The following is a 57,671-nucleotide window of genomic DNA, read 5'->3' as shown; positions in this document are numbered from 1 at the left end:
CTTATGGCTGCACACTTAAAAGGTGCAGGTAACGCAATTAAGTTCGCTCAAACAGGTGTAGCAACTAAAGATGGGTTTGGTACATCAATTAGAGATTATTATAACCTTGGAGCAAAAAGCGTTCGAGGTGTCTAATTAGTTGGTGCGGTTACTGGGAGCAAGTGATACAGATGGCGAAAGCATATACATAAAAGCCCGAAACCGCACCACTATTTGTTATGGTGATTGATATGAGCATTGGCAACAGTTTAAATAAATTTTTCTTGCTGTGTGCGATAGGTATTGTAGTTATTGTTTTTGGATTATGTAGTTGGATTTTCTATCAGTCGCAAACAATTGATGAGTTGAATGCAGAAGTTAAAGCAAAGGATTCATTGATTGCAGAACAGCAAGTTGTAAACCAAGAGTTGATAACTCAACTGGAAGCGGAAAAGCAAGCGGTTGAATATCAGCAAAAGATTACCAACGAACTAAAAGCACAGATGGAAACGGAGCGTGAGAATGTTAAAACAATTCTTATCAAAGAGCCGTGTGGCGGTGTTGCTATGCCTAATGCTGTTATCGACAGTATTAAGCGGCTGCACACAAAAGGTGGTAACAAAAACTAATTATGTTTATCCGCCAGCTGCGTATTTGGTGCAGTGCGAGCGGTCAGTATTTAACGGGAAGACCTACGCCGATTCTATTGATTATTTAATGGTCGTCATTAAAGAGCGTGATGTATGTGCTAATCAAATCAATAGTATCAGAGAATGGCAATCACAGGTAAAAGCTGGGTTTAAATAGTGATTAGTTTGAATTTCTCGTTAGTTTAACTGTAGAAGGGAGCATAATAGCTCCCTTTTGTATTTTATAAGCTACATAACTTGCGTATGGTTTCGGGGTTGGTTGGATAAAATCCCGAGAAAATACGCAAGCTATGTAATCTATATGTAACAAATAGGTGAATATGCCAGCAAGAATACCCAAAGCCTGTCGAAAGCAAGGCTGTAAGAACGTGACAATCGATTCAAGCGGTTATTGCGATACGCATAAGGCTTGCGGTTGGCAACGACATCAGAAAGGTAAAACATCATCACAACGTGGTTATGGTTCGCAATGGCGAAAGATCAGATTGATTGCATTAGAGCGTGATAAGTATCTATGCCAAGCGTGCCTAAAGCGTGGTTTATATGTTACCGCCTCAACGGTGGACCATATCACACCAAAGGCACACGGTGGCAATGATGATTTGCTGAATTTACAAAGTTTGTGTTATTCATGCCACAAAGTAAAAACAGCAAAAGAGCGATTAGCATAGAAATAACTATGGGGAGGGGGTGGAAAAATCGCTAGAGTGAAACGCTTTGGAAACCGCCCCCTGAACTCAATTTTTACAACCGCGAAATTAAAAATTTAGGGTAAACGCCAAATGACAGGAAAATCCACAACGCCGGGGCGAGGAAGAAAACCCACCCCGACGAAAGTGAAAGAACGTCGAGGCAACCCCGGGAAACGAAAACTAAATCAAAACGAGCCTGAATTCAGTCCGTTTAATGAACACAGCCCACCACCTGCCCAACTTAATGAAGACGGACAGCGAATGTGGGCTTTTCTTTTGAAAGAATTATTACCTCAGGGTGTTCTGTTTCAAACAGATCTTGAGGTCGTTGCTAACTATTGCATCGCTTATCAAAACCGAAATTCAGCCTGTAAAGATATAGACAAATACGGCACATTTGTTGAAAACAGCAACGGTGGACTATCCAAAAATCCTGCATTTACCGTACTGAATGAGGCGTTAAAACAGATGACAACATTTGGATCATTGCTAGGACTTGACCCAAGCAGCCGCCAACGGCTAACCGGCAAAGCAGACGAGCAAAACATCAACCCATTTGCGGAGTTATTACAATGACGGACAATATCAAAAAAGCGACAAAATACGCCAAAGATGTTGTCGCAGGTAAAATCCCCGCTTGTCGATTTATCGTGAAAACATGCCAACAATTTTTAGATGATTTAGAGCAACAACAAGCGGTTAAATTCCCTTACTTTTTTGATGAAGTGAAAGCGGAAAAAGCCTGTAAGTTCATTCAATACCTGCCACATACTAAAGGGGAATGGGCGTTAAAACGACAAAATATTACATTAGAGCCGTGGCAACTGTTCATCATTGCCAATGCTTTCGGCTGGCTACGCAAATCTAACAACCTTCGTCGCTATCGTGAAATTTATGTCGAAGTGCCGCGTAAAAATGGTAAATCGGCAATTTCTGCCGGTGTAGGCTTGTATATGTTCTGTATGGACAATGAATTTGGTGCTGAAGTCTATTCAGGTGCAACCACCGAAAAGCAAGCGTGGGAAGTATTCCGCCCTGCTCGCTTAATGTGTAAGAAAACCGATCTGCTCTGCTCTACTTTTGGCATTGAAGTAAATGCATCAAATCTTAACCGTCCAAGTGATGGTTCCCGATTTGAACCGCTGATCGGCTCACCGGGTGATGGTGCATCACCAAGTTGTGCCATCGTGGACGAATACCACGAACACAAAAATGATGAACTTTACACCACAATGCTCACCGGTATGGGAGCAAGAAAACAGCCGCTGATGTTTATTATCACTACCGCTGGCTACAACATCGAAGGACCGTGCTACGACAAACGCCGAGAAGTAATTGAAAAACTCAACGGAGCAATCCCAAATGACGAACTATTCGGCATTATCTACACCATTGATGAAGATGATGATTGGACAGACGAAAGTGTACTTCGCAAAGCTAATCCTAACTTTGACGTATCGGTTTACGGTGATTATTTAATTAGCCAACAAAACAAAGCGATCAACAACGCACGGCTTACCAACACTTTTAAAACTAAACATTTGAACGTGTGGGTATCGGCGAAAGAGAGCTTTTTCAATATGGTAAGCTGGGAAAACTGCAAAGATGATACGCTCACCCTTGACGATTTCCAAGGTGATGACGTTTATCTCGGGCTTGATATGGCTCGCAAGTTAGATATGAACTCACTAGTTAAAGTGTTCTTTCGCATTATTGACGGCAAGCGGCACTATTATTGTATTGCCCCTGAATTTTTTGTGCCAGAAGACACAGTTTACAACACCGATACTGCCTTAAAGCGTGTGGTGGATAAATACCAAAAATGGGTAAATAGCGGACATCTCACCGCAACGGACGGTGCGGAAGTAGATTATCGAGAAATCGAAGAAGTCATCAAAGAAACCAACCACCAACACCGAGTGTCGTGTGTTGCGATTGACCCACACGGAGTGATTGCAATCAGCCACAACTTGGCGGACGAAGGCTTAAACCCGATAACTATTACCCAAAACTACACTAACCTCTCCGACCCGATGAAAGAACTGGAAGCAGCCATTGAAAGCGGACGTTTCCATCACGACGGCAACCCGATTATGACGTGGTGTATTGGGAACGTTGTCGGTAAAACTGTGCCGGGTAATGATGATGTGGTTCGCCCGATTAAAGAAATCCCCGAAAACAAAATCGACGGAGCTGTCGCCCTAATGATGGCAATCGGTCGCATTATGCTGAACGTGGATGATAACTTTTTCCCTAATGAGGTATTAGAATTATGAAAACGCTCCTAACAGATATTATCGGTATTGGCGGATTTTCAATGCTTTGTTATGGCGTGTACCTCCAATATGGACAGGCTCTTGCTTGTATGGTCGGTGGAACACTCCTACTGCTCTATGCCCTTATTAGTGCAGGAGGTAAGCGGTGATTTTTGACAAACTTTTTACCACTCGCTCACTAGAAAACCCAGCTGTTCCATTAAGTGCAGAAAATGCTTATGAAGAATTATTTGGCTCACAGCCAACAAAAACCGTTAGCCCCGATCTCGCAATGAAATTGTTGGCGGTTTATGCTTGTGTCTATGTGCTATCTAGTTCCATTGCACAACTACCTCTACACGTTAAGCGTAAAAGTGGCAGCAAGGTAGAAACGGAGCGAGAACACCCCACATATTATTTGCTCCACGACAGCCCTAATTTTTGGCAAACCTCATATAAATTGCGTGAATATGCCCAAAGTGCGGTGCTACTGTATGGCAATGCATACATTCACATCGTACGGAATAAAAATGGGACAGTGCAGTCTCTCGAATCGTTTGAGCCATGGAAAGTTCAGCTACTGAAAAATGGAGGTCGCCACGTTTACGGCTATTACGATGATAACAAAACATTGAGCATTTCGCCCGATGATATGATTCACATTAAATCACTTGGGCCGTCAATCAAAACAGGCAAATCCGTCATTCAAACGCACGCCGAAACTATTGGCTTAGGCTTAGATGCACGCAAATTTGCTAGTAGTTTTTTTGGCGGTAATGCACGCCCCGCAGGGATTTTATCGGTAAAAACACCTATCAATAGCAGTTCTTGGACGAATTTCAAAGCGATGTGGCAAGAGGCACAAAATAAGCTGCGAAGTGAAGAAAATAAAACTATTTTTCTTCCTGCTGAACTTGATTATAAAGCCTTAACAGTTTCCCCTGTTGATACCGAACTACTCTCAATGATGAAACTCAACCGCTCAGAAATTGCCGGTATTTTCAATGTACCGGCTCACATGATAAATGATTTAGAAAAGGCGACTTTCTCTAATATTTCCGAGCAAACTATTCAGTTTATCCGCTATAGCATAATGCCGTGGGTTGTAAATTGGGAGCAAGAACTTAATCGTAAAATATTTACTGATGCAGAACGTAAAGCAGGCTACTTCGTCAAATTTAATCTCGCCGGTATTATGCGAGGCACGGCAGCTGAACGAGCGACTTTCTACCACAATGCTATCACCGATGGCTGGATGTCACGCAACGAAGCACGCCAACTGGAAGATATGAACCCGGTTGAGGGATTAGATGAAATGCTTGTCAGCGTGAATGCCGCCCAACAATCTCAACAAAACAAACAACAGGAGGACAGCAATGAGTGATATTGAAAAACGCTCCTACGCTGGCGAAGTACGAGCCGAAAACCGAGAAAACGAGCCAACGCACATTATCGGCTACGGCTCAGTATTCAACTCAAAATCAGAAGTAATGTGGGGTTTCCGTGAAATCATTATGCCAGGGGCCTTTGATGATGTTCTAGAAGACGATGTCCGGGGTTTATTCAATCACGATCCAAACTTCATTCTTGGTCGAAGCAAAGCTGGCACACTAAGCCTTTCTGTCGATGAAACAGGCTTAAAATATGACATCATCGCCCCCGACACCCCTACCATTCGTGATTTAGTTATCGCACCGCTAAAACGAGGCGACATTACTCAATCGTCCTTTGCGTTCAAGATCGCACGCAATGGTGATGATTGGTACGAAAATGAAGATGGCGTGATTATCCGTGAAATCCACAAAATTTCACGCTTATATGATGTCAGCCCTGTAACTTACCCAGCTTACCAAGAAGCCAGCTCAACCGCACGTTCTCTTGAAGCTTGGAAAGAAGCAAGAGACACAGGAGCTATCGCAAAAGCCGTTTCACAAAAAGCTGCACGAGAACGCTTTTTAAGCCTAATCAGTGCTTAAACTTAATACTATTTTTATCAATACGAGCCACATTCTTGTGGCTTTTTTCATTTAAGAGGAAATAAAAATGGCTAAATTACACGAGCTACAAGAAAAACGCCGCAATATTGCGGTTCAAATGCGTCAATTAAATGATGAAATTGGCGATAACACTTGGACGGACGAACAACGCACCAAGTGGGACTCAATGAAACACGAACTGGGTGGCGTAGAGGCACAAATTGAGCGTGAAGAATCACTACGTTCTACCGATGCACTCTTTGTGGAAGAAAAACGTGAAGAGCAAGCGAAAGATCCGGTATTAGATACGGAAGCAAAACGCTCACAAGCATTTGATTCATTCCTACGCCGTGGCTTGGGTGAGTTAACCCAAGAAGAAAAACAGGTAATGGCTGAACTTCGAGCTCAAGCTGCCGGCACAGATAACAAGGGCGGCTATACAGTGCCAAAAGAAATGCAAGCTCGTATTGTGGAAAAAATGAAAGCCTATGGCGGTATTGCAAGCGTAGCTCAAATTCTTAATACGGCAGATGGTCATCCGATTATGTGGGCAACCGCAGACGGCACAGCAGAAGAAGGTGAATTAATCGGGGAAAACGCAGCTGCAACCGAGCAAGATGTAGAAGTTGGTTCTGCTGAATTGGGTGCTAAAAAACTTTCTTCAAAAATTATCCGTGTATCGAATGAATTACTACAAGATTCCGGTGTGGATATTGAAGAATTTTTAGCAAGCCGTATCGCTCAGCGTATCGGTCGTGCAGAAGCAAAATATCTAATCCAAGGCACAGGTTTAGGCACACCTGCACAACCGAAAGGCTTACAAGCTGCGGTTACTGGTATTACACAAGCTGCGGCGGCTACTGCTGTAGCGTGGACAGATTTAAATGCTTTAATTCACTCGGTTGATCCGGCATACCGAAACGTAGGCACGACTCGCCTTGCGTTTAACGACAATACCTTGAAAGCATTAAAAGAAATGGTGGACGGTCAAAAACGCCCATTATGGTTGCCTGATATTGCAGGTGTTGCACCGGCAACTATTTTAGGTCAGCAATATGTTATCGACCAAGGCATCGCAGACATTGCTGCCGGTGCGAAATTTGCTTACTTCGGTGATTTCAGTCGTTTTATTATCCGCCGAGTGTCGGGTATGACATTACGCCGTTTAGTGGAACGCTACGCAGAGTTTGATCAGGTCGGTTTCTTGGCATTCCACCGTTTCGACTGTGTGCTTGAAGATACCGCTGCAATCAAATCATTAGCCGGTAAAGGCTAATCACTCTACGCAGGGAGAAAAACTATTCTCCCTGTTTCTATAAGGTAAAGCAATGAACATTACCCTAGAAGAAGTCAAACAACAATGCCGTATCGAACACGAGCTAGAAGACGATTTACTCAATGGCTATCTGCTTTCAGCCCGAAAAACAGTAGAAAACCTGACAAATCGCCAACTATTTGATGAATTGCCCGAAGAACCGCCGGCAAATGCGTTACTACTGACGGAAGACATCAAGTTGGCGGTATTAATGCTCACGGCATACTTGTACGAAAACCGCAGCGGCTGGAACGAAGCCAATAATTCACCGAATTTTGCCATTCCCCCTACGGTTGAAATCATCATTCAGCCTTATAAATTCATCACGCTTTAACAAGCGGTCAAATTTTCCGAAAAATTTACACATAAGGAAAAGTATGAACATCGGCAAACTACGTCATTGTATTATTATCCAAACGCAACGCCACCGCCCAAGCGGATATGGTGCAGTCGTTCTCGAATGGGGCGATCTACACACCATTTGGGCGGAAGTCAAACCGATTTCGGGGCGAGAGTTGATTTCGGCAAGCCAAATCCACGCTGAGGCAACGGCACAAATTTGGCTGCGTTACTTGCCGAACCTTGATCACACAATGCGGGTTAAATTTGGCGACCGCCTATTTGAGATTGTAGCAATCCAAAACTGGCGAGAGCTAAACCGAAGCCTTTTACTGCATTGTAAGGAGCTGACGAATGGCGACACTTAACGTCAAAGTCGAAGGGCTAAAAGAGCTAGGGCAGAAAATGCAGCAGCTCGGCAAAAAAGCCACCAATCGCATTTCGGTAAAAGCAATGCGACAAGGCGGAGCTATTGTGCGAGATACCGCACGAGCCAAAGCCCCAATATTGCAAGAAAACGTACTGCATCGGAAGAAAGGCACATTGAAAAAAGCCATTACTGCCCGAACCAAAATCAAAAACGGTAAAACAGAAACAATAATTTGGGTTAAGAAATTAACCGATAAACAAATTAGCCGTTTCAAAGGTAAAAGCGGAAAAGGCGGAGCTTATAACCCCAACGATCCGTATTATTGGCGATTTGTTGAGTTTGGTACAAGCAAAATGGCAGCTCGCCCATTCCTACGCCCAGCGTTTGAGCAGAGCAAACAGCAAGCGGCTAAAGCCATTACCGATACGCTCCGCACCGAAATCCACAAGGAGGCAACTTCTTGATTCAAAATGAACTCTACTCTGCCCTGAAGTCGCTTGTTTCGGGGCGTTGTTTTTATGAAGTTATTCCTGAAACCAACACGGAATACCCTGTGATTGTGTATCAATTTCCTAACATCTCGCCCAATTCCGCCCTAATTGATAGCGAAATGGACGATTACACGGTGCAAATCGATATTTACAGTCGCCACCCTGATGATATTTTCCGACTGCGTAAACAAGTTATTGAGGCAGTCGAAAATGCTTTTAATTTTGCCGAACGAGTATCCGATTTCAGTGATTACGAAGCTGAAACCAAACTCCATCGGCGAATGTTTACTTATCAAATAGCTTATGAGGACTAAACTATGGCTAAAACCACCCCATTTAAAGGTACAAAATTCCGTATTGGTGTAGGCAAGGAAGGGCAAAAAGCGATCACCGCCATTACCCTTGCTACCGCCACATTAACTATCGCTAGCTCAGGCTACAATAAAGGTGATGCGATTGAAATTACCGGCTGTGGCCAACTTGACGGCGTTTACCCTGTTTTATCGGTAACTGGCGATCAGGTTAAACTCTGTGAAGAAGTGAACTGGGAAGGTAAAGACCTACCAAGTAGCTACACACAAGCAAAAGCCGCACGAGTGCAATTCTCCGCTCAATTCTGTGCGATCAAAAACATTGAAAAATCGGACGATACACTTTCTACCGAAGATGTCACAACGGTTTGCTCGGAAGGCACGGAAACCGAACCGGGTGAAATTGAATTCGGCTCAATCAAACTAAGTTTCTTCCACGCACCAAGTACCGAAATGCAAAAACGCCTGCGTAAATTATTCTATGAAAAAGCGACCTTTCCATTCAAACTTGAATTGCCGAATGAAAATGGTACAACCTATGGTACAGGCTTTATTGAAGCTGGTAATGGTTTCTCCGGCGAAGTCAAAGGCAAATACGAAGGCTCTGTTTCAATTAAACCTGCAGGCCGAGACTATTTGCTAATCTAGTTGCAAATTTTATCTAGAAACCGACCGCTTGTTATTTCTACAAGCGGTCTTTTTATATCATAATTTTACTGAAGGAATAATCTATGACGCTACGCGATAAATTATTATCAAACAAACCGGCTCTGCGTGAAATTAACATCAATGGTGAAAAATATTTCCTACGTGATTTAACAGTCGGAGAAACCAATAAACAAATTTTTGGGCAACGTCAGCATTTAATACAATTAGCTCAAACACAAGGTATTGAACTAAATTTTGAGGATGAAGACGAACTACAAGCTACTTTGCGTAATGTATATGACCCATATTCATTGCCTCGAGCGATTGCTACTCGATTATGTGATGAAGATGGTAATAATCTGTTTAACCCAGAAAGCGAAGATGACTTAATTGCTATATCTAAACTAGACGGTAGTGTTTTTGAGGCATTCAGTGCTGCAGTGGCAGCGGGTGAGCCAAAAAACTTAGCGAGCGAAGAAAGTTCCAACTAACACTCTCTCTCGCATTAGGTAAAACACTGGAAGAAATCGAACAGATGCCCGAATGCCACTTTGCTGAATACCAACTCTTCTATCAAGAGCAACCTTTCGGCCTATGGCGGGAAGATTACCGTCAGGCTCAGCTCTCACATTTAATGGCAATGATTAACCGTGATCCGAAAGGCAAAGCTCCCGAATTGTCAGACTTTATGCCGTTTTTTAATCGTGCTGATGAAGATGATGACGGAGTGGCAGAGTATTTGAATAAAAGAAAATAATGCAGGATATTACTTGAATTTTAGGAGAAATTATCTTATTTTAGCATAAGTATATTTTAGTTATTTTGAAGGAGGCACAATGGTTAAATATCTCATATCATCAACGACTAATGCTGTTTGGATTTTATGTAAATTATTTGCTTTATTTATTGTGACTCCTTATTTTCTTTTTATTACAATCCCACAAATGTGGTCTAACGGTACTTTCGGAGATATTCTATTTGCAGCAATACTTATTGGCGTATTTGGTTATTATCTCATTATCGCTGTTTTAAATGGCATTATTAAATTTTGTGACTATCTATTAAAGCCACGTTACTAAGTCAATAAATTTGCTATTTTGTTTTATAAAGCTCACCATCGGTGGGCTTTTTTTATGGGAGAAAAATGATGTCTTCTCTTGGACAACTCAACATTTATCTCAGTTTGGAGGCTATACAGTTCCAACAAGCTCTTGGTAAGTCAGAACAGCAGGCACAAAAGTTTGCCAAGAATTTTCAGGTTGATTTAGAAAAAACTAAAAATGCTGCGAAACAATTTTCGAATCGAACAGTTGAATACTTAGGTAATATAGAAAATGCAGCTAAGAATACCAATACTGCAACTAAATGGGAATTTAAGCTAAATAATCTTGAACGACTACGTAATGCTGCAGGTCAATTATCACAGTTTTCTGATCGCTATACCGAACTCGGTAATAAACTCAAATTAGTCACTGAAACCGAAACACAACACGCCCGAGCTATGGCTGATGTGTACGATATTTCGCTCAAAACGGCACAATCGACTCAAGCTACATCGTCTGTTTATCAAACATTCGCACAAAATTCCAAACAGCTCGGGATTTCACAAACAGAGGTTGCAAAGCTGACAGAAACAGTCGCTAAATCGGTAGCTATATCAGGAGCAAGCTCCGCTACTGCCTCAAATGCATTAGTGCAATTTAGTCAGTCGCTATTAATGGGCAAGATGAAAGCCCAAGAGTTTAACTCGTTGATGACCCAAACGCCATCAATAGTTCAAGCGATATCCAAAGGCTTAGGTATTACTACTGCTGAATTTAAAGCAATGGTCGATAACGGCGAAATGTCCGCTGAAAAGATGATTGAAGGCTTAAAGAAAGCAGAAAGTTATGTAAACGGACAATATAACCAAACGGCAACAACAATAAGTGGTGCAATGCAAAATCTTTCTACTGCAACTGAAAAGTGGGTGGGCGAAACGGATCAAGCATTAGGGGTATCACAATCAGTTGTTAATGTATTAGGGTTGCTTGCAGATAATTTTGATATTGCTGCACGTGCTGTAACAGTTTTGGGTATATCATTTGCTGGATTAAAACTCGGTTCATTTTTACAAGATCAAGCAAATGTAGCAATTGGGGCAATTAAAAATGCTCAAGCAACCGTGACTGAAACAGCGGCTAAAAGAGAAAAATTTGTTGTAATGGCTCAAGAAACTCAAGCAACGTATGCTAATACCCTTGCTCAGTATGAAGATACTAAAGCAAAACAGGCTGATGTTGTTGCAACACAGGCACAAATTCAAGTAGAGCGTCAAAAATTGCAAATTCAGTCTCTCTCAGCAGTGAGTTATACCGAGAGGAAGGTTATTCAACAGCAGTTGCAGCAATTAAATCGTGTCGAACATGAATTGAGCCAAAAGCAAATTTTCTTGGATCAGCAGCAACAAGTAGCAAAAAATGCGTTAAAAACAGCTTATTTAGAAAATACCGTCGCACAATCAGCTTATGCTGTCAGTACACGGGCAACGAGTGCCGCAATGGTTCTTTATCAAGGTATTGCTGCAGGTGTTCGAAATGAAATGAATATGCTCAAAGCTGCAGTATTGTCTAACCCGTTGATGACTTTAGTCACTATTGCCACAACCGCTAGTGCTGCATTATGGGGATTATCTGAAAGTAAAAAAGCAGCCCGAGAAGAAGCACTACGATATGCAGACAGTTTAGACTCTGTTCGAGCTATGACTAAGGCTCAGACTGATGCCGAAATGGTTAAATTGTCTCGCTCAATTAAAGAGCAAAAAACTGCATTAGCCGATTTAAAACAACGCCAAGCCGAACTTACTCGTGAAATTGAGCAAGGTGCGACGGTTTATGAGGATGCGTTTGCTGGCACTGTGCGTGTTACAATGAGTGCGGAAGAGCTTGCGAAAAAACAAGAAGAGCTGAAATTAGTGACCGCAGATACTGAAAAAACTCAAAGAACCTTGAACTCTAGCTTAGAGGCTCAAGAAGCCTTAAAAGCCCATATTCCAATCGCTAACCTACGAGAGGAATTTGTCAAATTATATCCTCACATTGACGAAAGCCAAATCAAAGTCGATGGTTTAAATCTTGCTATCGGCAACTTTACCGTCAAATCACCCGAAATGGTGATTGCTGCGAATAATATCGCTACTGCACTTGGCGGTGTTGCCGGTGAAGCTATGCGAGCAGCGGTAATGGTGGCTAATTTATCCGGTATGGGGCTAAATATTGGCGAAGGTGCTGTTGTATCTGACAAGGCTAATACATTGACCGCTTAAATAAACAAACCAAAATCAGCCAATTAAAACGAGATGGCAAAACCGATGAAGCCAATAAGCTACAAGCGGAGCTTAATCTTGAGGGGCAAGATTTTACCGGGTTAGATTATCAAAAAGCCTATGAAGCTCAATTAGCAAACCTGAAAGAAAGTAGTATCAAAACAGGTAGTAAAGGCAGTAAACCTAAGAAAACCAAGGCAGAAAAAGCGGCTAAAAAGCAACAGCGTGATGCGGAACGCTCTGCGGAAAGTTATCAAAACCAAGTGGCGGAGATGACAAACCGTTTAGCTGGTCTAAAAGCGAATGCCGCAGATATTGCCGTTTTCGGTCAAGTTTCCGACTACCAAGAAGTCCGAAAACTAACAGAAGATATTGCGATCAACGCTGAAAAATACAAAGGTTACGGTGAGCAAGGTGTCGCAAGGCTTAAAGAGTTAGCCGGTCAGTTAGATTCCGCCCAGCAACAGGTAGCCATTTCTCAATTTACCTACAATAATGGTGAAAAACTCAAAGCAATGGAGTTTGAATTAACCTTGCTCGGTAAAACTCGCCAAGAGCAAGAGCTAATGCAGTATAACCACGAGTTAGATCTTGAGGCAGCAAGGCTCAAAATTGGTATGACGGCTGAAAATATTGCCAAATTAGATGAAGAAATCGCTAAGCTCAAGGAACGTCGAGCCGAAATCCAAGCTCAAACAGAGCAATCTCGAGGTAGCTTTAAACAAGGTATGCTAGAAGGCTGGAATAACATCGAAACCGATGTCAGTAATGTTGCTGCCAATGTTGCCAATATTACCCAAAATACCTTTGACGGAATGGCGGACAGCCTAAATAACTTTATTATGACTGGTAAAGCAGACTTCAGAAGTTTTGCTCAATCGGTGCTAAGTGATATTAGCAAAATGTTGATCAGAATGGCGTTATTCAATGCTATCAAACAAGGTATGAACTTTATGGGCTTTTCTGAAGGTGGTTTGGTGGGGGGCTCATTTGCTGTCGGTGGCTATACCGGCGACGGTGGCAAATACACCCCAGCAGGCATTGTCCACAAGGGCGAATATGTCATCACCAAAGAAGCTACCTCTCGCTTGGGTTTAGATTACTTAAATTATCTCAACTACGGCAAGCGTGGTTTTGCTTCCGGCGGTGGTGTCGCCGTGCCGAGAGTACCGTCATCATCTTATCAACCGAAGTCAGCTCAAAGCAGCATTAGCGTACAGGTCATTAATAATGGCGAACCAACGGAAGCGAAAGTGAGCCAAAAACAGCAAGGCGAGCAAACACAAATCACCGTTGAATTAATGCGTAAAATCGCTCGCCAAGAGGCTAACGGAATGATTCAGAATAACTTTAGAGCCGGAGGAGTATTTGCCTAATGGAAACATTAAAATGGTGTGTACGCACTGATTTATCCGTTGAAAATAACCCCGAAATAATGGAAGTTAAATTCGGGGATGGTTATACGCAACGCTCTCCTAAAGGGTTGGATAATCTGTTGCGAACCTATACCGGCACAATCAAAGTGAAGAAAGGGGAACATTTAGCGGTAGAGGCATTTTTTGCCAAACATCGAGGTGTCTCCCCTTTTTACTTTAAAGACCCATACACACAGCAAAATAAAAAGGTGGTGTGTAGCAGTTGGCCTGCCAAAATGGTTGGACTGACATATTGGGAATTTAGTGTAACGTTTAAGGAAGTGCCATAATGCCGGTAAGTATTTCAAATCAAATGAAACTCGACCTCGCCAAACTTGAGCAAAATGCAATGCTGGATTTGTACGAGGTCGATTTACGCAATCTCAAAGATAAAAGCGGTAATGCCGGTGGTGTATATCGCTTTTACTCGGGACTCAATGAGCTGAAAGCCAGTGTAGTATGGCAAGGTAGAACCTACGAACCTTACCCGATTGAAGCAAGTGGATTTGAGCGAAATAGTAGCGGCCCCAGCAACCGCCCTACCCTAACGCTATCTAATCTATTTGGCTTGGTAACGGGTATTGCTAACCAGTTTGATGAGTGCATCGGATCTATTGTGCGGAGACATCAGGTTTACGCTCAATATTTAGATGCGGTAAATTTTGCCAGTGGAAATCCAAAGGCTGACCCAAATCAGGAAATTATCAGCCATTTTGTGATTGAACAACTCTCTAGTCTAACTCGTGAAACGGCAACCTTTACACTGGCATTACCGATTGAAACCGACAATGCCAAAATCCCAAGCCGACTGATTATGGCGGACACCTGCACTTGGATTTATCGCTCGTCCGAATGTGGCTACACAGGAAAACGATATTTTGACGAAAAAGACAAGCCAACATCAGACCCAAAAGCCGATAAATGCAGTCATTGTCTGAATGGTTGTAAGTTGCGAGGCAATCAGCGTAACTTTGGTGGGTTTGTGTCAGTAAATAAATTGGGGTAAATAATGGAATTGGAACAACAAATTATCGACTACGCCCTTAAAAACGAACCGCACGAAATGTGCGGTTTTGTTGTTTTTGACGGCGAAAAAAATCTATTTATACCTTGCGAAAACCAAGCAGAAGACAAAGCCAATTACTTTGAAATCTCTGATTTGGATTACATCAAGGCGGAGGAAAAAGGCAAACTGGTGGCCGTGGTACATTCGCACCCCGAACCAAACAGCAAGCCGGTGCTCTCTGCTCTTGACCGTAAAATGCAGGTACAAACCGGCTTAGATTGGTGGTTAGTGCATCATCAACAAATCCACAAATTCCGAAATGTGCCGCATTTAATCGGGCGTGAATTTAAACACGGTGTGATGGATTGCTATACGTTATATCGTGATGCCTATATGTTAGCAGGTTACGAGATGGACGAGTTCGTTCGAAAAGATGACTGGTGGCATACTGGGCAGAATCTATACTTGGATAATATCCAAGGGCAAGGCTTTGAACGAGTGGACACACCGCAAATCGGCGATGTGATTTTAATGCAGGTCGGTGCCGATGTCCCGAACCACGCAGCCATTTATATTGGCGAGCAAATGGTAATCCACCATAGTCCGAGCCGCTTATCTAAGCGTGATTTATATGACGGTTATTGGCTACGCCATACCCACAGCATTTGGCGGCATAAATTGGCGGATAAGTTAGATTTTGGCGGTATATTAAATGATATTTCTGTTATGGAGTAAAAAAATCTTTAAAGGAGTTTAAAAGAAATTAAGCCTTTAAGTTGTGAAAATACACTTAACAAAGCAAGAGTGTGGAAGTCCTTCCACGTTACACAGACAATTGGCATTGTTATGATTTCACAACGCAATCGGAAAAAACACCCCCCGAAAGCGGCAAACTTTCGGGGGGTTTATTTACCCCTTATCCTGTTTATCTACTAAGGAGCAAATTTTGATTAATTATACACCAAAACATCAAGTAAAGGTAGGTGGGAAAATGAGTGAAAAAGATGCAGGTATTGTAGGAAAACGCTTGGCAAATTCTGCCCTAATTATTGCGGTATGCTGGGGATTAAGTGCCTTAATTGTAGCAACAGCATATCTTTTAAAATAGTAATTTCTGGTGGTAATATGGTTACAGTTAAATTTTACGGCAACCTTAAAAAATTCGGCACAGATTTTAAACTTGATGTTAAAGATACCGCAGAAGCCGTCAGAGCGTTATGCTCACAGCTTAATGGCTTGCGTGAAACGCTACGAGATGGAGTCTATAAAGTCCGAATTGGTAAACAGTATTTAGATGCTTCAGCCCTTGAAAAAGGGCTTTTTTATTGCCTCAAAAAAGACCAGACCATTCATTTTACTCCTGTTATCAAAGGGGCAAAAAGCGGTGGTATTTTCCAAGCCGTGTTAGGTGTGGCTTTAATTGGTGCTGCATTTGCATTGGGTCCTATCGGTTTGGGATTAGTTGGTTCTGCTACAGCGATGACAGTTGGGGCAATGGGAGCCTCAATGTTGCTAGGTGGTGTCGCTCAAATGCTGACAAAAATGCCAAAAGCTCCCTCTATGGGTAACGAAAAGGAGAAAGAAAGCTCCACCGCTTTTTCTAATTTGAATAACTTAGTCGCACAGGGTAAGCCTGTACCGCTGGCTTATGGCTTGATTAGAACAGGTTCACTGGTTATTTCGCAAGGCGTAGAAACAATTACGATTAAAGAGAATAAACCAGCAAATAACAAAAAATCAGGATTTAAAAAAGGATAAAGTTATGCGTATTTACGGAGCAAAAGGCGGTGGCGGAAGTAGCCACACCCCGATTGAAGCACCTGAAACAGGTCGCTCAAAGCAAATTGTAAATATTGTTGAGCTTATCTGCGAGGGCGAAATTGAAGGCTTGGTCGATGGCTTTAAATCAATTTACTTAGACGGAACAAAAATCCAAAACGATGACGGCAGCTATAACTTCAATAATGTGAGTGGTCAGTTAAATGTCGGTACGCAAGATCAAGATGTATTAGACGGTTACGACAGCTCGCAGAATGAAGTGAATGTCGGCGTTGAAGTAAAGAAAAAGAATGGGGCTATTGTTCGTACCGTAACTGATGAACGAATTAATCGCTTGCGTTTAACGTTGGGTGTACGTTCGTTATTTCATCAGAACAATCAAGGCGATACAAATACAACCAGCGTAAGCCTAAAAATCACTATTGGAACACGCCAATACACGCATACTTTTGACGGCAAATACAGTTCGCAATATCTTGAATCGGTAGTATTTGATAACTTACCGCCTGTGCCATTTAACATCTCCGTTGAACGACTAACAGATGATAGCGATTCTCAACGCTTACAAAATGGTACTATCTGGAGCAGCTATACTGAAATTATCGATACTGAATTTACTTATCCCAATTCTGCAGTGGCAGGGATTAGTTTTGACTCCGAATATTTTAATAGTATCCCTACCCGAAACTACTTAATCAAAGCAAAGAAAGTCAAAGTACCTAGCAACTATGACCCTATCAAACGCACTTACACAGGCTTTTGGGACGGCACATTTAAAATTGAGTGGACGGATAATCCAGCGTGGGAGATTTACGACTTAGGCCCAACATTAAGCAAGATGTTAGGGGTGGAAATCAGCTTTGATAAATGGGCGTTGTACGACGTTGCTCGCTATTGCGATCAACTTGTGCCTGATGGTATGGGCGGAATGGAGCCTCGCTTTACTTGTAATGTATGGCTAACTGAAGTTAAAACGGCTTACGATTTATTAAATGATTTCTGTTCGGTATTCCGTGCTATTCCCGTCAGGAATGGTACAGAGGTTTCCGTCATTATTGACCGCCCCCGTGATCCTGTTTGGACTTATATCAACGCCAATGTAGTGAGTGGTTTTGAACGCTCCTACTCTGCTCGCAAATCTCGCCACAATGCAATAAAAGTTACCTATTCCGACAAGAGCAACGGCTATGAAAGTGCGATTGAATATATTTCAGACGATGAAGAAATCCGCAAGCACGGCTTAAATCTAAGTGAAGTAACAGCGTTCGGTTGTACTTCTAAAGGGCAAGCACACCGTACAGGAAAATGGATTTTAGAAACCGAAAAACGAGAAAAGGAAACCATTACCTTTACCGTGGGACGTGAGGGCTTAATGCACTTACCGGGTGATATTATCCGTGTGGCTGACAGCCACTATGCAGGTACGGAAATTGGCGGACGTGTGCTTGCCATTAATGGGCGAAAAGTCACTTTAGACCGTGAAATCACCATTGATGATGCCAGTTATTTTACATATATCAACGGTGAGGCGACACACTCTACCATCAAAATCCAATCGGTAAACGGCAAAGAAATTACCCTTGACAGCATACCAACAGGTCTAGAGGTTTATGGCGTATGGTCGTTATCAACTAAACAGATTACCTCAGGTTTATACCGTTCGATTTCGATTGTGGAAAATGCAGATGGTACAAATACCATTACGGCATTACAACATGAGCCTCAGAAAGAGGCTATAGTTGATAATGCTGCTCACTTTGTAGAAACAGCTCGCACCCTCTACAAAGCCCCACAAATTAATGCGGTGGAGGTTGCGACAGGTTATGACGGTAAACTCTATATTTCCAGCGATATTAGTTCCGGTGACGGTAAGCTGACCTACGATATTAAAATTACCAAAGACGGTAATTTATATCAGTACAAAAAAGGTTTAAGCGCCCCAAATATAGAGTTAAGCGATCTACCTAACGGCGATTACACTGTAGTTATTTACGGCAAAAACGCTAAAGGACAAATTGTTACCGAAAAAACACAACCCTTTACTATTGACCGCCCACCTGCTCCGACAGGTGTTGTGGTAACCGGTGGTTTAGGCAATATCACGCTTGAATGGGATTGGGTGAATGAAGTCACACAAACCGAGATTTTTGCTGCGGAAACCGATAATTTCGCACTTGCAGAAAAAATCGCAAAAGTGACCGCTCGTACCTATGCTCATACCGTCAAAGGTAACAAGGTTGTACGCTATTATTGGCTAAGACACACAAGAGGTATTAACGTTGGACCGTTTTACCAAGAACGAGGCGTAAAAGGCGAAAGTGCGGTTGATTTAGACACAAAATTAGAGGAGCTAAACAAAGGACTCTCTAAAAATATTGTAAATGAAATCATTGATACTGCATTACCTGCCCGTCAGCTTGGAATGACAAAATACGTCCAAAATCTTGATATAAACGTATATCAAGGCCAAAAACAGGTTTACGACACCACAACTAATAAATTATACAGTTGGAATGGATCTAAATACTTGCCATTGGAACAAGAAATTTTAGCCGGTGCAATCAAAGGGATTATTCAGCCGGAACAGCTTGCAAGCATACCTACCAGAAAATTAGATGGCACTATTGAGGCTCGCCAAATGGCGGCTAATAGTATTGGTGCTAATGCAATACAAGCTAATGCGATTGGAGCGGATAAACTCCAAGCAAACTCTGTTACTGCTGCTAAAATCCAAGCTGCTGCAATCAATGCTCAACACATTGCAGCAGGGCAAGTATCTGCCGATAAAATGGCGATTGGGTTAGGCGGTAATTTGCTGTATAACCCGATTTTTGCCAATCCTATAAATGACATTCCTTTTGGGTGGAGTAAAGGGATATACGCTAACGTGACGGAGCGATCTATTCACGCAACTAATTCTGATGGTTGGGTAGATCAGCAAGTATTTTTACCAAATGAACGATTAGTTAGATATTCGGTAAATACAACAAATAGTGCTGTACCTATCAACTCGCGAGTATCGTGGTTAGGTCAAACCGGCGTATCAGTTATTGCAGGTCAAACATATATGTTTTCTGCTTATGTGTCAGGGCATAGATTAGGTGCAAAATTATATGTGGATTGCCGAACGCCTGAAGGTGGTTATGCTGGTAACTTTACATCAGCTTTTGCAAGTGGAAGTATGCACCGTAATATTGGCAACACCAGTCGTTTATTTGTCAAATTTACCGTGCCTGCAAATGCAAATAAAGTTGATTTGTACATTATGGGCTACAAATTAGACGCAGCAGGTTCGGATAATGCCATTATGTTTGTTGCCCGTCCCATGCTGGAAGAATGCACCGAATATACTCAAGCCCCGAGTGCTTGGGTAAATGCTGGTGTAACCTCTATTCACGGCGGCTCAATCGTAACTAACACGGTAACCGCTCAACAAATTGCGGCAAATACCATTACAGCCAATGAGATTGCAACCGGTACGATTGCAGCCCGAAATATAGCAGCAAGCTCAATTAATGCGAGTCACATTGTAGGTAAATCAATTACTGTGGATAAACTCAATGTTACGAATTTATCTGCTATTAATAGTAATTTAGGTACTGTGACGGCCGGCACAATCCGAGGTACAACAATTACAGGTAATGCGATTAGTGGTGGTACTATCAATGGTACGACGATTACGGGTACAACGATTAGTGGAGGGACAGTCAAAGGCGCGATAGTTGAAGGGGGAACTATTAGAGGGGCTAGAATTGAAGGTTTAACTATTGAGGCTCAAAATATTATTGGTGATGTAGTTAAGGTTTATTCTGCTAGATACAATGGGGGCAAGAATGAAACTGTAACTATAACAATACCCGCTTCAGCTAAGTCTCGAACAGCTTATATTATGCCTGTGTTTCTTAATTCGATACACCTTGCCGGTACTGATTCTGAGTCTATTGGTCTCTTTGCTGCTGTTAGGGTAAAACAAAATGGCACAGAACGCATGTATAAAAATTCTGCAAGAAGGGATAGCGTTTTGTACGGTGTAATACATATCCCTGCCAATATTACAACCACATTGCAATTTGTTGTAATAAAGGATACTTACTTACATCACGATCCTTTTCCTGCAACTGAGTTTGTTGCGTTTTGCAATAACGCATAACAATTTATACTACAAATACTAAAGGAAAACATTATGACAACATTTAATAAAATCTTAAACCCAATGTACTCAACCATCGCCAGCTACTCAACGCAAGACGACGGCTCCCTTAGTGCCAAATATGTCGTCGGTACTGGTGATGATGCTGATGGTGCAGTTACAAACTTTGTGATTGTAACCAGCGAGTACAAATATATTGATGCGCAATCCGCTAAAGCAATTACAGATGCACCACTAACAAAAGATGATTTAGGCAAAACACCAACGCAGATTATGTTAGGTCGTATCTATACCCATCTCAAAGAGACAGGGCAGATTGTAGTTTAATTCAGTAACTACCATATCAACTACCATTTTATATGTATAGTTGCTTAGAATTAATGGAGGTGTCTCCCGCCTCCGTTTTAAGTGTGCCGTAAATGTACCGTAAATGGTGTTATTTAATGTAAAAAGATGTGAAATAATGGTAGGTAATATGAAGGGATTATCTCTGTAAGTCTTTGTTTTTATTAAGTAAATTAACGCCTTTTTAAATACACCTATCGCCCTTCTAAGGCGTGGGTCAAAGGTTCGAATCCTTTAGGGCGTGCCATTTATTCCATATCTAAAAACAATTTTCTGCTTATAGTAAACTAAATACTTTTAATATTTCATCAAAAATATAATTCTCAGCGTTGGAATAATTACTTTTCTTCAAACGACATAGTGTTACCCGCCATAAGACAGGATCTTCAATTTTAATACTAACCAAATGTGGATCTTGATAATATTCCCCTGTTGCCAATGGAAGAATAGTTAAAATATCGGAATTAGATTTTGCCGTATAATACAAAAAATCCCAAGATGCCGATTCATAAACAATATCTGGGTGAATATTATGTCTTTCAAAAGACTCCTTTAGGTGCTGATAAATCATAAAGGTTTTATCAAAAGTAACTATTTTCTCTTTATGCAGATCTTGCCAAGTAACACTTTTTTTCTGTGCTAAATGGTGATTTGGGGAACAGAAAACAGACAATTCTGAGCGATAGATCTCAAAGGATTCAATAATTTTAGATGAAATATGCTCTGGGTATAGCAAAGTTGCAAAATTCACATCCCCCAATAATAATTCACTCTTTAATGAATACGCCCCCTGCTCTTTTACCTCAAACTCAATTTGAGGGTTATTTAAAATCAGTTCCGGCAAAATTTTAGGAAAAATAAGAGAAAGAATTAAAGGCGGAATACCAATGGAGATTTTTCCTGTAATTTCTTGCTCTTTATTATGCAAATTTCGATTCATCTGGTGATATTTTTCAAGCAATTCCTTCGCATCTCGATAATAGTTTTCACCAACATAGGTTAAACCACTGATTTTGCCATTTGCTCTTGTAAATAAAGCAACATTTTCCTGATGTTCAAATTCATTGATCATCATACTTAAAGCTGGCTGAGAAATATAAAGATTTTGTGACGTCCGACTTAAATTAAAACCGTTTTCTACAATTCCAATAAAATAGCGTAAATGTTTGATATCCATTATTTCTCCTAGCCTATCTCTTACCTACTCACTTTAGCAATATATGCCCCACTCATTTAATAGACACTACAGCTCTCAACCAAAACCATAAAATTAATTTATAGATAAGTAAAAAAACTGTATTTTAAATTAACAAAATAAGCCACTACACTCTCTATCTAAAAGTAAGATAGAAAACATTTCAATTTAGGCTTTATGAGCATAATCTGTCGATTTACTTAAAGGTTATTGACCAACTTGCTCTTTTATCTGTAATCAATTTTTAACCTTATATAAATTTATTTTATCTTATAGGAGAGTGTTATGTCTAAATGTATTTCAATAGATAAGATCCGAAACCATTTCTTTGATGGTATGACAATAATGTCAGGTGGATTTATGGGGTGTGGAGCTCCCGAAATTATCATTAAAGAAATTTTAGATTTAGGAATTAAGGACATTACTCTGATTAGTAGCGATACAGCAATGATCGATACTGGAGTAGGTCCTTTAATTTTTAATGGGAGAGTGAAAAAACTCTACGCTTCACATATCGGTACAAACCCTGAAACCGGTAAACGTATGATTGCAGGTGAGATCGATGTTGAGCTTTGCCCACAAGGTACTCTTGCAGAACGTATTCGTGCAGGTGGTGCGGGCTTAGGTGGTTTCTTAACGCCAACCGGTGTTGGCACAGTGGTGGAAGAAGGCAAACAAAAAATCACTATAGATGGTGTTGAATACTTACTTGAGCTGCCACTAAAGGCTGATGTAGCCATTATTAAAGCAGATATAGCCGATGAAAGTGGCAACTTAGTTTTTGCGGGTGCAGCTCGAAACTTCAACCCAATGATGGCATTAGCTGCAAAAACTGTAATTGTGCAAGCCACAAAAATTGTGAAAGTAGGTGAAATCGATCCACATTTAGTAATGACCCCTGCTGCGGTTGTAGACTACATCGTACAAGGATAATGGAAGGAGAATAACTATGAATGCTAAAGAAATTATTGCCCGCCGTATTGCCCTAGAGTTTAAAGACGGAGATATCGTTAATCTTGGTATTGGTTTACCCACTATGGTAGCGAACTATGTCCCAAGTGATATTTCTATCACTCTACAATCTGAAAATGGCTTTTTAGGCTTGGCTGCCTTTGATCCTGAAAATCCTGATGAAAACATCGTCAATGCTGGTGGTCAACCTTGTTCAATCCAAGCCGGTGGTATGTTCTTTGATAGTAGTTACTCATTCGCTCTCATCCGTGGTGGCCATGTCGATGCTTGCGTACTTGGTGGTTTAGAAGTCGATCAAGAGGCAAACCTAGCTAATTGGATGGTACCGGGGAAAATGGTTCCTGGAATGGGTGGAGCAATGGATTTAGTGACTGGATCCCGTCGAGTCATTATTGGAATGGAACATTGTGCTAAAACCGGTGCCTCAAAAATCTTGAAAAAATGTACGCTACCTTTAACCGCACGTAATAAAGTCCATCTAGTGGTTACCGAGCTTGCGGTATTTGAATTTATCGACGGTAAATTAACCCTAACTGAAATTGCTGAAGGTTGTGATTTAGATACCGTTAAAGCAAAAACAGAAGCTGAATTTATCGTTTCTCCAAACTTGAAAACTATGCCATTGGCAAATTAACAGATAACAAGCGGTCGATTTTGGTAAAAAATTTGCAAAATCTGACCGCTTATCCACGAAGTTTATCCCAATAAAGAAGGATACAGTATGAAAAATGTTGTTATTGCAAGTGCGGTACGTACCGCGATCGGTAACTTTGGTGGATCTCTTGCCGGAGTTTCAGCCATTGAACTTGGTACATCAGTTATTCAGTCAGCAATTGAACGTTCTGGCGTTGATATTATGAAAATTGATGAAGTTATTATGGGTAATGTTTTACAAGCAGGTCTTGGTCAAAATCCTGCTCGTCAAGCATTACTACGTGCAGGAATTGGTCAAGAAGTACCCGCTTATACCATCAACAAAGTATGTGGTTCGGGCTTAAAGGCAGTCGCACTAGCTGCACAAGCCATTAAAGCAGGAGATGCTAACATCATTGTAGCAGGTGGTATGGAAAATATGAGCCAAGCCCCTTATCTACTTGATTCTAAATCCCGTTGGGGTTATCGCTTGGGTGATGGAAAAGTTCAGGATGTTATTCTATCCGATGGCTTAATGTGTGCTGAAAACAATTACCATATGGGGATTACTGCTGAAAATATCGCTAAAAAATATGGCATCACTCGCGAAATGCAAGATGAGTTAGCACTTGCTTCTCAGCAAAAAGCTACTGCTGCAATTCAATCAGGTGTATTTAAAAACGAAATTGTGCCGTTAAATATCAAAATCAAACGTAAAGAAGTCCTTTTCGATACCGATGAATTTGTAAAACAAGATTCTACTATCGAGGGGTTATCCGGACTTCGTACTGCTTTCGATAAAGAAGGAACTGTTACTGCGGGTAATGCTTCAGGAATCAATGATGGTGCAGCAGCATTAGTTATCATTGAAGAAGAAACAGCAAAAGCATTAGGCTTAAATATTCTTGCCCGTATTCGAGGTTATGCAAGCGGCGGCGTGTCACCGGACATTATGGGAATGGGCCCCGTACCTGCTACCTTAAATGCATTGAAAAAAACCGGCTTACAATTAAGCGATATTGATTTAATTGAAGCAAATGAAGCCTTCGCTGCACAATTTTTAGCAGTAGGCAAAGAATTAGGTTTTGACTCTGAAAAAGTGAATGTAAACGGTGGTGCTGTTGCACTTGGTCACCCAATCGGTGCTAGTGGTGCTCGTATTTTAGTGACACTTTTACACGCAATGCACGCTCGTGATAAACAATTAGGTTTAGCAACTTTATGTATCGGTGGTGGTCAGGGTATTTCAATGATCGTTGAACGTATTTAATCCATAAATATTAATGTGAGTTGGTGGGTTTATGCTCACCTACAAATTTAACAAAACAGAAGGAAAATTCTATGTCTAAAAAAACAGCATTAGTAACAGGTGCAGCAAGCGGTATTGGTTTAGCAGTTTGTGAAAGCCTTGCAACTGAAGATTTAAATATTGTCATGGTAGATGTAAACGAAGAAGCGTTAAAAGAGCATTCAGCAAGACTTGGTGCTTCTTTCATTAAAGCAGACCTTTCAAAACGTGAAGGTTGCCAAACCGCAGTTGAATTTGCTGCTGAGAAATTTGGCGGCGTAGATATCTTAGTAAACGTTGCCGGTATTCAAAATGTTTGCTCAATCGAAGAATTCCCTGAAGATAAATGGGACTTTATGATCAACTTAATGCTTACTGCCCCGTTCCTATTAACCAAATACAGTTGGAAGTATATGAAAGCGAAAAATTGGGGTCGTATCATTAATTTAAATTCAATCCACGGTTTAGTAGCATCTGATTTTAAATCTGCTTATGTTTCGGCAAAACACGGTTTATCAGGTTTAACCAAAACGGCTGCATTAGAAGGTGGCCAGTTTGGTATTACCGTGAACTCTATCTGCCCAGCTTATGTTCGCACCCCATTAGTAGATAAACAAATTGCTGACCAAGCGAAAAACCACGGTATTTCAGAAGAAGAAGTGATTAGCAAGATTATGCTAGCGAACGCTGCTGTGAAACGTATGATTGAGCCAAAAGAGTTAGGTGAATTTGTGAAATTCTTATGCTCTGATGCTGCAGCATCTATCTCAGGTGCAACTTTAACTATGGACGGCGGTTGGACTGCTCGTTAATCGACAAAATTGAGGAATAATCCTTAAATTTCACGGGTGCATGCAATGGTAAAGGCACCATTATTAATCAGGGTGCTTTTATACGCACCCTTATATTTCTAGGAGATTTATATGTTAAGTTTAATTGGCATTTTTGTCGGCTTAGTACTATTGATGTATCTTGCATTCCGAGGTTATTCAATCGTTTGGATTGCACCGTTATGTGCTGCTGTGGTTGCCTTTACAGGAGATTTAGACGTACTAGATGCCTATTTAGATAGCTATATGACAGGTCTGGTCGGCTTTGTGAAAGCCTGGTTTCCTGCTTTCTTACTAAGCGCGATTTTTGGTAACTTAATGGATGTGAGCGGAGGAGCTAAATCTATCGCCTCTTGGCTAACTAAAGCATTAGGCACCAAAAGTGCGATTGCATCAATCGTATTAGGCTGTGCATTATTAACTTATGGCGGTGTGAGTTTATTCGTAGTCGTATTTGCAGTATATCCTCTAGCATTAGCAGTATTTAAAGAAGCGAATATTACTCGTCGTCTAATTCCTGGCACTATCGCATTAGGTGCATTTACTTTCACGATGACAGCTTTACCGGGCTCACCACAGATTCAAAACTTAATTCCAACACGCTATTTCCATACCGATGCAATGGCTGCACCATTCATGGGGCTTGTTGCAACCGCATTTTTATTCTTTGGCGGTGTTGCCTACCTTGAAATGCGTCGTAAAAAATACGTAGCAAATGGTGAATTTTTTGTAGAACCTACGGAAGGAATAGAAAAAGTAACCGATGAAAAATTACCGAATCCGCTTTTAGCCATTTTGCCATTAATTACTGTTATTGTCGTATTAAACTTTGTACCAGAATTAATCGGTTTAAAAAATAGTGATCCTAAAAATATCGTAATTGCCTTACTAGCGGGTATTACATTAGTTATATTGCTCAGCTTAAACAAACGCGATAAGTTTATTCCTGCAATAGGTAAAGGTGCGAATGGTGCAGTAGGGGCAATTATCAATACGGCAGCTGCAGTAGGCTTTGGTAGCGTAGTTCGTATGGCACCGGGATTTGAACATCTAACTATAATGATCTTAAATATCCCAGGTAGCCCATTAATTTCACTTTCTATTGCGATTAATGTCTTAGCAGGAGCAACAGGTTCTGCTTCAGGCGGTATGGGTATTGCGTTAGAAGCTCTTGGTGAGAAATACCTACAAATTGCCCAACAATTCGGAATTTCACCGGATGCAATGCACCGTGTTTCATCACTTTCATCTGGCGGTTTAGATACTATGCCACATAACGGTGCGGTATTAACCTTATTGAGTAATACTGGAATGACTCATAAAGATTCCTACCTGGAAATCGCAGTAACATCTTTCCTTATGCCAATTCTTGCAACCATATTAGTGATTACATTATATAGTTTATTTGGTATAGCATAATTTAAAAAGATTGGATAATGCTCTGCCCCTCAAAAGTTAGACTGATTTAATTCAAGGACTGAGTTCTGTATTCCACAGGGCTGAGTCCTTTTAGCTTCACTTGAATATGCTCATTGTTGTAGTAATGTATGTAATCGTGGATTATTTATTCACAAGCAGCGGTTCAAAGGTTTCAAACCGCTTGCTAAAATAATATTCCGTTTTCAGTCGCCAGAAAAACTCTCCATTGCCCCGTTATCCGGGTAATTTCCTTTTCTAGACATACTTTGCGTTATGCCGTTTTTTTTGACAAATTTCTCGAAAATCCGACATTTGATACAACCAACCTTCTGAGTGTAATATCGGTTTAGCTTCCTCAAGCCTTACCTCAGCTTGTGCTATCATTCGGGTAATTTGCTCAAGATTTGGGGTGCAGATTAGCAAGCGGTTTATTTTTATGGCTTTTTTACACAGATAGCACCTCTAAAAAAACCATTTAGTTTTTTACAACTAAATGGTTTTAGTGCTCAAGCATTACTAAAAATTATGCCGCAAACGGATCTCTTAGAATCATCGTTTCTACACGATCCGGACCTGTTGAGAGGATATCCACTGGTACGCCGACTAATTCTTCGATGCGTTTGATGTAATCTAATGCAGCTTGTGGTAAATCTTCTCGTTTAGTTACACGGAAGGTATTCTCAGACCATCCCGGCATTGTTTCGTAAATTGGCTCAACGCCTTCCCAGTCTTTTGCTGCAAGTGGTGCGTATTCCACAATTCTGCCGTCCGGCATTTTGTAAGCGGTACAGATTTTTAACTCTTTAAAGCCATCTAACACATCCAGCTTTGTCATACAGAAACCAGAAATTGAGTTAATTTGAACTGCACGGCGAACCGCTACCGCATCAAACCAACCACAACGGCGTGGGCGACCGGTTACTGCACCAAATTCGTTACCTTTACGTGCAATTTCTGCCCCTACTTCATCAAATAATTCGGTAGTGAATGGTCCACTTCCTACACGGGTACAGTAGGCTTTAATGATACCCAGTACATAATCTAAGTGGCGAGGACCGTAACCAGAACCGGTTGCAACACCACCAGCTGTTGTATTTGATGAGGTTACAAATGGGTAAGTACCATGATCGATGTCTAACATCGTGCCTTGTGCGCCTTCAAATAGGATATTATCACCATTTTCACGTGCTTCGTGAAGTAATGTAGTCACATCCGCTACCATACCTTTGATAACATCCGCAATTGCAAATACATCATCTAAGGTTTTTTGATAGTCAATTGCTTCAACTTTATAATAGTTTACAAGTTGGAAGTTATAGTAATCTAAAATATCTTTTAATTTTTCGGCGAAATGTTCTTTATCAAATAAATCACTCACACGTAAGCCGCGGCGAGCGACTTTATCTTCATAAGCAGGTCCGATACCGCGCCCTGTTGTACCAATTTTGTTTTTGCCAAGTGCTGCTTCGCGAGCATGATCCATTGCTACGTGGTAAGGTAAAATTAATGGGCAAGCTTCTGAAATTTTTAAACGTTCACGCACATTAATACCACGTTCTTCTAACTCCCCCATTTCTTTCATTAATGCTTCTGGGGAAAGCACCACACCATTACCGATTAAGCAAGTTACGTTATCGCGTAAAATACCTGATGGAATAAGGCGAAGAACCGTTTTTTCACCATTGATAATCAAAGTATGGCCGGCATTATGACCACCTTGATAACGTACCACGTATTTCACACGATCTGTTAATAAATCTACAATTTTACCTTTACCCTCGTCGCCCCACTGAGCGCCAAGAATAGCAACACTTTTACCCATAGGAAATGCCTCTTAAATTCAAATTAATATGAAAAACTATTATAACCTCATATTACAAGCGGTCAAATTTTTAGACTTTTTTGCAAAAAATCGGACAAATCGTACCGCTTGTAACATATACCAATAACGAGGCAACAGTTCAGAAAATGAAAACCCGATACACGATCGGGTTTTGCTAGATACAATTATTTTGTCGGCGCTTGCATAAAGCGTAAGAATTCGCTGTTTGGCTTTAATAACATCATGTTATTTTGGCCTTCAGCAAAGCTGTCTTCATACGCTTTTAAGCTACGTACAAAACTGTAAAACTCCGGCTCTTTACCAAACGCTTCAGCATAAAGTTTTGCAGATAAAGCTTCCCCTTCACCTCGCAATTCTTGTGCAGTTTTATTTGCATTTGCTAAAATTAACACCACTTTTTTATCGACTTCCGCACGAATCACTTCTGCTTTTTCGTTACCTTGTGAACGGTGTTCACGTGCTACCGCATCACGCTCTGCACGCATACGTTGATAAATAGAAGATGAAACTTCATTTGGTAGGTTGATCTGTTTTACACGCACATCAACTACTTCAATCCCTAAACGTTCCGCACCATCTTCGCCCGCATTAAGGGCTTTTTGTGCCCCTGCCATCAACTCACCACGTGAGCCGGAAACAATGTCTTTAATGGTACGAGAACCGATTTCAGAGCGCAAACGGTCACCCACTTTACGGCTTAATAAGTCTGACGCTTTTTTCGAATCACCACCAGTTGAGGTGTAAAATTGTCCAAAATCGCTAATACGCCATTTCACGTAAGAGTCCACCAGTAGATCTTTTTTCTCAACAGTTACGAAACGGTCTTCTTGTCCATCTAAAGTTTGAATACGCGCATCTAATACTTTTAGAGTATCAATAAACGGCACTTTAAAATGAATACCCGGCTCATAAACCACCACTTTTTGGTCGCTATCACGGTGTACCTTATTAAAGCGTAACATAATGCCACGTTCGCCTTCATTGACAATAGTTACAGACTGAAGCACTACAAAGGCAACAACTGCAAGTACAGGTAATAATAATTTACGCATTATTAAAATCTCCCTTTACGTGTTTGTTCCGGCTGAGCTTCTGCCGCTTGAGTCTGTACTCTTGGCTGAACCACCTGAGGTTGTACAGACTGTATTGGTGCAACACTTTGTTGCTCCACTTTTGCTGCTTGTGAAGACGAGTTATTCATCAACTTATCAAAAGGTAATACGTTTAAATGATTGCCGGCTGCATCCATCACCACTTTAGGTGTGTTTTTCATTACCTTCTCCATGGTTTGGATATATAAACGCTCACGGGTTAATTCCGGCGAAGCTTTATATTCCGGTAATAATCGGCTTAAACGCTCTACTTCACCTTTCGCATTTAACACCACTGCTTCTTTATAAGCTTGGGCTTGTTCGATAGTACGCTGTGCTTGACCACGGGCAATAGGCTCTTCCCCTCTTGCATAGGCTTCTGCTTCACGAATTAAACGCTGTTCGTCTTCTTGTGCTTTAATTGCATCATCGAACGCAGCCTTCACATCCTCTGGGGGGCGAGCATATTGGAAGTTTACATCTGTAACTAACAAGCCCATATCATAGGTTTTGATAATTTCACGTAATGTTGTCCAGGTTCTTTCACGCACCGTCGCACGACCGGTAGTTAAAATCTCATCCATTGTCATATGACCGATAACATAACGTAATGCACTGTCTGTAGCTTGTTTTAAGCTATCATCCGGATTATTCACGCTAAACAGATATTTAGCCGGATCTTCCACTCGATATTGCACTGTCATTTCAACCTGGACCATATTTTCATCTTGGGTCAGCATTGAACCGCTGGTATTCAACTCAGAAACACGCTCTACATTCACACGTTGAACAGAATCAATAAATGTCGGCTTCCAGTTTAAGCCCGGCATGACGATTTGGTCTAATTTACCAAGACGGGTAACAACACCTCTCTCCGCCTCTTGTACAGTATAAAAACCAGAACCAGCCCATACTACTGCTGCAAGCCCTAGAACTACCGGGAGGAATTTACCCAATCCAATGCCATTTTGGTTATTGGCTCCATTATTAGAACCCTTTCCACCACCCATTTTTTTCATTAGGCTACTGAAAACCTCTTCTAAATCAGGGGGCTGTTGTTCATTTCGTTGATTATGTTTAGGTTCTTGTTGAGAACCTTGACCTTGCGGGTCTTGTTGTTCAGGCTGTTGTTCAGCTCTTTTCTGCCCTGGTTTACCCCAAGGATCTTGCTGATTACCTGATTCATTCCACGACATAAATCTCTCCAAAAAAATCGACTCACACATTCTAATCAATAAAATGCAAGTTAAAGATTGTACCTATTTGGCAATCATTTGACTAGGCTTATAAACCGATAAGCGGTCTTTTTTTACTATTTTTTTGCACACTACATTTTCATTTCGTGCAATTAACAACACACTAAGCCTAAAGCTAAAACTAACATGCAAAAAAATAGGGCGATAAACTCGCCCTATTTCGCCCTATAAAAGTTATAGAGCTTGTTGAATAAATGCTGCCATTTGTGCATGTGGCAATGCGCCTACTTGCTGTGCAACCACTTCACCGTTTTTGAATAACAGTAAGAATGGAATACTACGCACACCAAATTGTGCAGGAACAGATGGGTTTTCATCTACATTCATTTTCACAATTTTCACTTTGCCTTCAAATTGTGCATCTACCGATAGGTCATCAAGCACAGGACCAATCATGCGACAAGGGCCACACCATGGTGCCCAGAAATCTAATAATACCGGCACATCTGATTTTAAAACATCTTGTTCAAATGTAGCGTCTGTTGTGTGAATAACATTACTCATGAAATTATCCTTAAAAATTCAATAATAAAAAGAGAAACGCCCTAACTGAAAAGTTAAGGCGTTCAGCTTGCTATAAGATAGTGATTAATTGCTCAAATTTCAAGAAAGATTTACCGATTATACTAATCACTATTCATTCGCAACTGATTCGAAATTTTCTTTCTTTTTATTGCTAAGGTAAAATCAAAATATAAAAGGATAACTTATCAGATTAAAAACTTTTCTCAAATAATAAATTCAGTTGCTGATCATAGTAGGAATACAAAGTTTTCAAATTGCTTCGTTGCTTTTTCCAAACAAAACTCAGTTTTGGTGTAATTCCCCATAAATGCCAATCTCGTTTCCAAATTTTGGCATTAATATTATAAATATGATCGCGTCTAATTTTATTAAGAGGAATAATGCTTGCAAATACCGCTTCATCGTGAAATTTTCGATGGGTAAAAGAAAAACTGAATTGAGTAGAAATCCCCCATTGGTATTCTTGTAACCATCCCAAGCGAATATTTCGGCTAGTTGAACCATATTGTTTCTCTCTCGTGTTTTCTTTGGAAATTGCTCCACCTAAATAAAAGAGTTGCTGCGGTTTGGGTTGCCAAATAAGTGTATTTGATACTGTTTTAATATTCCCGGCTTGCAAATTTTCATCAAAAAATGACCGCTTCTCAAATGCAAATAACGTTTGATTTTGCCATTGATTAGACAGTCTAAAATCATAACTAAGCTGTATGCCGTTCGACCAATGAAAAGAGCTATTACCATACCAACGTTTATCATAGAAAGGTTGAAACCGGAAAATGCTATCTTGCTTTTTATAGGCATAGCCAACCAAAATACGGTTTGAAAGATCATCAAAGCGGTGATTATCCCAATATGTTTTGCCGTTTGTTTCATTATGAAAGCTTAAATAGTGGGAGCCGACCAAATTAAAATCTTTGCCGAAATCAATATTATAGGCAATACCGTGTGCTTTTTTAGGCAGCATATTTTTGTGCTTGGTAAAACCTGTATTCTCTATAGTTGAATCGCTAGAAACATTATCAACATTATCGGTTCTCGAGTAAGATAAATTCAGGCTAAATTGCCATTCATTACGCTGATTTATCGTATCTAAATAAGCTTGAATTATCTGATACGCACTATCTGGCAAGCCTGAAGCAGCTTTCACTTTTTCAAACTGTGATTTAGATGCATTATCTTGTCGATCTGCAAATAGGGCGATGGCTAATTCTATTCGAATGGAATTTAGCTCAGGGTGACTACTGATTATTTTGCGATAAATCGCAATAGCGGTTGAATAATCTTGCTGAATAAACGCCGATTTTGCCTGTGCATAAGCAATAAGTTTTGGATCTGAATCAGTTTGCTCTTGATACTCTTGTAATAATTTCTGAATATCATCTAATCGTTGGAGGTAAACCGCTTGCTTTAACTGCTCTTCTAAATCAGGTTTATTAGTAGCAAATACTGTGTGAGTGATACAAAGGGTAAGGAATAAGAAGGAGAATCTGATCATAGGGTCGGAATTGGGAAAAATGAAAAGTCGGGCAATATTACCCGACTTGAATAAAAGCATTAATAACGAACGCCACCAAATGAAGTATCGTAAGAGCTTGAATTAGGGAACTTCACCAATCCCGCAGCTTCTTTAGCCTCTTTGCCAAATAATGCGCCTTCATAAGTACCATTTTGCAATAACGTACTTGCATTACCATTAAATTTTGTACCATTTAAGGATGTTGAATGTAGAGTAATGTCTTGAGTTCTACCGTCTCTTAGCAATGAATATTCAATTTTTCCATCTACCGTTTTTTGGTCAAAATCTACATTAAGGGTTGTTACACCACCTTTTGATACTTCACCTGTTGTGCCACTCATCCAGTAAGATTCACCTACATAAGTTGCAGAACCTGAAGGTAGATTTGTGGCCTCCGTACCTTGATAACGTAATTCTCTCACTGTTTTAGCATCATTTAACCATACGCCATAAAATGAATCATTCTGGTTTTTTCCATATAAAGAACCCGCTGCTGTATTACCAGCAACATCGCCTTTTTGGCTATTTGTTAAATCCACTTTAGTACCATCAGGCGTTTTAGCAGATCCACTGCCTCCACCTCCACCACAAGCAGTTAATAAAACAGATAAGCCGGCCACTGAACAAAGAAGTAGTTTTTTCATACTAAATTCCTTAGTTTAAATAAGTAAAAAAGACAAAAATAATTAATAAATAAGTATTACTCCAAATTATTACTTATTTATAACTCTGTTTTCAACTAAAAAAATCAACAAAATATCTATAAATAAGTAAATTTTATGTAAAGAGTGTAAAATGGCACAGTTATTAGCAGTTGAAGCAGATAAATTGATCGGTAAACGAATTCAAGAAAAGCGGAAAGAGTTGGGTTATTCCGCCGAAAAATTGGCAGAATATATTGATTTGTCGCAGCAGCAATTATCAAGATACGAACGGGGAGCAAGTAAAATCAACGTTGCTCATCTAATTGAAATCGCTATTTTACTTAAAACGCCTATCAGTTGGTTTTTCCAAGATTGTTTACCCAGTGAGATGCTTTTAGATGAAGCTAAGTTGAACGACTTAAATCAAAAATGGGAACAACTGCCGTTATTACAAAAAGAAGCCGTAATGGATTTTTTAGAAAAAGTAGTAGAAAGTAGCAAATAGCAACTAATATCGCCCATTTGCTACTTTCAAAAGCTTAAACATACGGCTTGGTTTCCGCCAACACTGTATATTTCGCATTCATTTCTGCTGCCCAAGCGATCAAATTTGGGTGATTTTTTGCAAGATCGTAGCCCAGTTTTTCTAAACGGAACGCCCACCAGTCAATTAGAGCTACCGCAGAAAGTGTGCCTAAATTTAATTCGGTGCCGAATTCTTCTAATGCGTCTTCAAGCTGATAAAAAGAACGGATATTGCGTGCCATGAGTTGCTCGTGGCGGCTAAGCCACCATTCATTTTCAGGACGGTTCATACGTTCTTGCAACAAGGTATGCATGGTGTTTTCCATAATGCCGTCCACCACATTGTGCAATGCTAAAATATTCCAGCGGGCTTTTCCCTCTGTCGGTAACAACGGCGTATTATTGCCCTTTTGGTCAAGGTATTCGCTAATCAATAAACTACCAAATAACCAACGCCCACAGTTCCGCTGCAATGCGGGGATCCGCCCAAGTGGATTATCTTGATTATGGGGTGAATTTGGGTCCATCGCAGTAGTTACACGCAACATTTCAACTTTATCTTCAAGCTGATGGTGTTTGATAACCGCAATCGCTTTGCGGGCAAAAGGGCTGGTGGTGGAATACCAAAGTTTCATCGTATTCTCCTTATCGAATATAATTTAAGGTTCTACAAGCGGTCGTTTTATTGCAAAGTTTTGCAAAAAAACCACCGCTTGTCTTAACTATTTTTCAGAGTATCAAAAATCACTTCCGCCAAGGCTTTAGAAATGCCGGGAACTGACTCAATTTCTTCCAAGGTGGCTGATTTCACCCCTTGCATACCGCCCAAATATTTTAATAACGCTTGGCGACGTTTCGCTCCTACGCCTTGGATTGATTCCAATCCACTTTCGGTAAAGGCTTTTTGTCGTTTTTTGCGATGCCCGCTGATGGCGTGATTGTGCGATTCATCACGAATATGTTGAATCAAATGTAAGGCAAGGCTGTCAGGCGGTAGGTGGATTTCTTTATCCCATTTGCTGATAATCAAAGTTTCCAGCCCGGCTTTTCGCTCCACACCTTTTGCCACCCCAATTAGCAGTGGTTTAGTTTTATCCCAATTCACATTCAACGATTCAAAAGTATTTAACGCACGGTTCAACTGCCCTTTGCCGCCGTCAATAAAGATAATATCGGGGATTTTTTCCGGTTCTAAATCACGATCGTAACGTTTTAACAACGCTTGTTCCATTGCAGCATAGTCATCGCCACCGGTGATACCTTCTATATTAAAACGGCGGTAATCAGACTTGAGTGGTCCATTTTCATCAAATACGACACAAGAAGCTACAGTTTGGTTTCCCATTGTATGGCTGATGTCAAAACATTCCATTCGTTTAATGTCTGCCATTTGCAGTAGCTCTTTTAACGCTTGATAGCGGCTTTGAATCCGTGAATCTTGCTTAAGCTGTAAAGTTAAAGCGGCAATCGCATTAGTCTTTGCCAAGGCTAAATAACGATGCTTTTCGCCCCGAGCGGCTTTGTCTAAAATCGTGACTTTATGGCCGGCTTGTTCACTTAAAAGCTTGCTTAAAGAATCTGTCTCACTGAGTTTATGGTCGATCACAATTTGATTCGGCATTGTACGATGTTGATTCATCTGCAAATAAAATTGCCCGACAAAAGTATCCGCCAACTCGGTTAAATCGGTATTGTTTGGTACTTTCGGGAAATAGGAACGGTTGCCGAGCACTTTACCTTGCCGCACAAACAGAATATGCACACAAGCGATACCGTGTTGGTAAGCGATAGAAATAATATCAAGATCGTCCAAACGCTCGTTTGAGACAAATTGCTTTTCTTGCACCGCCCGTACCGATTGAATTTGATCTCGAAAACGAGCCGCCCCTTCAAAATCCAGATCTTCTGCCGCCTTTTCCATTTTCTGCACTAAATGGGTGATCACCTGCTGATCTTTCCCTTGTAAAAACAGACGGACTAAATTTACTTGTTGCTCGTATTCTTCTTGCGAATAAACGCCCTCAACACAAGGAGCAAGACAACGCCCGATTTGATATTGCAAGCAAGGGCGTGAGCGGTTTTTGTAGTAAGTATCTTCACATTGACGAATCGGGAACAGCTTTTGCAGTAAATTTAAAGTTTCTCTCACTGCACTCACATTCGGATAAGGCCCAAAATATTCACCGGCAATTTTTTTACTGCCTCTAAATGCGGTTAAACGAGGGTGCTTATGTTTAGTTAATAAAATATAGGGATAGGATTTATCATCTCGCAGCAACACATTATATTTGGGTTGGTTTTCCTTAATATAATTGTGTTCGAGCAATAGGGCCTCAGTTTCCGAATGGGTAATGGTGGTTTCAATATTGGCAATATTGGCAACTAAGGCTTCGGTTTTTTTGCTGGAAAGTTGGCTACGAAAATAGCTGGATAATCGCTTTTTTAGATCTTTCGCTTTACCCACATAGATAATCTCCCCTTTATTATCGTACATACGATAAACGCCGGGTTGATGAGGTACATCGGTAAGGAAAGATTTAGAGTCGAACATTAGAATTTGCAAAAAATAATAAAAATTTGACCGCTTAGGATTTCAATAAACTGCTTTTTGATGCATTTAAATATTGTAACATCGACCAAATTGTTAATCCTACAGCAATATAAAGCAAAATAAAGGCTAAAATTTCCATCGCCGGGCTTTGTCGCCATAGCATTCCGCCTAAAGCTAACATTTGGGCGGTGGTTTTTACTTTGCCCCAAATAGACACCGCAACACTGGCTCTTTCACCCAATTCCGCCATCCATTCACGTAATGCCGAAATAATAATTTCACGGGCAATCATAATGCAGATAGGAATGGTAATCCACCAAGAGTGGTAATATTCCGCTACACACACAAAGGCAACTGCGACTAGCACCTTATCTGCAACAGGGTCTAAAAATGCCCCCAATCGTGTGGTTTGGTTCCATTTACGAGCCAAATAGCCATCAAACGCATCAGTAATAGAAGCAATAAAAAAAATCAGAGTGGAAATTTCAGGGGCATATTTGGTCGGTAGATAAAATGCCACAATAAAAAGTGGAATCATTCCGACACGAAATAGTGTTAAATAAGTTGGAAAATTAAGTTTCATAGGCAACAAAGAAACAAAAGTAGACTTGCCTTAAGTGTAACATAACTAAATCATTTTTTTTACTCCTCTAACACAAAAATCGCATTGACTTTACAATAAATTATCGCTAACTTAAACCTTGATTTATGGAAAATCGTCCATAGATATGAATCCATCGGCTTTTCCGATTTGAACACAAAAACAGAAGGAATTTTTATGGAAAATCGTTTAGCTCACAGCTATTCAACTAGTGAATCATTAATCAGCACACACAAAGTTCTGCGTAACACCTATATGCTATTGGCTATGACTCTAGCTTTCTCAGCGGTTGTTGCTTTCACAGCTATGACAATGAATGCACCGGCCTTACCTTGGTGGGGCATGTTAGTAGGCTTCTACGGTTTACTTTTCCTAACTAATGCTACCTCAAACAGTAGTGCAGGCATTTTAAGCGTATTTGCCTTAACCGGTTTCTTAGGTTATACCTTAGGTCCGATTTTAAACCGCTATATCGGCGCAGGTTTAGGCGATATCGTTGCCCTTGCATTTGGTGCAACTGCATTAGTTTTCTTTGCTTGTTCGGCTTATGTATTAACCACTAAAAAAGATATGAGCTTTATCAGTGGCATGATGGTAGCGCTATTCGTCGTATTATTAGTCGGCATTATTGCAAACATTTTCTTAGCTATTCCTGCTTTAGGGTTAGCGTTAAGCAGCTTATTTGTGATTTTCTCAAGCGGTGCAATTTTACTTGCAACCAGCAATATTATTCACGGTGGTGAAACTAACTATATCCGTGCAACCGTGGATTTATACGTTTCTATCTACAACCTGTTTGTAAGCTTCTTACAAATCTTTGGCGTGTTAGGTAACGATGACTAATGTAAAAGGTTAAGGAATGCCACTTTATGTGGCATTTTTATTTTTATGGCTTATATTGAATTAAACACTATTCACTACCCGACTGACCCTTCAGGCTATCTACAAAATTTAGATGATTGGTCAGAACAACTGGCAATTAAAATTGCCGAAAAAGAGCAAATTACGTTAACTGAAGAACATTGGGAAATTATTTGGTTAGTTCGTGATTTTTACCAAGAATACAAAACCTCGCCCGCTATCCGCATGTTAGTAAAAGCAATGGCACAAAAATTTGGTGAAGAAAAAGGCAACAGCCGCTATTTACAACGCTTATTTCCAGATGGACCGGCAAAGCAAGCAACCAAAATTGCAGGATTACCCAAACCGGCGAAGTGTTTATAAAAGACACAGCACACTAAATTATGCTAGGCATAGCGAATAATTTTCCTTGTAATTTCTTCTATTTTTCTATAGAGTCTTTCAGTTATTTTTTTAATTTTTCAAATTACAACAAAAATAGGTTGAACAATGAGTCAATTAGATTTAATCAAATCATCGATCAAATCCATTCCCAATTATCCAAAAGCAGGCATTATTTTCCGTGATATTACCTCTCTTTTGGAAGTACCAGCAGCGTTTCAAGCAAGTATTGATGCTATTGTGGCAGAATTTAAAGATAAAGGCATTACCAAAATTGCCGGAACCGAATCACGTGGCTTTATCTTTGGAGCTCCGATAGCCCTTGCATTAGGGGTACCTTTTGTCTTGGTACGTAAACCGAAAAAATTACCACGTGAAGTGGTTTCGCAATCCTACGCCCTTGAATATGGTGAAGATACACTCGAAATCCACAAAGATGCCATTAATACTAACGACAATGTATTAATGATCGATGACTTATTGGCAACCGGCGGCACCATTGATGCTACCGCTAAACTTATCCGCCGTTTAGGGGGTAAAGTCGAACATGCCGCATTTGTTATCTACTTACCGGAATTAGGCGGTAAAGAACGTTTAGAAAAAGAAGGAATTAACTCCTTTACCCTAGTGAGTTTTGAAGGTCATTAATCTGATACAAGCGGTTGATTTTTCATTACAATTTGCAAAAAAAACTGTCAAAAAAGACCGCTTGCATACTCTCTAACGTAACACGAGAAACCAATGAGTTATCAAGTTTTAGCCCGAAAATGGAGACCACAACGCTTTAGCGAGGTGGTTGGTCAGCAACATGTTCTATCTGCTCTTGAAAACGGTTTAAGAGAGGATAGACTTCATCATGCTTATCTGTTTTCAGGGACACGAGGTGTCGGTAAAACGTCTATTGCTCGCCTGTTCGCCAAAGGCTTAAACTGCGAAAACGGCATTACTGCTGAGCCTTGTGGTGAATGTACTAATTGCAAAGCCATTGAAGAAGGGCGTTTTATTGATTTAATTGAAATCGATGCTGCCTCACGAACTAAAGTGGAAGATACTCGAGAACTTCTCGATAATGTACAATATAAACCGACTGTCGGACGTTTTAAGGTCTATTTGATTGACGAGGTGCATATGCTCTCTCGTCATAGTTTTAATGCTCTTTTAAAAACCCTTGAAGAGCCGCCGGAATATGTCAAGTTCTTACTCGCGACCACCGATCCACAAAAATTGCCGATTACGATCCTTTCTCGTTGTATGCAATTTCATCTGCGTGCCTTAGAACAAAGCCAAATCAGCCGTCATCTTGAATTTATTCTCAACGCAGAAAAAATTCCTTATGAAGCTATTGCTATTACTAAACTGGCAAAAGCAGCACAAGGCAGTATTCGAGACTCTCTAAGCCTGACTGACCAAGCGATTGCGATGAGCAACGCCAACATTACGCTATCGGTTGTTAGCCAAATGTTAGGGCTGATTGATGACCAACAACCCTTAGAATTAGTACAAGCTCTTGCACTTGCCGATGGTGAAAAAGCAATGGCAATTATCCAGCAAGTAGCTGAGAAAGGTGGCGACTGGACACAATTATTAAGTGATATTGCCGAAACCTTACACCAAATTGCAATTTTGCAATTAGTCAAAAACAGTAGCCAAGAAGAGACTCAATTACATTTTCTAGCCAAACAAATTTCGCCTGAGGATGTACAGTTTTTCTATCAACTGATGCTTAACGGCAAAAAAGAATTACCTTTCTCACCGGAGCAACGTGCCGGTGTAGAAATGACAATTTTACGAGCTTTAGCTTTCCACCCTAAAAATGCTGAAAAAATGGCAACGGTTGCACCTCTTACAATACAACCGAACACACTACAACAGGCTAATTATGCTCAAGCAAGCCAATCTGATACTCCAAGCCAGATTAGCCAGTTACGTGAGCGTTTTGTTGAAAATCAGCAAAAATCATCTTCAAATGTGCAAATAAAACCGCCATTTGTGGAAAAATCGGCACAACTACAGCCTGCTGTTTCTTCAGTAGCTTCTGTATCATCTTCTATGCCACAAAGCTCACTCCAAGCTAATGAGATAAACTCCGGGCTATCTCCGGCAATGGCTGCCCTTGAAGCACGTAAAAAATTACAGAAGCAACAAGCAACGCTTGTTCAATCTGAAAAAAAAAAGCCTGAGTTAAAAGCTCCTCAAGTAGTTGCAAAAAAATCAGAAAATCAGACCGCTTCACTCCAAGAGCGCTTTATCAGTCTTGCTGAAAATCAGCAGCAAGCTATTATTCATCAAACACCCAATAGCGCTCCCCCTAAAAGTGTTGAAGATGAAGATTACCGTTGGACATGGCTAAACCCCGAATTAGAAAATCAAGAAACCAGCGAAAAACCTTCAGACATCAAACAGGCGATTCTACAAGAACGCACACCCGAACTGGTGGCAAAAACGATTCATCTTTCTTGCCAGCAAGATAAGTGGTGCGATATTGCCAACTCGCTCAACTTGGGTGGCTTTTCGCGTCAAGTTGCCTTAAATAGCTATTTAGCGTCCCAAAACGAGAATCATCTTATCTTAGTATTAAAAAGTAATATGGCGCATTTGGATAACCCGGAATCTCGTAAGAATTTAGAAATGGCATTAGCAGAAAAAGGTTTTACTTACGAATTATCCATCAGTGAAAATGCTGAAAAAAATACACCATTGGAAATTCGCCGAGCTATTTTCAAACAATTAACCGAAGAAGCGAAAACAGCCTTACTAACCGACGAAAAGTTAATGTTATTACGCCAAGCATTTGATGCTCAAATAGATGAATCAACCATCCGCGCTGTGGCAGAAAAATGAGTAAACCGAAATGAAAGCATTAGAATTAATTGATTTAGTTAAAGTCTACCCTACCGGTATGAAAGCAGTTAAAGGGATCAACTTGGTCGTTGAGCAAGGAGATTTTTATGCCCTACTCGGACATAACGGTGCAGGGAAATCGACCACCATTGGTATTATCAGTTCACTTGTCAATAAAACCGGCGGAAGCGTAAAGGTGTTTGGTTATGATTTAGATAGCCAAAAAGTCCAATTAAAACAACAAATTGGGCTAGTGCCACAGGAATTTAATTTTAATCAATTTGAAAAAGTCATTGATGTGCTGGTGCAGCAAGCCGGCTTTTACGGGATTCCCCGCAAAGAGGCGTTAGTGCGTGCCGAAAAATGGTTAAAACAGCTCGACTTATGGGAAAAACGTAGCCACCTCACACGTGAGCTTTCAGGCGGAATGAAACGTCGAGTGATGATTGCCCGAGCCTTAATGCATAACCCAAAATTGCTGATTTTAGACGAACCGACTGCCGGGGTGGATATCGAACTTCGTCGTTCATTATGGGATTTTCTACGCACTTTAAATGAACAAGGCACCACCATTATTCTCACAACCCACTACTTAGAAGAAGCAGAAATGCTCTGCCGTCATATCGGCATTATTCAGCATGGGGAACTAATTGAAAACACCTCAATGAAAGCCTTATTGGCAAAACTGGAAAGTGAAGTATTTGTGTTGGATTTGCAATATTCTAATAGAAATCAACCGCTTGTTATTCACAATTATCCGCATAAATGGTTGGATGAAAATACCCTTGAGGTCAATGTAAAACGCCAGCAAGGGCTAACAAATCTCTTTTCGCAAATTGCCCAACAAGGGGTGGAAGTGTTAAGCATGCGAAATAAATCAAATCGTCTAGAAGAACTTTTTATGAATATGGCACAGTAAAATGAATTTAATTGGATTTTATACCCTCGCCTTTAAAGAATGCCGCCGTATCTTGCGTATTTGGCGACAAACCCTTGTTCCGCCGGTGATTACCACCACGCTATACTTCCTGATTTTTGGTAAATTAATTGGTGAGCGTATCGGTGAAATGAACGGCGTAAGCTATATGCAATTTATCGCCCCAGGCTTAATTATGATGACGGCAATCACCGCATCTTATGTCAATACCGCCTCCTCTTTCTTCTTGAGCAAATTCACGCGAGATTTTGAGGAGATGCTAATTTCGCCTCTTTCCAGCCATAATATTATTTGGGGCTATATTTCAGGTAGCCTGTTACGTGGCGGTCTATCAGCATTATTAGTTATGTGTGTGGCAATGATTTTTGTCTCTTTTGACATTTATTCTTTTAGCATCATCCTCTTAACACTACTGCTAACTGTTATCGCTTTTGCTCTTGGTGGTTTAATTAATGCTGTATTTGCTAAATCCTTTGATGATGTAGGCCTCATTCCTACTTTCGTATTAACACCGCTCACTTATTTAGGTGGTGTTTTTTATTCTATATCACTGTTACCTGATTTTTGGCAAACGGTATCTAAATTTAACCCGATTGTTTATATGATTAACGGGCTTCGCTATGGTTTTTTAGGGGTGAGTGATGTACCGCTTATCTACACCTTTTCTGTCTTAAGCTCGTTATGTATATTGCTATACTTCGTGGCATACAATCTTATTCAGCGAGGTATTGGGCTTCGTTCTTAATTAATCTTATACTTTTTTCTGGTTAACTATCATTATTTAGGAGCTATTATGAAATTGATCAACAAATTAGCGCTTGCAGGCACTTTAGCAGTTAGTTCAACTTTCGCGTTTGCACAAGATATTACCGTCTTTGCCGCTGCTTCAATGACGAATGTATTACAAGAAATCGGTAAAACATTTGAACAAAAACACCCGGAAGATAAAGTGCTTTTCTCTTTTGCCTCTTCATCCGTACTTGCAAAACAGATTGAGCAAGATGCCCCTGCCGATATTTTTATTTCTGCCGACCAAAAATGGATGGACTATATCGCTGAAAAAAGACCGGAGAAAATTCAACATCGTACTAATTTGGTAAAAAATGATTTGGTATTGATTGCCCCTCTTAACAGCCAAATTCAAGCAGATAATATACAAACGGTTGATTTTGCAAAAGAATTAGCAAATAGTTATTTATCGGTCGGTGACCCAAGCCATGTGCCTGCAGGCATCTATGCGAAAAAAGCCTTAACTCACTACAAATTATGGGAAAGCGTTGAACCTCGTCTGGCTCGAGCTAAAAACGTGCGGGATGCTCTCTCTTTTGTCGAAAGAGGCGAATCACAATTAGGGATTGTTTATTCAACCGATGCGAAAGTTTCCAATAAAGTAAAAGTGGTTGCCACCTTCCCAACAGAGAGCTACGGCGAAATTGTTTACCCGGCAGCAACTGTTAGCGGGAAAGCAACAGCAGCAAAATTCTTAGATTTCTTAAAAACACCTGAGGCAAAAGCGAAATTTGAGGCAGCCGGGTTTTATCCGGTCAATTAATTCCACTCTTATTGAGAACGTAAAAAAACCAAATATTCAATACATAAAATATGTTTAGCTTTACTCCCCAAGAGCTCAATGCTATTTTTCTTAGCCTTAAAATTGCTGCAATTGCCGTTATGCTTGCCCTGCCCCTTGCAATCTGGGTGGCATGGATTCTCTCGCGCAAACAGTTTTGGGGAAAAAGCCTTTTAAACGGTATTGTGCATTTGCCATTGGTTTTACCACCGGTAGTCATCGGTTATTTGCTGTTAATTTCCATGGCAAAACGTGGCGTAATCGGGCAATATTTGTGGGAATGGTTTCATTTTAGCTTTAGTTTTTCGTGGAAAGGGGCAGTACTGGCTTCTATGGTCATGGCATTTCCACTAATGGTTCGATCTATTCGTTTAGCCTTAGATGCCGTTGACCCGAAATTGGAACAAGCCGCCCGTACGCTCGGTGCCGGCCCGCTAAAAGTCTTCTTTACTCTTAATCTCCCGCTTTCTTTTTCCGGTATTGTCGCCGGTAGCGTGCTGGGTTTTGCTCGATCACTGGGGGAATTTGGAGCAACCATTACCTTTGTATCGAATATTCCCAACCAAACTCAAACTATTCCGGCCGCCCTTTTCACCTTTATTGAAACGCCAGATGGCGAGCTGGCAGCCGCACGCTTATGTATGGTGGCAATTATCATTTCATTAATCGCTCTTTTTTGTTCTGAATGGTTAGCGGAAAGACAAAAACGTTATGCTAAAACTTAATCTTACCCAACAGCTCGGCGAATTTACGCTGAATGTAGATTTAACCCTGCCGGCAAAAGGCGTTACCGCGATTTTCGGGCGTTCAGGCGCAGGGAAATCCAGTCTGATTAATGTGATTGCCGGGCTTTCTACTGCGCAATCAGGCATGATTGAGCTAAATGGACGAACGCTCTTTGACAGCCAAAATCGAATAAATATTGCTCCGGAAAAACGCAATATTGGCTATGTGTTCCAAGAACCCCGTTTATTCCCACACTATTCAGTAGAAAAAAACCTAAAATACGGCTACAAGCGGTCGGATTCTAAGGATTTTCTGCAAATTACCGAGCTACTAGGCATTACTCATCTACTCAATCGCTACCCTGCTGGCCTCTCAGGTGGTGAAAAGCAGCGGGTGGCGATCGGACGGGCATTATTAAGTTCCCCCGATATTTTATTAATGGACGAACCTTTATCTGCCTTAGACTTACCTCGTAAACAGGAGCTAATGGATTATTTGAGCAAACTTGCCGAGCAGTTAGATATTCCGATTCTCTATGTTAGCCATAGCCTTGAGGAAATCGTCCGTCTTGCCGATCATCTTGTATTACTGGAAAACGGTAAAGTAGTGGCATTTGATACGGTAGAAAACGTCTGGCATAGTAAAGCCTTTGCCGATTGGCAGCCGAATCATCAACGCATCAGCTTGTTGGAACTACCGATAAAGCAACGTCAGTCTGACTACAAAATGTTGGGTTTGGCGTTAAATGAACAAATGCTATGGATTCACGAAACACCTCGCCACCGAATAGGCGATAAATTGCGAATTACCATTACCAGCCGAGATGTGTCCATTAGTGTGGAAAAGCCAACTCAAAGCTCCATTCGCAACCAATTAAAAGGCAAAGTCATGCTTATCGAAAAACACCCTGAACGTGTCGATATTGCCGTTATGGTGGGAAGTCAACAGATTTGGGCAACCATTAGCCTATGGGCATTTGATGAATTGGCGATTACCACAGAGCAAACCGTTTATCTGCAGATAAAAAGCGTTTCTTTGTAGATTTGCAAAATTCTTGTAAAATACGACCGCTTGTTAATTTAAATAAAAGAAAATTATGCCTATTGTTAATCAATCTGCTTTAGTGCCTTACAACGCTGAGCAAATGTATCAACTCGTCAATGATTATGAAAAATATCCCGAATTTTTGTCCGGCTGCATTAACGCTAAAACATTAAGTATGGATGAAAACGAGCTAAAAGCAGAATTACACATCCAAAAATTAGGCATCAGCCAAACATTCAGCACTCACAATAAAATGACCCCACCGTATAAGATCGAGATGTCCTTAATTGAAGGCCCTTTCCGCCACTTGCACGGTGATTGGACATTTACCCCATTTGATGAACAAAGCTGTAAAATTGCCCTTAAATTAGAATTCGAATTTGCCAGCCCTATCGTGGCATTGGTATTCGGCAAAGTCTTTAATGAATTGACATTAAAAATGGTGAATGCCTTCAAACAACGAGCAAAAGAGGTGTATGGTGTCTGATACGGAAATCCAAGCGAAAGAAGAAAATAAAATTAATGTCGAGGTAGTCTATGCCTACCCTGATAAATATTTTCTAAAAAAGTTGCAAGTGCCGCAAAATACCACTATTCAAAATATTATTTTGCTTTCCGGGGTGTTAGAAAAATATACCGAAATTGACCTACGTGAAAACAAAGTCGGCATCTTCAGCCGCCTGGCAAAACTTAATGAGACAGTAGAAAATGGCGACAGAATTGAAATCTACCGTCCATTGCTTGCCGATCCAAAAGAAATCAGACGTAAAAAAGCAGCGGAACAAGCAGCTGCCAAGAAGTAATTTTCCCCTAATTATCAACTCCCGCCCTCTTTACCTTAAAGAGGGCCGCTATCATCGTAACTTACAAGCGGTCATTTTTCCTTGAAAATCTGCAAATATGAAAATCTTTCATAAATTTTATGTAAATTTTGAGTTTGATTCCTATCTTTGAAATTCATATAGTTCAATCTACAACAATATAACTTAATAAATATGAATTTAGAGGACTTATGGATATTCGCCAAAAAATTGCTCACAACAAAATGACTTCATTCCAATGGTTAGTCGTAGCACTTACCGTGATACTAAATATGCTTGATGGCTTTGATTTAATGGCCCTTGCCTTTACGGCAAAAAGTATTCGAGAAGAATTACAGTTAGACGGTGCACAAATCGGCACATTAATGAGCTCAGGTCTATTTGGTATGGCGGTTGGCTCATTATGCCTTTCACCTCTAGCCGATAAATTTGGTCGTCGCCCACTACTACTTATCGGCACAGCGCTGGCAACCCTTGGGATGCTAATGACGTATTTCGCAAACTCTATATTTGAAATTGGATTATGGCGTGTCGTAACAGGCTTAGGAGTCGCTTCAATCTTAACCGGAACTAACGTATTAGTCAGCGAATATTCCAGTAATAAATGGCGTGGTTTAGCTATTGCTATTTATGCTTCCGGTTTTGGTATCGGTGCAATGTTGGGCGGTCTTTCTGCGGTATTACTACAAGATATTTATGGCTGGCGGGCGGTATTCTTAGTCGGTGCTATCTTAACCGGTTCGGTTTTCCTTTTACTCTTTTTCGTACTACCGGAATCGGTGGAGTTTTTAATTTCCAAACGTCCGAAAAATGCCCAAGCACGATTAAATCAAATCGCGATAAAATTAGGCTTGGGAGAAGGTTGGGAATTACCCGAAGTTGAATTTAAAGGCAAAAACAAAGTAGCGATTAGCCGCTTATTTGAACATGAATATCGCCGTAATACCTTATTAATTTGGCTTGCATTTATTGCAATTTCTGCTTCATTCTACTTTATCAGTTCTTGGACTCCGGCATTGCTTGAAGAAGCCGGCATGGCGAAAACTCAAAGCCAAACTGTAGGCATGGCAATCTCAGTAGGGGGAACTATAGGCTCACTTATCTTCGGATTCTTAGTCAGCCGTTTCGCTGCAAAGCATATTTTACAGCTATTTAGCCTTTGCTCAGCCGCTGCAGTTGTTGCCTTTGTATTCTCTAGCAGCTTAGGTCTCGCTATTGCATTAGCTATCTTAGTAGGTGGATTAATCAACGGCTGTATTACCGGTTTATATACCATTAATCCTACCCTTTATGCTTCTGATTTTCGCAGCACAGGAGTTGGTACTGCAATCGGTGTTGGCCGCCTAGGCTCTATAGTCTCCCCAACGCTTGCAGGTTTTTTATTAGATGCCGGCTGGAAAAAGAATGAGCTCTATTTAGGTGCTGCGATTGTATTAATGCTTGCAGCTTGTACCGTCCATTTTCTTAAACAGAAAAAATAACTGTCTATTTGAAAATCTCTCTTAAAACAAAGGCTGATGGCGATACTATTCTGTATCTGACATCAGCCTTTTCAGTTCATATTGTTTAAAAAATAAAGGCTGCTAATAGTTAAATATTAGCAACCTTTATGATACACATTTAATAAACTGCATATAGCTTTTGCAGTTTATTTATCTAGTTATTACCAAGCATAACCCACACCGACAGTACCGATGAAGTCACCGCGGGTATCGGCACTACCGGAGAGTTTCAACTTAATTTTACTGTTATCTGAAAGCCTTGAGTAACCAACCGCAATCGCATTTTCACCTTTATAGGTGCTTGCAGCTGTTGCAAGCATTGATTTACCCGCTAAGTGAATTTCTGGTAATCCTGCAATAGCAGCTGCACCTGCAATACCCGCTCGTGCTTCACGTTGGTTACGGTTAATCTTGTTGTTAAGATTGTTTACCGCACCTTTTAGCTGACCGACATTCACTGCATCATTGTCTGCTCTACCTGCTGCAACGTTAGTGATACGTTGTGGTGAACCGTCTGCTTTCGCAATACGTACGCCGTCTGCATCTGAAGAAATGGTTGTAGCATTATTGCCCTTACCTACTTTCACTGTGTTAAATTCTGGGTTGTCAGATACTGCAACATTGATGTTTTTGCCTGAACCACTGATTTCAACGTTACGACCGGCATTCACTTTTACAGTATCGCCTGCTTTCACCTTGTTGCTACCTGCAGTGTAAGTATTCTTCGTAGCTGTGTTCGCAGTTGTTTCGTCTTTACCGGAATTCACATTCCAGCTTACATTGTTCACTGCTTTAGCCACTGTCGTTGCATTCACATAGTGAACACCTGTGCCGTTCGGATCTTGAACATTGATTGTGCCGTTATCCGCAACCGTTAAGTCAGTATTATTCACATTAACCTTCACCTCACCGGCTTTATCGCTGGTTACAGTTGTACCATTACCGTTTACGATATTAATCGCACCGTTATCCGTACCAATGTTGTTACCGTTTACTTTGGTGTAGTTGTTTAACTGTGAACCGTTTACTACCTCTGTGCTGGTCGGGCTGATATCGCCGTTTGCTACATTAGTAATCTTATCACCGCCTACATCTAAGCCTTTATCGCCTGATGTTAAGGTTGTGCTTTTCGCAGGGTCCGTTGCATCACCCACTACCACTGTCGTTGAGTTCACTGTGTTGAAAGTGACATCATCTTGGGTTGCGTAAGTGACTTTACCGTTAGCTTCTTGCTTCACTGTTAGGTTTTTACCTGCGGTCATATCAACTACATCACCTGCATTAATCAACTCATCTTCACCTGATAGTTTTTGACCTCCTGCCACTGAGGTTTTCAGTTTAAAGCCGGCTTTGTTAATCGCTGTTGCAATATCGCCTGCATTCACCAGTTTTTTCGCATCATCCCCTGTCGGTGCATCTACTTTACCATCTTCATCCGCATCACCTAATGATGTGATGTTTGCGGTAATTTTGCCGTCCGGTGTTTTGGTGATAGTTACATCATCTGTATTCACTGACAAGTCAAATACATTTGCACCCGCAGCATTTTGAGTCGTTTTAACAGTGACTGATTTATCGTCAGACTTAACCTCTTCTTTAGAAGCCGCAACCGCAGTATTTAATTGGCTTACATTCACCGCATCCGTATCATCAGTTCCGGCTTTCACACCTGTGATTTTGGTATCACCTGCATTAATACCGCTATCTTTATTAATAGTCACAGGGCCTACCGTCACTTTATCAAAGGTCACTTCTTTCGCTGTTGCCACTTTGATATCGTTGCCGTTACGGGTAATTTCAATATTTTCACCGTTTAGGAATTGTACGGTATCACCGGTTTTTACTAAGCTCTTCGCATCACCGTTTGCTTGTAAATTAAAGCCCGCATTGTTAATTGCATCTGCTACCGTTTGAGCGGTGACTAACGCATTTGGTGCTGCCGGTGTTTCAACTTTACCCTCAGGGTTGTTAGTTAAATCACTTGTTACCGCTGAAATATTGCCGTTGTCATCCACTTTCACTGTGGTGTTATCAGTTTTTGCTGCCACAGTATAAGTTTTTGAACCATCTGCATTATCTTCAGAAGTAATAGTTACACCTTGATCACCTTTCACTTTCGTGGTTGCTGCTGCTTGTGCGGCTTTTAGCTGGCTTACGTTTACTGCATCCGTATCATCCGTTCCTGCTTTCACCCCTTTAATTTGAGTATTACCCGCATTGATGCCATCAGTTTTATCAATAGTTACCGGACCAACAGTCACTTTATCAAAGTTTACTTCTTTTGCGGTTTCGAAGGTAAATTCATTACCCACTCGTTTCACTTTTAAGTTATCACCTGCATTGAAGCTCACTTCTTCGCTTGGATTAACGAGTGTTGAATCAACTTCATCACCAGCCGCTTTATTACCGCCCGATTTCGCTTTCCACCCCGAATTGTTAATTGCGTTGGCAATATCACCTGCATTAACAAGTTTTTTCGCCTCATCGCCTTGTGGCTTATCCACTGCACCGTCGTTGTTGGCGTCAGCCAGTGTCGTTGTTTTCGCTTTAATTGCGCCTGTTGCCGTATCTTTCTCAATAGTCACATTATCTGTATTGACTGACAGATCAAAGATCTTAGCACCATCCGCCGTTTTACCACTGTCATCAACTACCACACTCTTATCTTTGGAGGCAACTTCTTCGCGTGAAGCCATTACTTGGGTATAGAGCTGGCTACCGTTTACTGCATCAGTACTGGTTGCATTGATATCACCTGCTGCTACGTTGGTAATTTTAGTTGGGCTACCATCTGCTTTACTCACTTTGATATTATCACCATCATTTGTGAACTTAGGCCCGGTATTTCCACCAAACTGGATACTATTGAAAATCACATCCTCTTTAGTTGCAAAACTAAATCGACCGGCTGCTTGAGTGATCTTGATATTTTTACCTGCATCAAAGATCACCGTTTCACCCGTTTTAACCAACTTATCTTCTTCGCCTTCAGACTCACCATCACTCTTAGTTGCTTTTGCAATAAATCCGGCATTATTGACCGCTTGTGCAACATCGCCTGCTGTTGCAAAGTTGTTTGGTGTCGTTGCTGTTGCCTTACCGTTGTTAGCATCGCTTGTGATCGTGCTAGTGTTGATATCAAACTTCACTTTCGCGACTGTGCCGTCTTCACTCATCATCACATTCGCTGTTGTGCCTGTGCCATTGATAAAGTTGACTATGTCATACGCTTTGACAAAATCTTTCGCTGTGCCATTTTCTTGCAAGTTCCAACCTGCATTCAGTACATCATTTACTGTCGCTGCGTTGTTTTTAATGTTATCCACATTATTCGGTTTCGCTTGTGTTACAGTATTAGTCGCCGTATCACCCGTGCTGTTTGTCACCGGTAAGTTGCTTGCTAGATTCGTAATCGATTTATCCGCCAAATCAATACCGTTATTATTGATAGTAATTGGTTTGTCGGCATTATCCGTCGGTACTTTGATCGTGTTTGATGTGACATTTTCAAAAGTCACATCTTTTGCAGTTTCGAAGGTGAAAACATTATTAATACGTTTCACTTTCAGATTATCACCGGCATTGAACTCGACCACCTCAGATGGATTGATTAATGTTTCCGTTGCATCATCACCATCAGCCTTATTACCACCTGATTTCGCATTCCAACCGGAAGCATTAATCGCGTTAGCAACATTTTCAGCAGTCACTAATTTTTTCTTATCTTCATCTGTTACCGGTGCATCAATCTTACCATTGTTGTCTGCATCTCTCAGCTCAACAGTTTTAGCAGTAAAGGTCACATTAGTCTTGTTATCACCGTCTTTAGTCACACTTGCGGTGAGCTGGTCACTGTCTACAAAGTGAACTTCATTACCTGCTTTGACATTATTCACCGCAGCATCTGCACCTTGATGGATTGTCCAACTCACATTGTTTACAACATCAATCACATCACCCACAGTAGAAAGTGCATCACGGTTCGGAGCAGCATTGATAGTATCCCCTGATTTAGAGTTACCGTTAGTTGTTGCCGTACCGTTTTCTACTTTGATTGCTTGGGTTTCAACTGCAATATGAACTTTGCTTTCACCATTAGCTTCTGCGGTATTCGTTACTTTAACAATACCTTTACCATCAAATGTCACTTTATCATCCGGATTGATGTCACCTACTCTACTTGCCACACCATTATCTTGAGAAGTTTGCAGTGTCCATTTTGATGAAGCAACCTTATCTTTTAATTGGCTTACATTTACTGCATCAGTATCATCTTCACCTGCCTTGACCCCAGTAATTTTAGTTGGATTACCATCGTTACCTGAAATATTGATGCTACCATCTTTATTGGTAATTTTAGGACCATTATCACCAAAGGTTACGCTATCAAATTTCACATCTTTTGCAGTTGCAACAGTAAATTTACCAGCTTCACGTTTAATTGCGATATTGCTACCATTAATAAATTCAACTTCATCACCTGGGTTAATGAGTTCCCCTTCATCTCCATTAGCTTTTACTTTAAAGCCTGAAGCATTGATTGCTTTTGCAATATCACCTGCATTAACAAGTTTTTTCGCATCACCTTCTGACGGCTCATCTACTTTACCATTGTTATCCCCATCATTTAACGATGTAGTACTCGCAGTAAGTTTGCCGTCTGGTGTTTTAGTGATAGTAGTATTATCCACATTGACAGATAGATCATAAACATTTGCTCCGGCATCATTTTTAGTGGTGTTTACTGTTACAGATTTATCGTCAGACTTCACTTCTTCTTTAGAAGCTGCTGCTTGATTTTGTAACTGACTTAGATTGACAGCATCATTTGGATTTGTGCCGTTAGCAACGTTAGTAATCTTGTTACCACCGTTGTCTAAACCATTTTTGGTTAAGCTGACAGGATTATTTGCCGCACCGTTATTAATTGTGATGCCATCATTGTTAATGATAGTATCGCCCATATTAACTGAGCCAGTATTACCTAGGTTTAAGGTATTGCTTAAGGTAACTTTGTAATTGTTACCACCTGTTGCATTCTTAGCATCTTGTTCAACAATTAAGTTGCTATTACCCGCAGTCACACTCTCTTCTTTAGCGATTTGAGATTTGATATCAGCACTTAAATCAACCGTATATTCGGTATTACCTTTATCGTCTTCAGCACCGGCTTGAACAGTCACTTTATCAGAGCCTGCTTTTACTGATGAAGTCTTTTCAGAGCCATTGATAGCATTCGCCACATCACCTGCCTTCATAACTTTATTTTCATCACCTGCTTTGACTACAACATTACCACGAGTTACGGTTGGAGCTTCTGCTTTAGCAACATCAATATTGTAAATGGTTTGCCCATTAGCTCCTGCGGTATTGGTTACCGTAGCCAAACCTGTACCTGTTACTTCTGTTTTAGCTGCATTAAGCTGACTTACATTTACAGCATCATTTGGATTTGTACCGTTAGCAACGTTAGTGATAACTTTATTACCCGCATTTATACCGTCACCATTAATGTTTACAGGACCTACATTTACCGTGCTAGCAGTTACACTATTAACACTAATATCATCTTTTAGCTTGATATTGATAGCATCACCGGCCGCTTCAGTAGTGATATTTTTATCACCGTTTACTGCCACGGTAGAACCTAGTTTTTCAATGTTAGTACTGCCACTATCACCGGTAAAAGTTAAACCTTTATTATCAACGATTTCTTTCGCATCTACACCTTTTTTGATGTCTTCTTTAGTTTTATCAGATAAATCTAAAGCATAGTCGGTAGTTACTGCTTCAGTGGTACCATCAGTATTTGTGGTTTCAGTTTTCTTCAAAGCATCGCTTACCGATACAGTAGATTTATCCGCACTGACGGTGTATTCAGTATTATTACCTTCAACTTTACTTTGAATATGTGTGTTACTGCCTTTCACTACAGTAGTGGTTTTTTCTGTACGCTCTGCCGCTTCGTTAATTGCTTTAGCAACATCATCACCTGTAACAAATGTATCGCCTGCAGTATTATTAGTCACCTTACCGGCAGGATCAGTGGAGAGCGTTGATTTGTTAATATCAAAGGTAATATGACCGCTTGCATTACGAGCTGTTGTCCCCGTACCATTAACAAAGTTCACATCGCGATTATCTTTGTTAATTGTTTCAACTTCAGCTCCATTCACAGAAGTCGTGAATGATTGAATTGCAGTTTCTGCAGCTTTTAGTGCATCAGTCGCACGTGTTGTTAAAGCTGTTTCAAAGTTTTTGACGTTATTACCTTGCTCTTGTGCAGATGACACCGTTAAGAAGTCTGCTGAAGAGTTTGCGTGTGTTGCAGTAGTATCTTTAGCATTTACGGTATAGATATCTTGACCATTGTTACCTTCAGTTTTTACCACATCAACAATATTTGTACCTGCTTTCACTTCCGTCTTAGCTTTCTTCACATCTGCAATGTTCGCTGCGTTCGTGTTTACATCGCCACCACTTTGTAGGTTAGTGATTTGTGTGTTACCTGCATCAATGCCATTATTGTTAATAGTTACTGGACCGGCTTTGACTGTATTTGCAGTTACACTATTCACATTGATATCTTTGTTTAACTTAATGTTAATCGCATCTGTTGTTGCTTCAGTGGTGATGTTATTATCACCGTTGATTGCAACTGAACTGCCAAGCATTTTTTCAGTAGTGGTCGTATTTTTGTCTGCTGTAAATGTTAAACCTTTTGTATCAACAATATTTTTAGCATCTACGCCTTTTTTGATGTCATCTTTAGTTTTATCAGATAAATCTAAAGCATATTCGGTAGTTACTGCTTGGTTAGCATCCGTCGTTTGAGTTTCAGTTTTGGTTAGAGCATTACTTACTGATACCGTTGATTTATCTGCACTTACCATATATTCAGTATTGTTGCCAACTATACTTTCTTTAACATGTGTATTACTGCCTTGTACCACAGTAGTCGTTTTTTCACTACGAGTTACTGCATCATTGATTGCAGTTGCAATATCATCACCCGTTACGAAATTATCACCGGCTTTATTTGACGTTACGTTACCTTTATCATTTGTAGTTAAACCACCTTTGTTTACATTAAAGGTAATGTCACCATTTTTATTACTTGCAGTTGTGCCTATACCGTCTACAAAATTAATAACAGTATTATCATTATTAATAGTATCAACAGTTGCACCATTTACTGCTGTTGTGAATTGTTGTACAGCAGTATCCGCTTTACCCAAGCTCTCTTTTGCTTTATTACTCAGATCGACTTTGTAGTCAGTGACATTATTAGTATCAGTTGGCTCAGCATTAACTGTCACATACTCTGTATTTGCGCTTGAAGCCGTTGTACCTTTAGCATTCACAGTATAAGTAGTCGCACCGCTAGCTTGGTTAGTTTGGCTGGTAACAGAAGCAATATTCGTACCCGCCTCAACTTTTTCTTTGGCTGAAGTCACAGCATTGTTGATAGTTGTTACCAAATTACCTGCAGTCACATAAGAATCCCCTTTATCTGCAGGCGCCTCAACTACACCTTTATTGGTGGTTAAAGTTGTAGTCGGTACACTGGTATTTACTGACAAATCATAAGAGTCTTGCAGACCATTTGAGGTTTTTACAATTTTTACTGTATTATCGTTTGAGGTAACTACTGTTCTCGCATTTTTCACATCTGCAATGTTAGCCGCATTAGTCTCAGTTGTACCACCACTCTGGACGTTAGTGATTTGTCTATCACCTGCATTGATACCATTGTTGTTAATTACCACAGGCCCTGTTGTGACACTATTAAAATTCACATCATCTTTAGTCGCAATAGTAAAATTTGAACCATCACGTGATACGCTGATATTTTTCCCTTGTTTAAAACCTACCTGTTCACCTGGATTAATAAGTTCACCACTAGTCTCATCATTCGCTCTTACAGTAAAACCAGATTTACTAATTGCTTCTGCAACTGTTTTTGCTGTTGCAAATTGAGTTGTTTCTGTATTAGGCACTGTTACAGCACCTGTTGCGTCATTTACTGTAATACCTGTAGTGTTTACATCAAAAGTAATATCACCTGACACATTACGTGCTGTCGTGCCTGAACCATTCACAAAATTCACATTATTATTATTTTGGTTGATGGTTTCAGCATTCACACCATTTACCGAGGTAGTGAAAGACTGTACAGCAGTATCAGCTTTAGCTAAGCTATCTTTAGCTGTTTGAGTTAGCCCAAATTGATAGTCTGCGATATTACCACCTTTATCTGTTTTATTAACGGTCAAGTATTTATCACCAGTTGCAACAGATGCAGTTGTATCTTTCGCATTAATGGTATAGGTTGTAGAACCGTTAGCTGCAATAGTTTTACCAACAGAAACAATATTCGTACCGGCAACAACATCTTCTTTCACTGCAGCAATCGCATCGTGAATGGTATCTTTACCTGTATTACCGATATTACTGAATGTAACAGCACCTGTAGTTGGATTTAATGCAGCATTACCGCCAAATTCAGTTCTAACCGAGTTGGCCAGATTACCTAAAATATTTTGAGTTGCGTAAAGCTGGCTACCATTGATGGCATCAGTTGAAGTGCTAGAAATACGGCCTGCAGCCACATTATGAATTTGACGTTCTTTGCCAACAGCTCCAATACTCACTACACTAGTAGGATTATTACCGGCAAAATTACCATAAGTAATACCTCCCACTACACCTTGTGAAGTTGGAACCGCAGCAACGGTAGTTGAACTATTACCTAATGCAATAGATCCAGCTATACTCACATTGGCATTGTCACCTATTGCAACTGCATTAGTTACACTTGCATTAGCCCTAGTACCAAAAGCTATTGAACTTAATCCCGAAGCTAAGCTATTTGTACCGATTGCAGTACTATTTGAGGTGCCGTTTGAGTGAGCATTCGCCCCAATAGCAATAGCTCTGGTAGTATCTGCCTCAGAAGCAGCTCCCATCGCAAGTGAGCCATTACCTGTTGAAAGCGAAGCTATACCAATTGCGGTTGAAGCAATACCCTTCGCTTGAGAGCTGGTACCTATCGCCAAGCCTAAGGCTCCACT

55 protein-coding genes, 1 tRNA gene and 1 pseudogene (2 of these 57 only partly in view) are annotated in these 57,671 nt (G+C 40.6%); 45 read left to right on the top strand and 12 right to left on the bottom strand.

Features of this window, described 5'->3' with window-relative positions:
- The 27 genes from A6B41_RS04055 to A6B41_RS03930 all read left to right on the top strand — a co-directional run.
- Positions 1 to 135 carry the 3' end of a hypothetical protein gene (locus A6B41_RS04055; RefSeq protein WP_050436801.1) on the top strand. 465 nt of this gene lie to the left of the window's left edge, so 135 of the gene's 600 nt are visible here — the last part of the coding sequence; its start codon lies beyond the left edge, outside the window; its stop codon occupies positions 133 to 135.
- Between the two features lie 95 nt (positions 136 to 230).
- Entirely contained in the window at positions 231 to 608 is a 378-nt protein-coding gene (locus A6B41_RS04050; RefSeq protein WP_050436802.1) for a DUF2570 family protein, read from the top strand.
- A complete protein-coding gene (gene lysC / locus A6B41_RS11295; protein WP_418887735.1) occupies positions 502 to 786 on the top strand; it encodes an Rz1-like lysis system protein LysC in 285 nt (94 codons plus the stop codon). The genes A6B41_RS04050 and lysC overlap by 107 nt, the downstream gene beginning before the upstream one ends.
- A 211-nt stretch (positions 787 to 997) precedes the next feature.
- Positions 998 to 1,300 carry an HNH endonuclease gene (locus A6B41_RS04045; protein WP_237052495.1) on the top strand — a complete coding sequence of 101 codons (303 nt, stop codon included), beginning with the start codon at positions 998 to 1,000 and terminating at the stop codon, positions 1,298 to 1,300.
- Positions 1,301 to 1,411: 111 nt separating this feature from the next.
- Positions 1,412 to 1,897 carry a phage terminase small subunit P27 family gene (locus A6B41_RS04040; protein WP_027074900.1) on the top strand — a complete coding sequence of 162 codons (486 nt, stop codon included), beginning with the start codon at positions 1,412 to 1,414 and terminating at the stop codon, positions 1,895 to 1,897.
- Entirely contained in the window at positions 1,894 to 3,597 is a 1,704-nt protein-coding gene (locus A6B41_RS04035; protein WP_027074901.1) for a terminase large subunit, read from the top strand. Before A6B41_RS04040 ends, A6B41_RS04035 begins: the two co-directional genes overlap by 4 nt.
- Positions 3,594 to 3,746, top strand: a complete 153-nt coding sequence (locus A6B41_RS04030; protein WP_027074902.1) for a hypothetical protein — start codon at positions 3,594 to 3,596, stop codon at positions 3,744 to 3,746. The genes A6B41_RS04035 and A6B41_RS04030 overlap by 4 nt, the downstream gene beginning before the upstream one ends.
- Positions 3,743 to 4,960 carry a phage portal protein gene (locus tag A6B41_RS04025; protein ID WP_027074903.1) on the top strand — a complete coding sequence of 406 codons (1,218 nt, stop codon included), beginning with the start codon at positions 3,743 to 3,745 and terminating at the stop codon, positions 4,958 to 4,960. Before A6B41_RS04030 ends, A6B41_RS04025 begins: the two co-directional genes overlap by 4 nt.
- Positions 4,953 to 5,552 (top strand): HK97 family phage prohead protease, encoded by a 600-nt coding sequence (locus A6B41_RS04020; protein ID WP_027074904.1) that lies wholly within the window; start codon positions 4,953 to 4,955, stop codon positions 5,550 to 5,552. Before A6B41_RS04025 ends, A6B41_RS04020 begins: the two co-directional genes overlap by 8 nt.
- Positions 5,553 to 5,619: 67 nt before the next feature.
- Positions 5,620 to 6,828: a phage major capsid protein gene (locus A6B41_RS04015; protein WP_027074905.1), complete on the top strand. Its 1,209-nt coding sequence runs from the start codon at positions 5,620 to 5,622 to the stop codon at positions 6,826 to 6,828.
- Between the two features lie 52 nt (positions 6,829 to 6,880).
- Positions 6,881 to 7,201: a head-tail connector protein gene (locus A6B41_RS04010; RefSeq protein ID WP_027074906.1), complete on the top strand. Its 321-nt coding sequence runs from the start codon at positions 6,881 to 6,883 to the stop codon at positions 7,199 to 7,201.
- 43 nt (positions 7,202 to 7,244) lie between these two features.
- Positions 7,245 to 7,574 carry a phage head closure protein gene (locus A6B41_RS04005; protein WP_027074907.1) on the top strand — a complete coding sequence of 110 codons (330 nt, stop codon included), beginning with the start codon at positions 7,245 to 7,247 and terminating at the stop codon, positions 7,572 to 7,574.
- Positions 7,561 to 8,040 (top strand): HK97-gp10 family putative phage morphogenesis protein, encoded by a 480-nt coding sequence (locus A6B41_RS04000; RefSeq protein WP_027074908.1) that lies wholly within the window; start codon positions 7,561 to 7,563, stop codon positions 8,038 to 8,040. Before A6B41_RS04005 ends, A6B41_RS04000 begins: the two co-directional genes overlap by 14 nt.
- The gene (locus A6B41_RS03995) at positions 8,037 to 8,381 is read left to right on the top strand and encodes a DUF3168 domain-containing protein (RefSeq protein ID WP_027074909.1); all 345 of its coding nucleotides are present in this window, start codon (positions 8,037 to 8,039) and stop codon (positions 8,379 to 8,381) included. The genes A6B41_RS04000 and A6B41_RS03995 overlap by 4 nt, the downstream gene beginning before the upstream one ends.
- 3 nt (positions 8,382 to 8,384) lie before the next feature.
- Positions 8,385 to 9,026 carry a phage tail protein gene (locus A6B41_RS03990; protein ID WP_027074910.1) on the top strand — a complete coding sequence of 214 codons (642 nt, stop codon included), beginning with the start codon at positions 8,385 to 8,387 and terminating at the stop codon, positions 9,024 to 9,026.
- An 83-nt stretch (positions 9,027 to 9,109) separates the two neighbouring features.
- Complete coding sequence (locus A6B41_RS03985; RefSeq protein ID WP_027074911.1) at positions 9,110 to 9,517, top strand: hypothetical protein; 408 nt, start codon at positions 9,110 to 9,112, stop codon at positions 9,515 to 9,517.
- 44 nt (positions 9,518 to 9,561) lie between these two features.
- A complete protein-coding gene (locus A6B41_RS03980) occupies positions 9,562 to 9,783 on the top strand; it encodes a phage tail assembly protein T (protein ID WP_027074912.1) in 222 nt (73 codons plus the stop codon).
- Between the two features lie 79 nt (positions 9,784 to 9,862).
- A complete protein-coding gene (locus A6B41_RS03975; RefSeq protein WP_027074913.1) occupies positions 9,863 to 10,105 on the top strand; it encodes a hypothetical protein in 243 nt (80 codons plus the stop codon).
- A gap of 65 nt (positions 10,106 to 10,170) precedes the next feature.
- A complete protein-coding gene (locus A6B41_RS11115; RefSeq protein ID WP_237052494.1) occupies positions 10,171 to 12,330 on the top strand; it encodes a tape measure protein in 2,160 nt (719 codons plus the stop codon).
- A 272-nt stretch (positions 12,331 to 12,602) separates the two neighbouring features.
- A complete protein-coding gene (locus A6B41_RS11110) occupies positions 12,603 to 13,706 on the top strand; it encodes a phage tail tape measure protein (RefSeq protein WP_237052493.1) in 1,104 nt (367 codons plus the stop codon).
- The gene (locus A6B41_RS03965) at positions 13,706 to 14,035 is read left to right on the top strand and encodes a phage tail protein (protein WP_027074914.1); all 330 of its coding nucleotides are present in this window, start codon (positions 13,706 to 13,708) and stop codon (positions 14,033 to 14,035) included. The genes A6B41_RS11110 and A6B41_RS03965 overlap by 1 nt, the downstream gene beginning before the upstream one ends.
- Positions 14,035 to 14,751, top strand: a complete 717-nt coding sequence (locus A6B41_RS03960) for a phage minor tail protein L (protein ID WP_027074915.1) — start codon at positions 14,035 to 14,037, stop codon at positions 14,749 to 14,751. Before A6B41_RS03965 ends, A6B41_RS03960 begins: the two co-directional genes overlap by 1 nt.
- 3 nt (positions 14,752 to 14,754) lie before the next feature.
- The gene (locus A6B41_RS03955) at positions 14,755 to 15,486 is read left to right on the top strand and encodes a C40 family peptidase (protein ID WP_027074916.1); all 732 of its coding nucleotides are present in this window, start codon (positions 14,755 to 14,757) and stop codon (positions 15,484 to 15,486) included.
- A 390-nt stretch (positions 15,487 to 15,876) separates the two neighbouring features.
- Positions 15,877 to 16,509 (top strand): tail assembly protein, encoded by a 633-nt coding sequence (locus A6B41_RS03950; RefSeq protein WP_027074917.1) that lies wholly within the window; start codon positions 15,877 to 15,879, stop codon positions 16,507 to 16,509.
- Between the two features lie 4 nt (positions 16,510 to 16,513).
- Positions 16,514 to 20,680, top strand: coding sequence for a TipJ family phage tail tip protein (locus A6B41_RS03945; protein WP_237052492.1), 4,167 nt, complete (start codon positions 16,514 to 16,516; stop codon positions 20,678 to 20,680).
- 33 nt (positions 20,681 to 20,713) lie between these two features.
- Positions 20,714 to 21,007: a hypothetical protein gene (locus A6B41_RS03935; RefSeq protein WP_027074918.1), complete on the top strand. Its 294-nt coding sequence runs from the start codon at positions 20,714 to 20,716 to the stop codon at positions 21,005 to 21,007.
- 194 nt (positions 21,008 to 21,201) lie between these two features.
- Positions 21,202 to 21,272: transfer RNA gene (locus A6B41_RS03930), tRNA-OTHER, on the top strand.
- Positions 21,273 to 21,302: 30 nt separating this feature from the next.
- On the opposite strand, the gene A6B41_RS03925 is transcribed toward A6B41_RS03930, so the two are convergent.
- Positions 21,303 to 22,202: a LysR family transcriptional regulator gene (locus tag A6B41_RS03925; protein ID WP_027074919.1), complete on the bottom strand. Its 900-nt coding sequence runs from the start codon at positions 22,200 to 22,202 to the stop codon at positions 21,303 to 21,305.
- A gap of 303 nt (positions 22,203 to 22,505) precedes the next feature.
- Between A6B41_RS03925 and atoD the strand changes: the two genes are divergently transcribed.
- From atoD to A6B41_RS03900, 5 genes are all read left to right on the top strand, one after another.
- A complete protein-coding gene (gene atoD / locus A6B41_RS03920) occupies positions 22,506 to 23,153 on the top strand; it encodes an acetate CoA-transferase subunit alpha (RefSeq protein ID WP_032847518.1) in 648 nt (215 codons plus the stop codon).
- Positions 23,154 to 23,169: 16 nt separating this feature from the next.
- A complete protein-coding gene (locus tag A6B41_RS03915) occupies positions 23,170 to 23,826 on the top strand; it encodes a 3-oxoacid CoA-transferase subunit B (protein ID WP_027074921.1) in 657 nt (218 codons plus the stop codon).
- Positions 23,827 to 23,913: 87 nt separating this feature from the next.
- Positions 23,914 to 25,095 (top strand): acetyl-CoA C-acetyltransferase, encoded by a 1,182-nt coding sequence (locus A6B41_RS03910; protein ID WP_027074922.1) that lies wholly within the window; start codon positions 23,914 to 23,916, stop codon positions 25,093 to 25,095.
- Between the two features lie 71 nt (positions 25,096 to 25,166).
- Entirely contained in the window at positions 25,167 to 25,925 is a 759-nt protein-coding gene (locus tag A6B41_RS03905; protein WP_027074923.1) for a 3-hydroxybutyrate dehydrogenase, read from the top strand.
- 111 nt (positions 25,926 to 26,036) lie between these two features.
- Positions 26,037 to 27,362: a GntP family permease gene (locus A6B41_RS03900; RefSeq protein ID WP_027074924.1), complete on the top strand. Its 1,326-nt coding sequence runs from the start codon at positions 26,037 to 26,039 to the stop codon at positions 27,360 to 27,362.
- Between the two features lie 46 nt (positions 27,363 to 27,408).
- Here A6B41_RS03900 and A6B41_RS03895 read toward each other — a convergent pair.
- The 7 genes and pseudogenes from A6B41_RS03895 to A6B41_RS03865 form a co-directional block, all read right to left on the bottom strand.
- A pseudogene (locus A6B41_RS03895) lies at positions 27,409 to 27,773 on the bottom strand (transposase); the annotation flags it as partial.
- Positions 27,774 to 27,885: 112 nt separating this feature from the next.
- A complete protein-coding gene (gene purA / locus A6B41_RS03890; protein WP_027074925.1) occupies positions 27,886 to 29,184 on the bottom strand; it encodes an adenylosuccinate synthase in 1,299 nt (432 codons plus the stop codon).
- A 185-nt stretch (positions 29,185 to 29,369) separates the two neighbouring features.
- A complete protein-coding gene (gene hflC, locus A6B41_RS03885) occupies positions 29,370 to 30,257 on the bottom strand; it encodes a protease modulator HflC (protein WP_027074926.1) in 888 nt (295 codons plus the stop codon).
- A gap of 2 nt (positions 30,258 to 30,259) precedes the next feature.
- On the bottom strand, positions 30,260 to 31,492 hold the full coding sequence (gene hflK, locus A6B41_RS03880; RefSeq protein WP_027074927.1) for an FtsH protease activity modulator HflK: 1,233 nt from the start codon (positions 31,490 to 31,492) through the stop codon (positions 30,260 to 30,262).
- Between the two features lie 234 nt (positions 31,493 to 31,726).
- Complete coding sequence (gene trxA, locus A6B41_RS03875) at positions 31,727 to 32,056, bottom strand: thioredoxin (protein WP_027074928.1); 330 nt, start codon at positions 32,054 to 32,056, stop codon at positions 31,727 to 31,729.
- Positions 32,057 to 32,267: 211 nt separating this feature from the next.
- Positions 32,268 to 33,572 (bottom strand): surface lipoprotein assembly modifier, encoded by a 1,305-nt coding sequence (locus tag A6B41_RS03870; RefSeq protein ID WP_156930228.1) that lies wholly within the window; start codon positions 33,570 to 33,572, stop codon positions 32,268 to 32,270.
- 59 nt (positions 33,573 to 33,631) lie between these two features.
- Positions 33,632 to 34,237: a transferrin-binding protein-like solute binding protein gene (locus A6B41_RS03865; RefSeq protein WP_027074930.1), complete on the bottom strand. Its 606-nt coding sequence runs from the start codon at positions 34,235 to 34,237 to the stop codon at positions 33,632 to 33,634.
- 151 nt (positions 34,238 to 34,388) lie between these two features.
- Between A6B41_RS03865 and A6B41_RS03860 the strand changes: the two genes are divergently transcribed.
- Entirely contained in the window at positions 34,389 to 34,742 is a 354-nt protein-coding gene (locus A6B41_RS03860) for a helix-turn-helix domain-containing protein (RefSeq protein ID WP_027074931.1), read from the top strand.
- A 34-nt stretch (positions 34,743 to 34,776) separates the two neighbouring features.
- Here the strand turns inward: A6B41_RS03860 and A6B41_RS03855 are convergent, their stop codons facing one another.
- The 3 genes from A6B41_RS03855 to pgsA all read right to left on the bottom strand — a co-directional run bounded on the left by A6B41_RS03855 (position 34,777) and on the right by pgsA (position 37,896).
- On the bottom strand, positions 34,777 to 35,397 hold the full coding sequence (locus tag A6B41_RS03855; protein WP_027074932.1) for a glutathione S-transferase: 621 nt from the start codon (positions 35,395 to 35,397) through the stop codon (positions 34,777 to 34,779).
- A gap of 83 nt (positions 35,398 to 35,480) precedes the next feature.
- Complete coding sequence (gene uvrC / locus A6B41_RS03850; RefSeq protein WP_027074933.1) at positions 35,481 to 37,313, bottom strand: excinuclease ABC subunit UvrC; 1,833 nt, start codon at positions 37,311 to 37,313, stop codon at positions 35,481 to 35,483.
- A gap of 34 nt (positions 37,314 to 37,347) precedes the next feature.
- A complete protein-coding gene (gene pgsA / locus A6B41_RS03845; protein ID WP_027074934.1) occupies positions 37,348 to 37,896 on the bottom strand; it encodes a CDP-diacylglycerol--glycerol-3-phosphate 3-phosphatidyltransferase in 549 nt (182 codons plus the stop codon).
- 195 nt (positions 37,897 to 38,091) lie between these two features.
- Between pgsA and A6B41_RS03840 the strand changes: the two genes are divergently transcribed.
- The 12 genes from A6B41_RS03840 (at position 38,092) to A6B41_RS03785 (ending at position 48,576) form a co-directional block, all read left to right on the top strand.
- A complete protein-coding gene (locus tag A6B41_RS03840; protein WP_027074935.1) occupies positions 38,092 to 38,757 on the top strand; it encodes a Bax inhibitor-1 family protein in 666 nt (221 codons plus the stop codon).
- Positions 38,758 to 38,802: 45 nt separating this feature from the next.
- Positions 38,803 to 39,138, top strand: coding sequence for a TusE/DsrC/DsvC family sulfur relay protein (locus A6B41_RS03835; protein ID WP_027074936.1), 336 nt, complete (start codon positions 38,803 to 38,805; stop codon positions 39,136 to 39,138).
- A 126-nt stretch (positions 39,139 to 39,264) separates the two neighbouring features.
- The gene (apt, locus tag A6B41_RS03830; protein ID WP_027074937.1) at positions 39,265 to 39,804 is read left to right on the top strand and encodes an adenine phosphoribosyltransferase; all 540 of its coding nucleotides are present in this window, start codon (positions 39,265 to 39,267) and stop codon (positions 39,802 to 39,804) included.
- 93 nt (positions 39,805 to 39,897) lie between these two features.
- Positions 39,898 to 41,997, top strand: coding sequence for a DNA polymerase III subunit gamma/tau (gene dnaX, locus A6B41_RS03825; RefSeq protein WP_027074938.1), 2,100 nt, complete (start codon positions 39,898 to 39,900; stop codon positions 41,995 to 41,997).
- Between the two features lie 10 nt (positions 41,998 to 42,007).
- Positions 42,008 to 42,916 carry an ABC transporter ATP-binding protein gene (locus A6B41_RS03820; protein ID WP_027074939.1) on the top strand — a complete coding sequence of 303 codons (909 nt, stop codon included), beginning with the start codon at positions 42,008 to 42,010 and terminating at the stop codon, positions 42,914 to 42,916.
- Position 42,917: 1 nt separating this feature from the next.
- A complete protein-coding gene (locus A6B41_RS03815) occupies positions 42,918 to 43,679 on the top strand; it encodes an ABC transporter permease (protein ID WP_027074940.1) in 762 nt (253 codons plus the stop codon).
- A 48-nt stretch (positions 43,680 to 43,727) separates the two neighbouring features.
- Complete coding sequence (modA, locus tag A6B41_RS03810) at positions 43,728 to 44,486, top strand: molybdate ABC transporter substrate-binding protein (protein ID WP_027074941.1); 759 nt, start codon at positions 43,728 to 43,730, stop codon at positions 44,484 to 44,486.
- Between the two features lie 50 nt (positions 44,487 to 44,536).
- Positions 44,537 to 45,229 (top strand): molybdate ABC transporter permease subunit, encoded by a 693-nt coding sequence (gene modB, locus A6B41_RS03805; RefSeq protein WP_027074942.1) that lies wholly within the window; start codon positions 44,537 to 44,539, stop codon positions 45,227 to 45,229.
- On the top strand, positions 45,216 to 46,271 hold the full coding sequence (modC, locus tag A6B41_RS03800; protein ID WP_027074943.1) for a molybdenum ABC transporter ATP-binding protein ModC: 1,056 nt from the start codon (positions 45,216 to 45,218) through the stop codon (positions 46,269 to 46,271). The genes modB and modC overlap by 14 nt, the downstream gene beginning before the upstream one ends.
- Before the next feature lie 55 nt (positions 46,272 to 46,326).
- The gene (locus A6B41_RS03795; protein WP_027074944.1) at positions 46,327 to 46,761 is read left to right on the top strand and encodes a type II toxin-antitoxin system RatA family toxin; all 435 of its coding nucleotides are present in this window, start codon (positions 46,327 to 46,329) and stop codon (positions 46,759 to 46,761) included.
- Positions 46,751 to 47,077, top strand: coding sequence for an RnfH family protein (locus A6B41_RS03790; RefSeq protein ID WP_050436803.1), 327 nt, complete (start codon positions 46,751 to 46,753; stop codon positions 47,075 to 47,077). The genes A6B41_RS03795 and A6B41_RS03790 overlap by 11 nt, the downstream gene beginning before the upstream one ends.
- Positions 47,078 to 47,286: 209 nt before the next feature.
- Complete coding sequence (locus A6B41_RS03785; RefSeq protein WP_027074946.1) at positions 47,287 to 48,576, top strand: MFS transporter; 1,290 nt, start codon at positions 47,287 to 47,289, stop codon at positions 48,574 to 48,576.
- 182 nt (positions 48,577 to 48,758) lie between these two features.
- On the opposite strand, the gene A6B41_RS03780 is transcribed toward A6B41_RS03785, so the two are convergent.
- Positions 48,759 to 57,671: the 3' portion of a YadA-like family protein gene (locus A6B41_RS03780; RefSeq protein ID WP_027074947.1), read on the bottom strand. It continues 714 nt past the right edge of the window; the window shows 8,913 of its 9,627 coding nt (coding positions 715–9,627); its start codon lies beyond the right edge, outside the window; the stop codon is at positions 48,759 to 48,761.

This window comes from Mannheimia granulomatis (assembly GCF_013377255.1).
In the GTDB taxonomy this organism is placed as follows: domain Bacteria; phylum Pseudomonadota; class Gammaproteobacteria; order Enterobacterales; family Pasteurellaceae; genus Mannheimia; species Mannheimia granulomatis.
This window is presented reverse-complemented; position numbering and strand designations above follow the sequence as displayed.

Bases quoted from the DNA above. Each gene is read 5' to 3' on its own strand.
- A6B41_RS03925 (WP_027074919.1), bottom strand. From the start codon at position 22,202: ATGGATATCAAACATTTACGCTATTTTATTGGAATTGTAGAAAACGGT.
- A6B41_RS03955 (WP_027074916.1), top strand. From the start codon at position 14,755: ATGGAATTGGAACAACAAATTATCGACTACGCCCTTAAAAACGAACCG.
- A6B41_RS03945 (WP_237052492.1), top strand. From the start codon at position 16,514: ATGCGTATTTACGGAGCAAAAGGCGGTGGCGGAAGTAGCCACACCCCG.
- modB (WP_027074942.1), top strand. From the start codon at position 44,537: ATGTTTAGCTTTACTCCCCAAGAGCTCAATGCTATTTTTCTTAGCCTT.
- lysC (WP_418887735.1), top strand. From the start codon at position 502: ATGTTAAAACAATTCTTATCAAAGAGCCGTGTGGCGGTGTTGCTATGC.
- A6B41_RS03950 (WP_027074917.1), top strand. From the start codon at position 15,877: ATGGTTACAGTTAAATTTTACGGCAACCTTAAAAAATTCGGCACAGAT.
- hflK (WP_027074927.1), bottom strand. From the start codon at position 31,492: ATGTCGTGGAATGAATCAGGTAATCAGCAAGATCCTTGGGGTAAACCA.
- A6B41_RS04010 (WP_027074906.1), top strand. From the start codon at position 6,881: ATGAACATTACCCTAGAAGAAGTCAAACAACAATGCCGTATCGAACAC.
- A6B41_RS03860 (WP_027074931.1), top strand. From the start codon at position 34,389: ATGGCACAGTTATTAGCAGTTGAAGCAGATAAATTGATCGGTAAACGA.
- A6B41_RS03990 (WP_027074910.1), top strand. From the start codon at position 8,385: ATGGCTAAAACCACCCCATTTAAAGGTACAAAATTCCGTATTGGTGTA.
- A6B41_RS03865 (WP_027074930.1), bottom strand. From the start codon at position 34,237: ATGAAAAAACTACTTCTTTGTTCAGTGGCCGGCTTATCTGTTTTATTA.
- pgsA (WP_027074934.1), bottom strand. From the start codon at position 37,896: ATGAAACTTAATTTTCCAACTTATTTAACACTATTTCGTGTCGGAATG.
- A6B41_RS04030 (WP_027074902.1), top strand. From the start codon at position 3,594: ATGAAAACGCTCCTAACAGATATTATCGGTATTGGCGGATTTTCAATG.
- apt (WP_027074937.1), top strand. From the start codon at position 39,265: ATGAGTCAATTAGATTTAATCAAATCATCGATCAAATCCATTCCCAAT.
- A6B41_RS04035 (WP_027074901.1), top strand. From the start codon at position 1,894: ATGACGGACAATATCAAAAAAGCGACAAAATACGCCAAAGATGTTGTC.
- hflC (WP_027074926.1), bottom strand. From the start codon at position 30,257: ATGCGTAAATTATTATTACCTGTACTTGCAGTTGTTGCCTTTGTAGTG.
- A6B41_RS03820 (WP_027074939.1), top strand. From the start codon at position 42,008: ATGAAAGCATTAGAATTAATTGATTTAGTTAAAGTCTACCCTACCGGT.
- A6B41_RS03965 (WP_027074914.1), top strand. From the start codon at position 13,706: ATGGAAACATTAAAATGGTGTGTACGCACTGATTTATCCGTTGAAAAT.
- A6B41_RS03910 (WP_027074922.1), top strand. From the start codon at position 23,914: ATGAAAAATGTTGTTATTGCAAGTGCGGTACGTACCGCGATCGGTAAC.
- A6B41_RS03840 (WP_027074935.1), top strand. From the start codon at position 38,092: ATGGAAAATCGTTTAGCTCACAGCTATTCAACTAGTGAATCATTAATC.
- A6B41_RS03905 (WP_027074923.1), top strand. From the start codon at position 25,167: ATGTCTAAAAAAACAGCATTAGTAACAGGTGCAGCAAGCGGTATTGGT.
- A6B41_RS03980 (WP_027074912.1), top strand. From the start codon at position 9,562: ATGCCCGAATGCCACTTTGCTGAATACCAACTCTTCTATCAAGAGCAA.
- A6B41_RS03790 (WP_050436803.1), top strand. From the start codon at position 46,751: ATGGTGTCTGATACGGAAATCCAAGCGAAAGAAGAAAATAAAATTAAT.
- A6B41_RS04005 (WP_027074907.1), top strand. From the start codon at position 7,245: ATGAACATCGGCAAACTACGTCATTGTATTATTATCCAAACGCAACGC.
- A6B41_RS03835 (WP_027074936.1), top strand. From the start codon at position 38,803: ATGGCTTATATTGAATTAAACACTATTCACTACCCGACTGACCCTTCA.
- modA (WP_027074941.1), top strand. From the start codon at position 43,728: ATGAAATTGATCAACAAATTAGCGCTTGCAGGCACTTTAGCAGTTAGT.
- A6B41_RS03855 (WP_027074932.1), bottom strand. From the start codon at position 35,397: ATGAAACTTTGGTATTCCACCACCAGCCCTTTTGCCCGCAAAGCGATT.
- A6B41_RS03985 (WP_027074911.1), top strand. From the start codon at position 9,110: ATGACGCTACGCGATAAATTATTATCAAACAAACCGGCTCTGCGTGAA.
- A6B41_RS03960 (WP_027074915.1), top strand. From the start codon at position 14,035: ATGCCGGTAAGTATTTCAAATCAAATGAAACTCGACCTCGCCAAACTT.
- A6B41_RS11115 (WP_237052494.1), top strand. From the start codon at position 10,171: ATGATGTCTTCTCTTGGACAACTCAACATTTATCTCAGTTTGGAGGCT.
- A6B41_RS04020 (WP_027074904.1), top strand. From the start codon at position 4,953: ATGAGTGATATTGAAAAACGCTCCTACGCTGGCGAAGTACGAGCCGAA.
- trxA (WP_027074928.1), bottom strand. From the start codon at position 32,056: ATGAGTAATGTTATTCACACAACAGACGCTACATTTGAACAAGATGTT.
- A6B41_RS04015 (WP_027074905.1), top strand. From the start codon at position 5,620: ATGGCTAAATTACACGAGCTACAAGAAAAACGCCGCAATATTGCGGTT.
- A6B41_RS03785 (WP_027074946.1), top strand. From the start codon at position 47,287: ATGGATATTCGCCAAAAAATTGCTCACAACAAAATGACTTCATTCCAA.
- A6B41_RS04000 (WP_027074908.1), top strand. From the start codon at position 7,561: ATGGCGACACTTAACGTCAAAGTCGAAGGGCTAAAAGAGCTAGGGCAG.
- A6B41_RS03870 (WP_156930228.1), bottom strand. From the start codon at position 33,572: ATGATCAGATTCTCCTTCTTATTCCTTACCCTTTGTATCACTCACACA.
- A6B41_RS03915 (WP_027074921.1), top strand. From the start codon at position 23,170: ATGAATGCTAAAGAAATTATTGCCCGCCGTATTGCCCTAGAGTTTAAA.
- purA (WP_027074925.1), bottom strand. From the start codon at position 29,184: ATGGGTAAAAGTGTTGCTATTCTTGGCGCTCAGTGGGGCGACGAGGGT.
- A6B41_RS03975 (WP_027074913.1), top strand. From the start codon at position 9,863: ATGGTTAAATATCTCATATCATCAACGACTAATGCTGTTTGGATTTTA.
- A6B41_RS03795 (WP_027074944.1), top strand. From the start codon at position 46,327: ATGCCTATTGTTAATCAATCTGCTTTAGTGCCTTACAACGCTGAGCAA.
- A6B41_RS04040 (WP_027074900.1), top strand. From the start codon at position 1,412: ATGACAGGAAAATCCACAACGCCGGGGCGAGGAAGAAAACCCACCCCG.
- A6B41_RS11110 (WP_237052493.1), top strand. From the start codon at position 12,603: ATGACAAACCGTTTAGCTGGTCTAAAAGCGAATGCCGCAGATATTGCC.
- A6B41_RS03900 (WP_027074924.1), top strand. From the start codon at position 26,037: ATGTTAAGTTTAATTGGCATTTTTGTCGGCTTAGTACTATTGATGTAT.
- A6B41_RS03935 (WP_027074918.1), top strand. From the start codon at position 20,714: ATGACAACATTTAATAAAATCTTAAACCCAATGTACTCAACCATCGCC.
- A6B41_RS04050 (WP_050436802.1), top strand. From the start codon at position 231: ATGAGCATTGGCAACAGTTTAAATAAATTTTTCTTGCTGTGTGCGATA.
- atoD (WP_032847518.1), top strand. From the start codon at position 22,506: ATGTCTAAATGTATTTCAATAGATAAGATCCGAAACCATTTCTTTGAT.
- A6B41_RS03815 (WP_027074940.1), top strand. From the start codon at position 42,918: ATGAATTTAATTGGATTTTATACCCTCGCCTTTAAAGAATGCCGCCGT.
- dnaX (WP_027074938.1), top strand. From the start codon at position 39,898: ATGAGTTATCAAGTTTTAGCCCGAAAATGGAGACCACAACGCTTTAGC.
- modC (WP_027074943.1), top strand. From the start codon at position 45,216: ATGCTAAAACTTAATCTTACCCAACAGCTCGGCGAATTTACGCTGAAT.
- uvrC (WP_027074933.1), bottom strand. From the start codon at position 37,313: ATGTTCGACTCTAAATCTTTCCTTACCGATGTACCTCATCAACCCGGC.